Here is a 46,214-nt window from a genome sequence, read left to right as displayed (position 1 = left end):
TTTACTGCTTTCGATGGTGAAATTAAAATAAAAACAGACGTGAGCAAAAATCGCTCACGTCCGTGTGTGGTAGATGAATTGGAGCTTACCCCAACATTTGACAAAGAACCTAAAAAAAGACTGGCGCCTGCGGCGCCAGTCTTTTTTTCCACGATTGGGGTGTGAATCTTTTCACACCCCCTTTTTTCTCTCCATATCCTTCATCACCCACTGCCAGGCACACCAGGCGAACAGGCCGGCGGTCAGCCAAGCCATGGGGTCGCAGGCGGCGGAGATGGCGTAGCTGTGGGTGTGCATGCCCAGAAGGGCCGTGCCGCCCCGGGCGGCCAGTTCCACCACCCCGCACAGGGTGGGCGCCAGGGCGTACCCCACCCCCTGCATGGCGTTCCGGTAAATGAAGATGCTGCTCAGGGGCAGGTAGAACCACATGGCAATGTCTCCATAGGTTTGGGCCCAGGGCATAAGGGCCGCCGGGTCCGTATCCCCGGAAAAGAAGAAGCCCATGAGCCAAGGCAGCAGATAGTGGAGCACCACCGCCGCCAGCACCGAATACAGGGCCATCACCCGGAGGGATTTCTTCACCCCCAGGCTGATCCGTTCCAGGTCTCCCCGGCCGAAATTCTGGCCTGCATAGGTGGCCATGGTCTGGCCCATGGACAGACACCCCTGGGTCAGCAGCATGGATACCTTGGAAGCCGCCGTATAAGCCGCGGCAGCGGTGGAACCGAACAGGTTGATGGCAGACTGGGCAATCATGATCCCGGAGGCGGTGATGGAAAACTGGAGAGCCATGGGCACCCCCATCCGGAGCTGTTCCCGGGTCTCATACCGGTACATTCCCCAGTCCTGTTTCTCCGGCACCAGTACCGGGACTTTTTTCAGGATGTACACCAGGCACAGGAGCACGGAGAGCCCCTGGCTCACCACCGTGGCCAGGGCCGCCCCGGCCACTCCCATGCCAAACTGGATGATCAGCAGCAGATCCAGCCCCACATTGAGGCAGGCGGAAAACACCAGGAAGAACAACGGGGCTTTGCTGTTCCCCACGGACCGGAGGAACACGGAAGCCATGTTGTAGAATACGTTGGTGAAAAGCCCCTGGAAAATGATGGTGATGTAAGTCCGGGCATCGTTCCAGATATCCGCCGGAGTGTTCAACAGTTCCAGGAGCCAGGGCACGGCGGCGGTGCTCAAAAGGGTCATGGCCAGGGAAAGGAGCAGCGCCAGAAGGGTGCCGTTGGCTACGCTCCGGCGGACCCCGGCCTCATCCCTGGCCCCGAACCGCTGGGAGGTGAGGATGCCGAAGCCGGCGGTGATCCCCAGGGCAAAGCCCAGGACCAGGAACATCAGGGTGCCGGCGGAGCCTACGGCCGCCAGAGCCCCGGCCCCCACATACCGGCCCACGATGATCATATCCGCCATGTTATACAGCTGCTGGAACACGTTGCCCACGAACATGGGGAAAAGGAATTCCAGGATCAGGGGAAGGATGGGTCCCCGGGTCATGTCTTTTTGCATGGTTGTCACACCTCATAGAAAAAAGGGGCTGTTGCTCACGCAACAGCCCTTTTTATCAGCACAATTTCGCGCCGGCGGGGATATGGGGATCCAACATCAGGAGATGGAGTTTCCGTTCTTCCCCTTCCATATGTTCCGCGCTGAGCAGCATCCCGCAGGATTCGATGCCCATCATCTTCCGGGGCGGCAGGTTCACAATGGCCACACAGGTCTTGCCGATCAGGTCTTCCGGATCGTAGTAGGCCTTGATGCCGCTGAGGATGGTCCGGTCGGTGCCGGTGCCGTCGTCCAGGGTGAACTGGAGCAGCTTCTTGCTCTTGGGCACGGCGAAGCAGTCCTTCACCTTCACCACCCGGAAGTCGCAGTCTGCAAACTTGTCGAAATCCACATAGTCGGTGAAGAGCGGTTCGATGGTCACGTTGGAGAAGTCGATCTTTTCCGGTGCCACCGTTTCGAAAGCCGGAGCTGCAGCAGTTTCGGCTGCCACAGGAGCAGCAGCAGGAGCCTTGGGGGCTTCGTTCTTCCCACCGTCCAGAGGTTTCATGGTGGGGAACAGCAGCACGTCACGGATGGACACAGCCCCCGTCAGGAACATTACCAGACGGTCGATGCCGATGCCCAGGCCCCCTGTGGGAGGCAGACCGTGCATCAGGGCGTTGATGAAGTCTTCGTCCATCATGCCGGCTTCGTCATCCCCGGCATTCCGTTCTTCCACCTGTTTTTCGAACCGTTCCTTCTGGTCCAGAGGATCGTTCAGTTCAGTGAAGCCGTTGCACAGTTCCCGGCCGAAGATGTACCCTTCGAAACGGTCGGTGATGTCCGGATCCGCCACACTGCTCTTGGCCAGAGGAGAGATTTCCTTGGGATGGCCGGTGATGAAAATGGGCTGGATCAGGTTCTTTTCCACGAATTCGTCGAAGAAGGCGTTGATGATCTTGCCCACGCCCCAGGCGGGTTCCACCGCCACACCGGCTTCTTTGGCCAGCTGCCGGGCCACTTCCACGTCCTTGACGCCGGTGAAGTCCTTGCCGCTGTATTTCTTCACAGCGTCGATCATGGACATCCGGGGCCAAGGCCCGGTCAGGTCGATTTCCGTGCCTTCATACTGGATCTTCAGGGTCCCCAGGACCTTTTCCGCACAGGTGGTGACGATTTTTTCCGTCAGGTCCATCATGGTGTTGAAATCCCCGAAGGCTTCATAACATTCCAGGGTGGTGAATTCCGGGTTGTGTTTGATGTCCATCCCTTCGTTCCGGAACACCCGGCCCAGTTCGTACACCCGTTCCAGGCCACCTACCACCAGACGCTTCAGGTTCAGTTCCGTGGCGATCCGCAGGTACAGGTCAATGTCCAGGGCATTGTGATGAGTAATGAAGGGCCGTGCGGTGGCGCCCCCGGAGATGGTGTTCAGCACAGGGGTTTCCACTTCCAGGTAGCCCTGGTCGTCCAGCACCTGCCGGATGCACTTGATGATCTGGGTCCGTTTCACGAACACATCCCGGACTTCCGGGTTCACGATCAGATCCACATACCGCTGACGGTAGCGGATTTCCTTATCCTTCAGCCCATGCCATTTTTCCGGCAGGGGTTTCAGGGCCTTGGAGAGGAATTCCAGTTTCTGGACCCGGATGGAGGGTTCCCCCATATGGGTCTTGAACACGGTGCCTTCCACCCCTACAATATCCCCGATATCCAGCAGTTTCACCACGCTGTAGGCTTCTTCGCCCAGTTCGTCCTTCCGGACATACAGCTGGATCTTGCCGGTCTTGTCCTGGAGATCCATGAAACAGGTCTTGCCGTGGCCCCGGATGGCCAGGAGACGGCCGGCCACTTTCACTACAGTGCCGGCAGCTTCCATGGCATCCACCTGGTCATGGACTTCTTTGGTGTGATGGGTCCACTGATAGGCATGGCCAAAGGGCAGGATGCCCTTTTCTTCCAGTTTGTGCATTTTATCCAGACGGACCTGCATCTGTTCATTGACGTCTTCGTCCGCCAGTGCTTCCTTCTCTACGTCCGGTTGGTTCTTCTTTTCGTCGGACATGAAAACCCTCCTGATTCTTTGCGAAATTATTTTGCGTCCTTGGCGGCAGCCTTTTTGGCAGCGCCGGGACGGCTTACGGCTACAATCTTGTAGTCCAGTTCACCGATGAGGGTGGTGACCTTCACCACGGAACCCACCTTCTGGCCCAGGATGGCTTTGCCCACCGGGGATTCATTGGAGATCCGGGGCGGTTCGGCCATAGGGTCGGCTTCGGTGGTCCCTACCACGGTGTATTCTTCCTGATCATGGGTTTCCATGTCTTCGATCTTCACCTTGCAGCCCAGGGAAACCACGTTTTTGGTAATGTCGGAATCCTTGATGATCTTGGCATTCCGGATCATGTTTTCCAGGGTCAGGATCCGGCCTTCCACAAAGGCCTGTTCGTTTTTGGCATCGTCATATTCGGAGTTTTCGCTGATGTCCCCGTAAGAAATGGCAACCTTCAGCCGTTCGGCCACCTGCTGCCGTTTCTCGGAACGGAGATAATCCAGTTCGTCTTCTAATTTTTTGAGACCTTCTTCGGTCAAAATTGTTTGTTCAGCCATGTTTCACGACTCCTTTATAGGCTTTTTGGCTATTACCATATCTTGTAAATTATAGAGTTTTTCCGGGGGGTTGTCAATGGGAAAGGCCCCGCCGGGGCGGGGCCGTCAATGGTCAATGGTCAATTGTCAATTGTCAATGGCCGGAGGAGGCCAAATGCGGACCCATTTGGCGTTGAAGGGATGGGCCCTCTCCGGGCGGGCCCCTACAGAACCGCTGCCATCCCCGCCAGGGGCACCAGGAAGGCCAGGTTGGCCAGGGTGAATGCCTTCAGATAATATCCCTGGAGCCAGGGGTAGCGGCGTACATAATACCCGTAGGAAATCAGGCTGGCCATGGAGGCGATCAGGGTCCCCAGGCCCCCGATGTCCGTACCCAGCACCAGGGCCCGGCCGTTGTCCGTGAACCCGGACAGCAGCACCGCCGCCGGCACGTTGCTGATCACCTGGCTGGCCAGAAGGGCCGTAAAAAATTCCCGCCCCTCCAGAAAGGAAATCAGCAGCTGCCGGAAGGCCGGGATCTGGCCCAGGTTCCCGATCAGCACAAAAAAGGCCACAAAAGTCCCCAGCAGCCGGTAATCCACCCACCGGAACCACCGGGGCCGGACGGCCAGGATCCCCAGGGTCACCGCCCCCAGGGTCACCCGCCAGTCCAGCACATGGGCCACGGTCAAAAGGCACAGACAGAACAGGAACCCCAGGAGCTTTCCGTATTTCCCGGGGCTCCCTTTCCCGGGTTCCCCCCTCCCCCGTTTTTCCAGAGGCCGGCAGGGCACCCACAGGACCACCCCCAGGGCCAGCATCCCCAGGGACACCAGGGTGTAGGGCAGCAGCAGGGCCAGGAATCCCCCCAGTTCCATCTGATAATGGAAGTACAGGTACAGGTTCTGGGGATTCCCCACCGGGGTGACCATACTCCCCAGGTTGGCGGCCAGGGTCTGGAGGATGATGATCCGGGCTGTCTGTTTTTCCGTTGTCTGCCCGGCCAGGCTGAGGAGGGCAAAGGGGACGAAGGTGATCAGGGCCACGTCGTTGGTGACCCACATGCTGCCGAAGAAGCAGGCAAACACCAGCACCGCCCCCAATTGCCGGGTGGTGGACAGCCTTTCCAGGAGATGGTCCAGGAGCCTGTCAAAGAAGCCCGTTTCCCGCAGACCCCCGATCACCCCCATAAGGCAGAACAGAAGGGCCAGTACCGGCAGGTTGAGGGCCCCCACCAGAGCCCGGGAAGGAGGCACCGCCCCAAAGGAAAGCAGGGCCCCCAGGGAGGCCAGGAAAAGGATGGTGTTGGCGCGGATCCAGGGGAAAAGAGTATGGAAGAAGAAGTTCATGGAGGTCGTCCTTTCGGTTGGGAAGGGCCCCGCCGGGGCGGGGCCGTCAATGTGGTCAATGGTCAATGGCCGGGGGAAGCCAAATGCGGACCCATTTGGCGTTGAAGGGATGGGCCCCCTGGGCGGCCGGGTTGGGCTTGCCTTCGGCGAGCCCCTACGGCGTTGGAGTCGGGGAGTCTTCTCCGGTCGATGGGACCAGGTCCCCCAAGTTTTGGTGCAGGAAGGAGGACGGCGCCGAGTACTGCGGCGCCTAACCCACCACCAGCCTTGCGGCTGGTCCCCAGCTACGGCATAAGCGACCTCGCTATCCGCTGAAGCGGATGCTCCCTGCTTACGCCCTTGCAAAGGGCGGATATACTTAGGCATTCAGGACCACCTCCACGACGCTCGCCCCCCCCCCTTGCAAAGGGCGGATAAAAACTCGGGAACTTGGTCCCTCGTTTTCTGGTACTGCAATATGCTGCGTATACTGAAAGCAACGGGCGGTCAGCCCGATCCTTTTTCCGCCCCTGCATAGGATGAATATAGATCATGCGGGATCTCCCCTGGTACTCCCAAAAGCTATGGGCGCAAGCCCGAGCGCTTATCCGCCCTTTCCAAGGGCGGGGGACCGTTGCGCCTGCGCAATGGTGGTGGGTTAGCAGCCCAACGGGCTGCGTTTCCCTTCAGGACCCTTTGCCCCCGGCAAATGGTCTCCTTTGGCGTGAGACGTTTTCCCATAAAAAGAACCCGCCCCCAAAAGGCGGGTTCTTTCCTTTGGCTGCCGACTAGTGGCTAGTGACTGTTGGCTGTTCTTACAGCATCCCCTTCACTGCAGCCAGCACTCCGTCGAAATTGATGGCATGGGTCACTTCGGGGACGTATTCCACGTAGGTCACTTTGTCGTTTTTGTCGATGACCACGACCCCCCGGGCTTCCAGCCGCAGGCCGTCCATGAGGAAGCCGTAGTTCTTCCCGAAGGAAGCGTCCCGGTGATCGGACAGGGTCACCACGTTTTCCACCCCGGCGGCGCCGCACCAGCGGGCCTGGGCAAAGGGCAGGTCCATGGAAACCGTGAGTACCACCACATCTTTGGACAGGCCGGTGACATCCTGATTGAACCAGCGGGTCTGGGCGTCGCAGACTCCGGTATCCAGGGAAGGCACCACGGAGATCACTTTGATCTTCCCTTCATAATCTTTCAGGGTCTTTTCCCCCAGTTTGTTGTCAATGAGTTTGAAATCAGGAGCCTGCTGGCCAATTTTCACTTCCGGCCCCGCCAGGGCCACAGGGTTGCCGGCAAAGGTTACGGTACGTTTTTCCATATTGAAATTCCTCCTCTATATGATCAGAATGGATAGTTTGTTGGTATAGATATAGTATAGCATTTTAAGAATGATTCGTAAATAGAATTTTGTAAAAGATTGAGGAAAAGGACCCCCTACCCGCTGCCCCGGGTCCTTTCCCCCCTTGCCAGAGGGACACAGCCCCCTGGGCGGCCGGGTCGGGCTTGCCTTCGGCGAGCCCCTACGCCGTTGGGGTCGGGGAGTCTTCTCCGGTCGTTTGGACCAGGTCCCCCAAGGGCCGGTGCAGGAAGGAGGACGGCGCCGGGTATTGCGGCGCCTAACCCACCACCAGCCTTGCGGCTGGTCCCCAGCTACGGCATAAGCGACCTCGCTATCCGCTGAAGCGGATGCTCCCTGCTTACGCCCTTGCAAAGGGCGGATATAGGCTGGGTCCATGGACCCATTGCTTATTTGAGTACAAGGGCGAAGCCCGTGTACTTGTTATCCGCCCTTTGCAAGGGCGGGGGACCGTTGCGCCTGCGCAATGGTGGTGGGTTAGCAGCCCAACGGGCTGCGTTTCCCTTCAAAACCATTTGCCCCCGGCAAAGGGTCTCCTTTGACATTAGGCGCAAAAAATCCCCCTGGTTTCCCAGGGGGATTTTTTAACCCTTACGGTCTGATCTTACATCATCCCGGGCAAGCAAATGGCCGTTTGCTACTTTTTATAAATCCTTTAAAAAACCTAGGGAAAATGTGGGTTCCAAAGATTTTTCCTTTTAAATTTTATCAATAAATTTAAAAGGATGATAAACTTTTTGCCCAATTTTTGTCCAATCTGCCCAATACGTAGAATCGATGGGTTTGATTTTTTCTTCCCATTTTATTTTCGTCTCATATGAAATTATATTCATATTTGTCTCCTTAAATTTTTGTCTTATAAACTCGGAGTTTCATTACCGCCTGGACAGCATGATGATTATATCATAACAGACTCTTTTATGGGTCTGTTATTATTTGTTTTTATCATTCTATCGTGTAGTTCTCCCGGCAGAATTCCTCTACAGGGATACCGTCCGGGCATATCTTTCCGTTTTCTGCATCCGTCCACAGATAGGGATATCCTTCCAGGAATCCGGCAACGAGTCCCGGTAGACCTTGCCGTCTTCAACATAGACTTTGTATCCTTTCAGCATCCTCCATCCTGTATCTCTTTTCATGTCCTCCACGTTTCCTTTCACTCATGGACAGAAAACCGCTTTCCGCACCGGGTACACATCCAGGTATGTTGCCAGCCGGAGTAGACTTTCGGCCATACATTTTCATTCCATACATGGTCCTTCCCACCCAGAAAGCATCCATACATCCATCCCACTCCCATCATTGTCCAGAAGAGGACAGTGGCAAGGTCTTTATGGCCGGACCAGATTCCCACCAGCCCGAACAGGGCACCGAGGAAGAAGCCCAGGAAGATTCCTCCCAGGACATCGGTCTTGATATTTCTCTTCCTGGGCGGAGCCGCTTCCCTTGCCATTTTAGACAGCTGGGTCCCTTTGGATTTGAAGTAGCCCACGTTGACTCCCCCGGTCCCATAGGTGGTCCCTACGGAGTCCAGATTGATATCCCCGGTTTGTTCCTTCCAGATCATTTCCAGTTTCCGCACATCATCGGACCCGCATTGGGGGCACAAATATCTATCATCCATGGTGTTTCCCTTCTTCCTACCAGTTCCTGGGGTTGAATCTTTCCACCAGACTCTCCCCTTCTGCTGTCACATACATACTTATCCCTGTGCAGACCATTCCGATGGCTGCATAATATTTGTTCATCCATCCATCGCTCATCCCTGCATAGAAGTAGAAGAATGGAATCAGCTGGAGCAGACCGAGGATAGGCCGGAGCGGATTGGGGATGAAGGCATCCCAGAACTTCAAGAGCCTCCACACAAAAGTGAACAGCACATCCTTCCCGAAGTCGCTTTCTTCCGGGAGCCATTTGGCTTTGATGATGTCCCCCGTCTCAGAGCGGATCACCATCGGTTTGATTTCTACGACTTTCCCTATCGTCCTTTCCAATGTATCTATGCTCATGGTTCCTGCCTTCTTTCTTTTTTCTGACCGTAGCCCCCGGCTGGCTTATCGCTTTTCCTGATTCCTGGCCTGGTGCTGCGTATTTTTTTGTTTTTTTCCACGGTTCTAGCAGAGCGGCGGAGACCGGGAGGACAAGGGTCTGCCCGGAGGGACCGGAAAAATTTTGGCTGGTGATCTTCCGGGCAAAAATTTTCCGGCCCTTGTCCGGCAGGGCTCCACTGCTAGAATAGAACCGGGAAAAAAGCAAAAACGCCATTGGTCTCATGGAACCATCTCATCTGAAGATATTTTCCAACTCCAGTTCTTTCAGTTCTGCTTCGTTCTTCACCGCTTCACGGAATCTGGCTGCATATTTTTCTTTTTCCAGTTCGTTGTCATGGAGTTTGGCATTGGAATTCCTGCTGGATTGTTCTATGAACTGGTCGAGGATTCCATCCAGGAGTTCGTTCCGTTTTCTGTTTCCCAGGTTATATTTATTGAAGTTATCTTTGATGTTCTTGGGGTCTTTGGGGTCGAAATGGTAATCTCTCTTGGGTTTTTCGTTCCTGGGTCTATAGAGAGGGGTCCATCCTTTGTAGTATTTGTGCTTTACATCATAGTCATTGATCTGGTCAATCTTCCCGTCTTTGAAGGTGATGACATAGGTAGGAGCCAGCCCGTTGATGATGTCATCGTTTTCCCGGATGGCTTTCACGGAGCCATTCTCCACATCTTCCCGGGTGATGTCATCCCGCCCTTTGTTCTTGAAGAGATAGTACCGCCCGGTATCCGTCTCGATATAAGGACACTGGTCCAGAGGAAGGGAACCCATGATCTTGTTCCTGCCACGGACCAGGGGCGGGATCTTGTCTTCCGTATAGACTTTGTTCTGCATGAACTGCTTCGTATTTTTGTTCCGATTTTCGTGGAAGATATAATTGATGGTCTTGTCCAGCTGGTCCGCCTGATGCTGGTGGGCCATGGCTTGCCCGTAGAGTTTCCCTGCTTTTTTCTTCAGGGCTTCCAGCTTTTCTTTCTCTCTTTCCATCTTTGTGGTCTGGTCTTCCACGATTTTTGCCTGTTCGTTGCGGATGTTTCCTTTGATCCGTTCAAGGACAGTCTCCTTTTCTTTCAGGAGTTTATTGAAATAGGCGCACTCTTTCCCCAGTTTGATGCGCTGTGCCGTGAGTCCTTTCCGTTCTGTTTCGGAAAGATCCGTGCGTTTCAGTTCAGCCAGTATCTTCCGGTAATTTTGTTTGGCCTCGAAGCTCCTCCCGGCGAAGAGGATGTATTCCGCTTTCCTCTGGATCTCTTTTTCAGACAGCATAGGGGCAGCAGAGCCTTCTGTCCGTCCTTTCTTGATTTCTTTCCAGATCTTCTGGCTTTCTTCTTGGAGTCTTTGAGCTTTTTCTCTTTCTATCTCCATCTTTGCCATGGCAAAGTCGATGATATCCCCATAAGTGACCAGCATGGGGTCGGATTCCCGATAATCTTCTCTCTTGTCTCTTTTTTCCTGTTCTTCTTTCTCTCTTTCTTCTTCCGCTTCCTTTTCCTGGCGTGCAGAAGCATCCTTGGCCATCCGGGCAAGGATTTCTCTCTGTCTTTCCGTTTCTTTTTCCTGTTGGAGGGCCAGCCGGGCCTGCTGGATTTCTCGTGCGGTCTTCCGCATTTCGTCGGCGATGGCATATTGGATCACGTCTTCGAAATCCTGCTGGTGTTCCTGGTCCAGATGTTCCACAGTCCAGTCCTTATCTGGCGGGATGTCGGCGTTCTTATGCACCTCTTCTTTTGCCTGTCTGATATATTTCCGGTACTTGGGGTTGCAGTATCTCTTGCTGATGCTGTAGGCAGGGAGCCGGTCCAGGAGCTCCGCTTCTTCGTATTTCCCTTCCTGGAGCTTCTGCTCCCGCTGTTCTTCCAGGCTTCTGCTGGAGATCTCGATATCCAGGCCCCGTTCCTTGAACTTTCGGTTGACGATATCGGCCCACAGGTCCCGCATGGACTGGTTCATCTCCTTGGAGGCGAACCGCCGGTCCACCTTGTATCCGGAGACCGGGTTCCCTTGTTTGTCTTCGTAGTAATTCTGGAAATATTTTTCGGCTCCCACCGGACGGTCCTCTTCGATGGTCTTCTCGCAGAACATCACATGGGCGTGGATGTTCCTGTGTTCCGGATCCAGGGCTGCTTCCTTGTCATGGATGCAGAAGGTATAGGCATGATGGTTCTTGATGCCGGTCTTTTCCAGGAATTCCTCCACACAGGCCTTGTTGTCTTCCAGGGATAGTTCTTCCTGGAGCCCCAGATGGAATTCCCGATAGGCCCGTCCGTTCACTCTCCGGTGTTCTTCGGCGGCTTCCCAGAATTCCTGGGGATTTTCCGCCCAATAGGGCATATTGCCGCTCTCGGAACAGACCAGATCCTCACCCCGGTTCCGGAGATGGGCATAGCGTCCTTCTCGGGCGATATAGTCATAATGGGCTTTGGTATTGATCTTGACCCCGGAACGGGTGGTCCCGTGAGGACGGTTGGAGAAATGATAGATGGCCATTCGGGAATTCACCTCCTTGGTTTCCAGGGTTGATAAAATCCGCTTGCGGATTTTCTGCCCTCCCTGTCCGGGAAGCCCATCTGACCGGAGAGGGAGGGCCTGTTACGGCGAAGCTCTGCTTTGCCGTCCGCCGAAGGCGGCCCTGTCCGGAGCCCTTCGCTCCGGACCACGCTACAAATGTCCAGGACATTTGTGTAAGCGTGCATTGCAGGCTTTTGATTTATTTTATCATGAAGCGTTTTGTTTTTCCATATTTTATTTCATCGAAGGTTTTCATGGAATTTCCATGTACCTTTGAAAATGGTCGTTTAACATTGTATTTCCTGCTATTTTTGCTAAAATTCATTTCGCCATAATTATTCATTTGTGATAAAATAATCATATGCAAATAACGTTTTTGCAAATCTTTTATTTCCAGTCAAAGGAGTGAGGAAATGGAACCCCAACACAAGTTCCTCCCAAAATCGGATGATCTCACCGCTCCCCTGGATAAGCGGGCGGAAGACACGGGAGGTCTGTACGCTTATCCTATGTTCAACCTGGACCAGTCACGGAGGGAGGCGGAGAAACGGAACCGTTTCTACATCGCCCTGTGCATGGTCTGCGTGATTGCGGTGGTCTTCGTCACGCTGACCAGTCATTTCAAGGTGTACACCGTCCGGGTGGACAATGCCACCGGAAGGATCGATGCTGCCCAGGAGCTGAAGGCGGTCCCCTATAAGCCCCAGCAGAAAGAGATCCAGTATTTCCTGACCCAGTTCGTCCGGGACATCCGGACCATCCCGCTGGATCCGGTTGTCTACAAATCCAGCTGGAACACGGCCCAGCACTTCCTGACCACCCCTGCTTCCAATAAACTGGCCACCCTGATCAAGAACGATGACCAGATCAAGAAGCTGGGACGTTCCACGGTCCAGGTGGAAATCAAGTCCTTCCAGCTCCAGCCCAATACCAAGAGCACCTATCAGGTACGGTGGCAGGAACGGGAGTTCTCTGCGGGTGGCGAAGTGAACAAAGATTCCGTCCGGAACTATATCGCCGTGTTCGCCGTTTCCGTCCAACCTCCGAAGGATGAGAAGGAACTGAATTTCAATCCTCTGGGACTGAAGATCACGGACCTGAACATCGCCCGGGAAAATTAAGGAGGCCAGAAGGAAATGGATAGAAGAACCAAACGGTATGTCCTCCTCTCTACCATCGTGCTGACCGGCCTGTTCAAGAACCAGCTCCCGGCGATGGCTGCCGCTTCCGATTATAAGGCGGTCTACAACCTTGCAGATGCAGGGCAGTCGGCTTCCAAGAAGATCTACGAATTCGGACAGGACTCCCAATATCGGGTGGAGACCCAAGTGGGCCATGTGACGGACATCGAGCTCCATCCCGGGGAACAGGTCACGTACATCGTGGGCGGTGAGACCGCCCGATGGATGGTGGACAAATCCATCGTGGGAACCACGCAGCACGTCTATGTGAAGCCTCTGGAGGCGAACATAGAGACGAACCTCATCATCAACACCAATGCCCGGTGCTACCGTATCCTGATTTCTTCCGGCGATTCCTACACCCCGGTGGTCGCCTGGAAATATTCCGATGAAGAAGTACAGGATGAAGCCCGGAAAGCGAAATTAAAGAGACAGATCCGACCTTATGATTCCGATGATCCCTTCGTGGATCCGGATGTGAAGGCCAAACTGGAAGAATGGAAGGACCGCCATTCCGATGGCCCCGCTCTTTCCAGTGAAGAAAATCCTTCTTCCAGCCGGACAGTGGGTCGGACCAAGAACGACCAGCCATTCGTCATCAACTGGATGAAGAAGGACGGGGAAGAAAAGAAAGGAAAAGATTCCGGGAAGAAATCTTCCTATCTCTCTTTCCGTGACCGGATCCGTCAGGTCCGGGAACGGGATACCCGGAATTTCAGATACACCATCCGGAACGTGAAGGACGTGCCTGTGGACCTGCTCCCTCTCCAAATCTGGGACAACGGGAAACAGACCATCATCAAGATGCCGAAGAACAACAAATATGATCTTCCGGTAATCTACACAGTAGATGATTCCAAGAAGCTCCAGCTGGTGAACTTCCGGGTCCGGGACAGCCATATCATCGCTGACCGGGTGTTCCGGAAGGCCCGTCTCCAGTATTCCCCCAAGAAATATATCGAGATTGTCCCTTCCAAAGACAAAGAGACTGATAAGATCCGTGAACAGCATGAACGGGACCTCCGCCGCTATGTACTCAAAGACTGATGAAAGGATGGTTGGATAAATGGGACTGAAAGATGTCAAAGACAAGTTCAACCGCTTCTTCTATCGGCAGCCGGAAGAGCCGGATCCCGAAAAAGAAGAAGAGGAGGAACGAGCGAACGAAGCCTTCAAGGAAGCCTTCGGCGAGAACCTGGACGACGGCATCCAGGATGGTGACGGCGAAAAACCGCAGGACCGGATTGTCACCGTCAAGAAGAAGGCACTGGCGACGGTCGGTGCCGGTATCGCCATCTTTTCCGTGGTGGCCATCGTGAACAGTGCCTTCAAAGCACCGGCGACCCACAAACCGGAAAAGGCTGGAGAGCTCAATTCTAATTCAGCCAACAGTGGTACGACGAATCCGGCCAACGGTCTCCCGGATGATTATGCCCAGCTCAACAAGTACCAGAACTCCCTGAACAAGAATGGGAAACCTGTAGCCAGGAAGAATTCCAAAGGGACCGTCCCGAACGGCACGGTCCGGAACGATGTCATCACGCCGGAAGAAGCGGCACAGACTCCCGTCCCGCCCCGCCGGTACAATTTCACCAGCGACCCCTCTCCCTCCCGGAGCACTCCAGCTCCGGCTGCCAGGACCATCTATGTGGATGACGACGGAGATTCTTCCGGCGGCGGTTCCGGGAACGGAAGCGCAAGCGGCGGAAGCAGCGGGCAGTCAGATCAGCAGAGCCAGACGATTGCCAAGATGCTCTCTTCTGCCCTTGCTTTCAAGTTTGATTCTTCTGGCGGGAGCACAGTACAGATGCCCCAAGGGATCACTCCTGACAATGCTTCTGATGGGGTGTTCACCCTGAACGCTGGTGCCGTCATCCCGGCTACTCTCCTCACGGGTGTTTCCAGCGATGTTTCCAACGGAGATGTGGTGGCCCAGATCCGGCAGGATGTGTACGATTCTCTCACCGGTACCCACTTGCTGATCCCTCAGGGCTCCCGTGTCCTGGGTACCAGCGGGAGTGCCGGGAGCCGGGGCAACAAACGGATCGGCGTGGTCTTCAAACGGATCATCTTCCCGGATGGACGGAGCATCGATCTGCCGAACCAGAACGCCATCGACGGCGTAGGATATCCTGGTCTGGCCGACAAGTATGATGACCACAGCTCTTCCCTGTATCGGTCCGCTTTCTGGACCGCTCTCCTTTCTGCCGCTGCCCAGAGTGCCACCGGCGATTCCGGCGGCAGCGATGACCGGAGCCCTGGCGAAGAAGCGGTGGCTGGTGCTGTAGCTTCCGTGCTCCAGACCGGCCAGCAGATCATCCAGCGGGATGTGAATATGCAGCCTACGATCACCATCTCCCCCGGCTTCCAGTTCTCCATCTTCGTGAACCAGGATTTCTCCCTAGGAGAATATGAGGAAGAAGGCTGATGTGATGGCCTATGGGTAAGTTCACTGCATTCTTCCTTTCCTTCATCGTCATCCCTCTGGGCAGCCTTTGGGCAGCCACCCAGAGGGTTGCGGAAATCATGGAATACAATGCCCATTTCTTGGGGAAACCGTTCATCGGACATTACTATCTCCCTTGGAGATATTTCCAATGGAAAGCCCTCTATGGTCCTATCGTGCCGAAGATCTTTTCTTCCGTTTCCATCTATTTCCCGGTGGCGTTCTTCCTCAGCATGGCTCTCCTCTATTTCACTTCCCATACGAAGGATATGACCAGCCATGGTTCTGCCCGCTGGGCAGAATATAGGGACCTCCTGAAACTGGATCTGATCTCTGGTTCCGGGGTAGTAGTGGGGCTGTATGACAGCCCCCTGAAACGGGCCTTCACCTCTTTCCTCCGTTCTGTCGAACTGGTGAAGAAAGAGAAGAAGGCTTTCGCCGAACTCTCTTTCGAGAGACGGAAGGCACTCCAGATGGACAAGAATGTCCAGAAAATCGCCCGTCTGAAAGAAGAGATCGCCGATTCGGATGATCCGAAGAGGAAAGAAAGTCTCCAGAAGAAGATCGGGATGTTGGAAGCCGAGAACAACAGGAAATATGACCCGCTGGATGAATTGGACTTTTTCGTCTGGTTCCTGGATCTTTCCTATAAGATCCTGTTCGGCCTCTATAAGAAGATGTCCCACTTCTACCTCCGGGACAATTCCAACAAGCACCTGGCGGTCATCGCCCCTACCCGGTCCGGTAAAGGTGTCGGGCTCATCATCCCTACTCTCCTGGGTGGATGGAAGTCGAGTACCATCGTCAACGACATCAAGTCGGAAAACTGGGCCGTGACCAGCGGATACCGGAAAAAGAAGATGCGCCAGGTGACCATCAAGTTCGAACCCACGGCGGAAGACGGTTCCACTGCCCGTTGGAACCCTTTGGATGAGATTCCCATCGGGACTCCCATGGAAGTCTCCATGGCCCAGAACCTGGCGGCCATCATCGCCGATTATGAAGGGAAAGGCAAGCCTGACCACTGGACCGCCAATGCGGCCATGGTCATCTCTGCGGTCATCCTCCATCTGAAATACGCCCACTGCGTAGATCCGGAGCATTATCCCCATCCATCCCTCTTCACGGTGGCCAGCTATATGAAGACCAACGTGATCCCTCAGATCGATGATGATGGACGGCCCATTGAATGTACTGATGAAGGGGATGACGTGGATGCTTCCGACCCTTCCACCTGGCGGAGTGCCGGGTTCGTGGATACGTTGAAATTCCTGACCAACCCGGATTCCCCTTTCGAGCACGTCCCGAAGGAAGGGATCAAGATCCGGGAGTGGGACACCCAGAAACAGGCATACGTGGAACGGAAGTTCACCCAGGAAGACCTGCATAACCTGTATCCGGGCCAGGAATCTCTGAAGGAACATCCGGGGATCCACCCCATCATCTACCAGTCCTTCAAGGAAATCGTGGCGAAGCCACCCAATGAAGGCGGGTCCATCATCTCCACGGCCAATACGGCCCTGAAGGAATATCTGGACCCGGTCCTGGCAGCCAACACGTCCGTCAGCGATTTCTGCGTGGATGATCTGATGAATTACAAGAAGCCGGTGAGCCTGTACCTGGTGACACCGCCTTCGGACCTGCTCCGGCTGGCTCCCATCTTCCGGCTGTTCTTCGAGATGATGGTCCGGCACCATGCCCGGGTCATGGGCTTCGAACACGCCAGGCCCGTGGATAAATACAAACATAAATGCCTGTTCCTGATGGATGAATTCTCGTCCCTGGGGAACCTCCAGTCCTTTGCTGCCACCCTGTCCTACATCGCCGGGTACGGTATGAAGGTGTTCCTGATCAACCAGGGGCTTCCCCAGATCAACGGCATCTATGGTAAGGACAACCAGATCCTCATGAACTGCCATCTCCAGATTTTCTATGCCCCCAACGACAATGATACCGGGAAGTATTGTGAAAGCCTCCTGGGCAACAAGACCATCGAGACGGAAAGCGTCTCTTCTGACGGTGGGCTATTTGGCAAGAAGAATTACAGCCGGTCCCAGACGGGCCGTGCCCTGATGACGGCAGATGAGATCAAGCGGTTGGGAGACAAGGAAATCATCGTGGCCAGCGGATTCCCGCCGGTCCTGACGGACAAAGTGAAATATTATGAAAACAAGTATTTCACGGATAAATTGCTGGACCCTCCTGTGGCCAGCGATGTGATCCGGCACAATCCTTACCCCAGACGGGTCCGGCTCCTCCTGGAGCATGATGACCTAGCGGATTTCACGGATGACGAGATGCGCAGCGTGGATACGGGCGAAATCCTGCCGGACCTTGCCGAAAAAGTGGCGGAAGCCAGGGACAAGGCAAGAGGCGGGAGACGCAAGGCGCAGGAACCTCCTGCCAAGGAGGCTCCCCATGCGGAGGAATCCCCTAAGAAGGACCGTTATGCCCTGAAGGATTTCGGTTCCATCTCCCTGCACCCCAAAAAGGACAACAGGGATCATATAGATAAAAAGGAGACTTGACTATGGCATCTACTCTTTTGAACCTCATCGAGAACAAGAAGAAACTGAAAAACCTGGCCATGAAGCAGCGTGCCATCCAGGAAAAGATGAAGAACAATGAAAAGAAGCTCCAGCGACAGGCTGCCATCCAGCTGGGGGAAGCCGTCCGGGAGACGGCGGAATCCATGCAGATGGATCCGTCTGAGCCGTTCGTCATCGGCTGTATCCTCTACGTGGGGCACCTGCTGAAATCTGGCGATCCGGCTTCCGGGGACCGGCTCCGGTCCCAGCTGAAAGGCCTCTATGACCAGTATCTGAAGGACCTGGGGAGCAGCTCCCAGCCGGAAGGCGGAACAGAAGACGCTCCGGCTCCGGAAGCCGGGCCTGAAGAAGGCTGATATCTATGGCACAGGTCCCTCAGAAGACACCGAACCAGGTGACGCTCGATACCACCATGGGCCCCGCCCTGGTGGAGCTCTTGGCCCGGAAGGACGTGACGGAAGCCTACTGCAATGATGATGGGACGGTATGGTATATCTCCCAGACCGAAGGGAAGGTCAGATCTTCCATCGTCCTCCCGGAGGAACGCCGGATGGCGGTCATCCGGCTCTGCGCCGGACAGGCCGGGAAGATCATCGACAACAATGTGCCGGACATCTCCTGTGAGATCGATGGCTATGGCTACCGGTTCCAGGGGGAGATCCCCCCCATCGTCCGGTCCCCCCAGTTCAACATCCGGAAGAAAGCCCTCCTTGTCTTCCCACTCTCTTCCTATGTGGAAAGCGGGTCCCTGACCATCGGGTACAAGAATTACATCGAACACGCCATCAAGGACAGGAAGAACATCCTGGTGTCCGGGGGGACCGGGACCGGGAAGACCACGTTCCTCAATGCCCTCCTGCTGGATATGGCGGAGATTTCCCCGGACCACCGGATCATCTCCCTGGAAGATCTTCCGGAACTCCAGTGCCCAGCGGAGGATTATTCCCCCATGTATACCATGCAGGATACAGGGGATCCCCATAAAAAGGTCTATAACATGACCCGGCTCCTTGCCAGCTGTATGAGACGGTCCCCGGACCGGATCATCGTCGGCGAAGTCCGGGACGGGGCAGCCTATTCCATGCTGAAAGCGTGGAATACCGGCCATCCGGGAGGCGTATGCACCACCCACGCCGACAATGCCCTGTTCGCTTTGACCCGTATCGAAAACCTTGCCCGTGAAGATCCATCCTGTGAGAGCCTCTCGGAAGAAGCCCTCCGGAATCTGATCGGGGAAGCCATCAACGTCGTGATTTCCATCGAGCACAAGGTCCTCCCCAATGGGGTCCGGACCCGTGTGATTTCGGAGATCCTTGAAGTGCATGGTTACGATGCGCTGAAACATCAGTACCGGACGGTCCCTGTGGACCCACAGATCAGGATCGAGCCGGTCATCAGGAAAAAGGAGTGATCTATGATGAAAACCAACGGAATTTCCATCCAGAAGACGGATCTGAAGAAAAAGGCTCTCGCCATGGTGAAGAGCCGGGATTTCTGGGTGATGCTGGGAGTCCTTTCCCTGCTCATCCTGGCCAACACCAGCTTTGCTGGAGGCATCGAAGACATTGCCAAAGCTGCTGATTGGCAATGGCCCTGGACCCGTTTCTTCGCTTCCCTTGCCAAAGAGCTGACGGGGCCCCTGCCCCTGACCCTGGGCATCATTGCCATCGCCGGGGCTGCTTTCAGCCTGTTCGCCGGTCATGGCGGGCCCGGGACCCAGAAGTTCTTCGTGCTGATCTTCGCCATCGGCATCTGTCTCTTCGCTCCCACTTTCATCTCTTATATCCAGGAATCTGCTTCTGCAGCTTCCATCACCGATGTCATCGGAAAGATCCCCAGATGACGGAGGAGAGGAAAGCAGGTGAATGGAATGGCGAAAGAAAAGAGAGAGCTCCCGGAGGGGTATGTGGTCCCTATCCGGCGTTCCCTGACCCAGCCCATGCTGTGGATGGGAGTCCCCCGGACCCTGCTCATCCTGGAATTCGTCCTGGCACTGATCTTCGGGGTACTGTTCAAGACCATCATGGTGGTGTTCGTCATCGTGGGGATCCATTTCGTGTTCCGGTTCCTCACCCACAACGACCCACAGTTCCACGAAGTCTTCCTGAGATACCTCCGGAACAAGAGCTATTACGATGTATGACGAGGTGAGACATGGATGCGCTGACGCTTGTGCTTATGGGAATCGTCCTCGCTTCCAGCGGGACCGTGGGCTTCTTCTGGCCCTCCGGTCCCCGGAAGCCCAGAGGGTTCTTCCTGTTCCTCATCTTCGATGGGCTCATCGTCCTGGTATCCGGGATCTCATCTCTGTAACAGGTCCATCCGGACTGAAGAAAGAAGGTATGTATCTTGGCATTTTCTCTGAAAGGGAAGATCGATGATTTTCTCTTTTATTTCAACCGCAAGAAGAAGGATATCTCTAAGATTGGATATTCCACCCTCCTGGGGGCCTTCCGGGAACGGGACAAGGTGTCCTCCCTCCTGCCCTGGGGGCTGGTCTCCTCTGGAAAGGACGGGACCATCTTCGGACGGGATTTCTCTTTCATGGCCACTCTCACCTTCCGTGGCCGTGACATGGCTTCAGCCACCCCGGAAGAGATTCTCCGCTACAATGCGGAATTCAACAAGGCCTTGAAGGTCTTCGGGACCGGTTCCGTGGTCTATTTCGAGGCCCAGCGGCATTATTCCAGCAGCTACCGGGAATCCCGGATGCCTACGGTCCTGCTCCAGCAGTTCGAGGAGGAACGGAAGGAGTATTACGAAGGCAAGGCCCATTTCGAGACGGATTATTATCTGACTCTCTATTATCTCCCCAGCAAGAAGAGCCGGATCCTCAACGAATTCATCCGGTCCGGCAATCCGAAGGCGGAAGACAAGGACAAGACCTTGAAGACCCTCCGGAAGGAATATGATGTCTTCGTGGACCAGGTGAACCTCCTGGGCAACAGCCTGTACAATCTCACCAACAAGACCATGCGTGTCCTAAGCCCGGATGAGATGATCACCTACCTCCACTCCACCGTGTCGGCCATGCCCCATTTCGTCAAGGCCAATTACAACCAGGAAGTGTGGTCCTATCTGGCGGATTCTCCCCTCACCGGGGGTACGAAGCCCATGCTGGGCGAGAAGCATATGCGCCTCGTCACGGTCCTGAGCTTCCCGCCGGTGGGGTCTCCCGGCTATCTGGACATCATGAATTCCCTGAACATGGAATTCCGCTGGGTCAGCCGGTTCTGCTGCCTCAACAAGGAAGATGCCGTGGATTTCACTGGCGACGCAGCGGACCGCTGGGGCCAGATGAAGAAGAGCATCGTCACCATGACCCGGGAATCTATCACCAACACCACTTCTGACAAGGTGGACCAGAATGCCCTCATCCAGGAACAGGATGCCCTCCAGGCCGGGGTGGAAGTCCAGCAGGATTATGTCTCCCTGGGCCGATATACCATGACTTTCGTGGTCCTGGATGATACAGTCCAGGGCGTGGAAGACAAGGCCGGAAAAATCATGCAGGCCCTCAACTCCCGTGGTTTCGTGGCCTACAAGGAGACCTTCAACTCCCTGGAAGCCTGGTGGGGTTCCATCCCCGGATGCTGGCGGGCCAATGTCCGCACCCCTGTTGTCTCCAGCCTAAATTTTTGTCACTTGGCCCCGATCACCGCTACATGGAGTGGTGACCTGGACAACAGGTTCCTGAAGGGGCCGGTCCTTTTGTATACGGATACCGTGGGCAACAGCCCGTTCCGTCTGAACATCCATGTGGCCGACAAGGGCCACACCATGGTTGTGGGCCCTTCCGGGAGCGGGAAATCCGTGCTCCTGAATACCCTGGAAGCCCATTTCCTGAAGTATCCGGACAGCCGGATCTTCATCTTCGATAAGGCAGCGTCCTCCAGGGCCCTCACCCTGAGCGTTGGAGGCCATTTCTACAACCTGGCGGCGGAAGGCAGCCATGAGTTATCCTTCCAGCCTTTGGCCAGGATTGACGATGAGAATGAGAAGAAATGGGCCAAGGAATGGATCAAATCCTACCTCGAACAGCAGAACCTGACCGTGGATTCCAAAGTGGACAACTATGTCTGGGAAGCTCTCCAGTCTCTGGCCACCATGCCTCCCGACCAGCGGACCATCTCTGTGTTCTGTACCATGGTCCAGAGCGAGGATATCCGGCTGGCCCTGAAGGCCCTGACCCAGAAAGGCTCTTACGGGAAGCTTTTCGACAACGACCGGGATGTTTCCGGGAAGGGTCGGTGGCAGGTCTTCGAGATGGAGACCCTGATGGGTACGCCAGCCATTGTCCCCTCCACCCTGGATTATTTGTTCCATCGGATCGAGAGCACTCTGAAGGAGAACGCCGGTCCGTCCATCATCGTGCTGGACGAATGCTGGCTGTTCTTCGACAATCCGGCCTTCAAGAATAAGCTGAAGGAATATTTCAAGGATATGCGGAAGAAGAACACCTCCATCGTTTTCGCCACCCAGAACCTGGCGGATATCGCCCTGAAGCCGGATCTGATGACTACGATCATGGAAAACTGTGATTCCCGAATCTACCTCCCCAACCCCAATGCTTCCAACCAGCAGAACCGGGAGCTGTATTATTCCTTCGGGATCAACGATTCCCAGATCGACATCATTTCCTCCATGACCCCCAAACAGGATTACTATTACAGTTCTCCCAAAGGGGACCGGGTGTTCCAGCTGGCTCTCCGGAAGGCTGAGTTCCCCTTCGTGACGGCTACGGCCAAGACGGATCAGATTGCCATGAACCAGTTCATCGCTTCCCAGGGGAGCGATTTCACCACGGAGAAATTCATCCATTACTGGTTCGGCTACAAGGATTGTCCGGAGGAATGGGAGAAATATCTCCAGCTGAAGGAAGCCCTCTCTCGGGAAATGGCCAGCCGTTCCGCCTGAATATCCACAAGCAGATGTGGATATTCTTATGGATGCAGATACGGATATATATGTTGATGCAGATATATATAATGAAGGTTTTTGCATGAAGAAAGAAGGATGAGAAAAGTGATCACCAATCGGATGAAAAATGCCGTCCTGGCAGCGGTAGTAGGTCTGTCCTGCACCGTAGCCACCCCCTGCTTCGCCCTTACCTACCATGGGACGCAAGCGGCCAATAATCCTGTGACCGGGAAGATTTCCCTGGGCAATGGGTATTACCTGCAATACGGCTATGCCCGGAACAGCATCGGGGAACATGATGCCGTCCAGTTCAATTTCTCCCAGAAGTTCGACAACGTTCTGTTCGCCGGTTCCCTGGGGGCCAACCTGTTCGGGGATGGCCACCGGCAGGACGGCAATGACACCGGGGTCTCCACGGTGCTTGATTATGACAATACCGGCATCGTGGTCCGGGGGACCAACAACTCCACGGAGAACCCCATGTTCATCGCCGTTGGGACCATCGGCCCTGTGACCGAAGAGGACCAGGAAGAAGTCCTGAAGAAGAAAGTGTCTCAGATTATCTCTGACGGGACCCTGGATGACATCATCAACTCCGGGAACACCACCACCGGCGGGGACACCCATACAAAAGGGAACACCACCACCGACAAGGATTCCCACACCAAAGGGAGCTCTACGGTGGATGGGGATTCCACCATCGGGGGCAGCGAGACCATCGGCAAGGACCTTGACGTAAAGGGCAATGCCACCGTGGAAGGCAATGGGACCATCAAAGGGGACCAGACCGTGGAAGGCGATTCCAACGTGAACGGAAGCCAGACCATCGACAACGATCTCCATGTGAAGGGTGATGGGACCATCGATGGGAAGACCACCCTGGGCGGGGATGCCGACATGAAGGGCAATGCCTCCGTAGGCAAGGATCTCCATGTAAAGGGCAATGAGACCGTTGACAAGGATTCCCACATCAAGGGGAACCAGACGGTGGATGGCACTTCCACCCTCACCGGGGACGTGACCACCGCTGGGAACGTGGAAGTGGGGAAAGACCTGACGGTCAAAGGGAACGGCTCTGTGGACGGGGATTTCACGATCTCCGGGAAATCCCAGTTCAAGGGGGACGGGACCTTCGACAAGAACCTCACTGTCAAGGGGGATTCTGATGTGAAGGGCAATGCCCATGTAGGCAAGGACCTGAAGGTAGACGGCAGTGCATCCATCGGGAAGGACCTGACCGTCAACGGGAAGATCACTGGGAAAGACGATGCCACCTTCGAGAAGGGCCTTACGGTCAAAGGCGATTCTGACCTCCAGGGCAATGCTTCTATCGGCAAGGACCTGACGGTCAAGGGGGATTCCGATCTCCAGGGCATGGCCCATGTAGGCAAGGACCTGACGGTGGACGGGACCAGCACCCTCAAAGGGGACGTGGCCATGGGCAGCAATGCCACCGTGGCCCGGAACTTCTCCGTAGGCGGGGATGCCCGGATTTCCGGGGACCTGTGGGTCCATGACCAGAACTACATCGATTCTGTAGGGATCAATGCCAACGGCCACAAGGTCCGGAACGTGGCTGACGGTGCCATCGCTCCTGGCAGCCGGGATGCGGTGAACGGCGGTCAGCTGTATGACTTCAGGAGCAACGTGGATGACCGGTTCAACGTGCTGGGCGACCGGATGGACAATGCCGTGGCCGGTGCGGTAGCCCTGGCCGGGCTCCATCCCCTGGATTATGATCCGGACAACAAGCTGTCCTTCGCCGTGGCCGGTGGCCAGTACCATGGAGCCACTGCCGGTGCCCTGGGTGCCTTCTACCGGGCCAATGACAAGTTCATGGTGAGCTTGGGCGGAGCCATCGGGAAGGAAAAGGCTGTGAACCTGGGCTTGTCCTTCAGCCTGGACGGCAAGGCCAACAGCAATCACGGCAGCCGGAAGGAACTGCTCCAGACCATCTCCACCATGAAGGGCCAGATGAGCTTCATGGCCAATGCTCTGCTCCATCAGAAACAGGAAATGGATGCCCTGAAGGCCAAGCTGGACCAGCCCTCCCCCGCTCCGGAAGTTGCCCTCAAACAGGCTCCCGCCGCTCCGGAACAGGCCGCTCCGGCACCGGAAGCTCCTTCTTCTGATGATGAAGGAGAGGAAGAAGAAGACGAATAACTGAACCAGAACCGGTACATACACAGGCGCACATTTCCATGAACAGGTTGTGCTGCATACCATATCCTCCTGTGTATGTACCGTTCTACCCTATGAAAGGAGTGATCCTGATGCGTACCCTTTTATCTTCCATGCGTGACATCTACCAGTACAAGAAGTTCATCGTACTGTGCGGGACCTGCGCCGCTTTCGCCGGGTTCACGCCGGATGCCGCTCCGGCAGATGCCGCTTATATCGTGAAGGACCCTCAGAACATCGCCGAAACAGTGAAGAACGTCCAACAGGCCATCAAGATCTATACGGCTACCAGGGAACAGGTAGACCTTCTGGTGAAACAGATCACCGGCCTCCCCAAGGCCGTATTGACCCGGCTCCAGGGCGAAGCCCGGGAGTCCACCAGCGACCTGGGCAAAGCCCTGAAGACAGCCGGTGGGATGATTGGCGGCGAAGCGGGCAAGGTGCTGGAAGAAGCCGGGAATGCCGATGCCTATTTCGGCAAGATGTTCCCCGTCCTGGGGAAAGGCCCCACCGGTCCCTTGTCCGGCGATGCCACGGTCGGTCCTCTGCCCGAGATTTCCACGTCCACCCAGGTGGATGCCAAGCAGCAGTCCAATGCCAATATGGCACAGGCCAATATGCAGGGAGTGAAAGCCCTCCGTATCCTGTCCGACCGTCTGCAAGTCTGGACCAAGACCCTCCAGGACCTGGAAGAGCTCAACGCCTCTCCTGAAGGCCAGAAAGCCGCCCAGCAGATCACCAACCAGATAGGGGTGGCCCAGGGCCATATCCAGGCCATCCAGACCAACATCCAGGCCATCCAGGCCCAGCAGAAGATCTTCCAGATGCAGAAGGAAGCCCAGGACAAGCAGAATGATATCGCCGCCTCCAAGGCAAATGCTGCTGCTGAAGAAAGCGCCATTGATAAGATTAAAGAAAGTCAGAAGAGCCGGTCCATTTCCAATGATGACCTGGGGCTCTATGTCCGTTAGGAGGAATTTATTATGGTTGCTCCTACTGATCTCTCTCAATCGGGATTCCTTGATTCTATCGTCAAGTTTTTTGCTTCTAACAGTGCTCAGGGCCTTGCCAATATCTATCCGAATATCATTTCTCTGATCGGTTCTCTGGCCATCATCGATCTTGCCAGCTCCTGGTATCTGTATGAAGGGCAGCTGAAGATTTCCAATGTCATCAGCCGTCTCATGAAGATCTTTGCTTTCCTTTTTATGCTGTACTATTGGTCCCATCCGCTCCCCGGGATCTCTTTACCCAATAATATTCCGGCTACCATTCCCAATGTCATCCTTCTTTCTTTCAGCATGGTAGGTATGAAAGCATCGGGCCATTCTTTTTCCGAAGGGCTGAAGGCTTATGAACCTTCTTTTGTTTTGGATCAGGCTTTTATTGTTTTGGAACCTATTTTTAAAGATTTGACTGGTTTGTCGATTCTAAAGAATGGATTTGGACGTGCTCTGATTGAATTATTGGTAATTGTCGGGGTCTTCCTTGCTTTTTTTCTCATGGCTCTCCAGCTTGCTCTTGCCAAGATTGAATTTTATATCTTCAGCACGCTTGCAGCCGTGCTGATTCCTTTCGGACTTTTCAAGAAGACAGATTTTCTCTGGAAATCTGTCTTCCCAGGGCTCTGCAATTTCGGGATGAAGCTCATGGTCCTGTATTTCATCATGGGTGTCATGTATGAACCTGTTTTTGCGACTACTAAATTAACGGCTGATTCTTCATTCAGCAAAATGCTTGTGGTTGTTGCATCTTGTCTCGTGATGGGGCTCCTGGTATGGAAACTGCCGGAACTGGCCATGATGATGATTTCCGGCCAGAGCCAGATGGAAGGTGGCCGTATGGCCGCCGGGACGGCTGCTGGTGTTGCGAAGACGGCTTGGAACCATCCGAAGGCCAGCAAAGCTGTTCTGGCTGCCGCAGCTGGTGCTGGTGCTGGTGCCGGACTTGCAGGTCTTGCCGGTGGAGCTCTTGGCGGAGCCGCCATAGGCGGTTTTGCTTCTACTGCTGGTGGCTTCTCCGGCATGGCTTATGCTTCTAAAGTCGGGTTCGATGGACTCGTTGCGAAAGGGAAAGCTGGAGCTGGTTTCGTCAAGAACAAAGCAGCTGCTGGAGCTAGAACAGCGTTCCATGCCGTCCAGACGGCATGGAACAACCGGCCCGGGACTTATGAGACTACCCGGATGCCTCATCCGAGCAGCGAAATTGTCCCTTCCGGACCCGGAGGTTATTATCCCAGCTATCCTACCGAGTTAGGCGGCGGTGCTGATTCCAATCATCGGCTTCCGCCTCCTGATCGGATTTATGCTGGATATACTCCGCATGAACCGCCTTCCGGCGGTACCGGACCTTCCGGGAATGCTGGCCCGACTCCTCCTGCTCCCCCATCGAAGGGGTGATCTTCATGAAACGATTCTTTGTCCTAGCCTGTCTACTTTTTCAGCTCTTCTGTTCCGTCTTGTCCGTATCGGCAGCTCCTGCCGGTACGGACAAGACGGGCAACTTGGATAAGCCTTCTTCTCAAGATGTCTTTGCTGCTTCCTCCACCACACCCAACCATTCTTTCGACTGGCCTGTCAATAGCACCCAAATCAATTCCCCATGGGGTCATCGGATTTGCCCTGAACATGGTGAAGAAGACCATGATGGTGTGGATATCGGGATCGAGGATGGCAGCGAAGTCTATGCCACAACGGGTGGTGTCGTATCGTTCGCAGGACGATTGGGAGATTATGGGAATCTGGTCATCATCGACCATGGCCATGGTATCCAAAGTTATTATGCCCATAATTCAGAAATCTATGTCGAACCTGGGATGCCTGTCATGCAGGGAGACCTGCTTGCCCTAACCGGTACTACTGGTGCTACTGAAGGCGGACATTGTCATTTTGAAATCCGGGTCAATGGTAAATCTGTCGATCCCCTGCCATGGCTGAACGGGAACCCTTCCTTTGTCGGACGTTCCCATCCGGATATGCCTCTGCCTTGGGGCATCGAAGAACTCTATAAGATGGGGAGTTCCATCAGCCAGATCATGAAGGATGTTTCCACGGCTGCCCATAAGGGGTATCAGCTCATCAAGAAGAGCTGTTTCTCCCTCTTCTGGATCTTGTGTATCCTTGATGTTACATTGCCCACTATCCTTGGTGGGATGACGTTTTCTTTGAAGATGATGATCGAGAAAGTCGTAAAGTATGGGATGTTCACCATTTTCCTTTCTAAGTGGTGGGACTGGTTCGTGGATGGGATGTTCCTACAGGCTGTGATCAATATCTCTGGTACTTTCACCGGAGAAGGGACAGCTCTGGGAGCCCAGGTGTCCCAGCCCCAGATGATCCTGCAAAAGGGAATCGCATTGGTGACACCGGCCTTGAACAAGATAGCCCAGTACGGGGCTCTGACGTTCATGAAACGGTTCATCAGTGAAGTCATGCCCATCTATGCCATGTCCCTGATCACTATCCTGTTCTTCCTGCTCTTGGCCATCCATATCATGGTTACGTATATCGAGTTCTTCATCTGTGGTGCCCTGACCATCACGACCCTGCCTTTCGGAGCCTGGAGCATCAGCCAGTTCCTGCCGAAGAAAGGCATCGATGCGCTGGTCCACTGCACCTTGAAGCTCCTTGTGACTAGTATCATGGTAGGGTTCATCACACTTGTCATCAAGGATGCGAAGCCTTATGACCAGTTCAAGATGGATAATATCCCGGCTGCCACGACTTCGACCACCGGTATCACTGGACCGGAAGATTTGAAGCAGAAGGCTGCTTTCTATGCCCAGAAGTACGGAGTCCCCGTACCCGTCTTCTGGTCGTTGATCCAGCAGGAAAGCACCTGGAATCCGGAAGCCGTGGGCGGAGACCCTGATCCTGAGGACCGGGGCCTTGGCCTGTGCCAGATCACTCCTGGTACAGCCGAAGCCTATGGCATCGATTTGGACAATATCTTCGATGTGGATGTGAACCTCGATGGCGGAGCGAAGATCCTTGCTGATTATTACCAGAACTATGCTGATGGTGACTGGGCCAATGCTCTGGCTGCTTACAACGGCGGGCCCGGGAACATGGCCGCTGGCCGTTCCTATGCCCAGGAGGTCCTGGCCCGGGCCGGAGGTTCGGGGACAAGTTTTGGCGGACCTGCTGCCATTACGGTCGATCAGTGGATTGGTTTCATGGGTATGTGCTTGCGCTGCATTGCATTGGTGGTCCTCACCATCATCCTCCCGAAGGATATCCTCGGTGCCCAGAAACTCAGTGTACAGGGCGGTGCCAGCTGGATTTTCCGGAAGATCCAGTGGCTCAGAGCATAAAAAGAGGGAACTGCGATTTGCAGTTCCCTCTTTCAGTATTTTTACTGTTTATTCCCTTCTGCTGTTGCTTTGGCTGCTTTTTTCTGTTCAAAATCTATTAATTCTTTTTTTATTTTTTCAACTTCTTCTTTAGTCGCTTTCTTATAAGTCAATTTTCCCAATGTTGGACTATGATGACTGATTATGGTGTTATCTTTGCTCATATATGTATAGAATGGATCTCCATCCATTGTTAAAGTGTCGTTTTTTTCATCATATATAAGGCCTTTCTGTACATAAGGATCTGATTCTCTTACGTTGACTTTATAATCATAATGCTCTTTTGCTCCTATGCCTAATGATGTTCCCCCATAATTACGGATTTTTATGTGTGTTGTTTTTTCGGTACATATATAATTTTTATTATTTTTTTCAAACGTTATGACGCTCATGTAATCATTATCGCCAGTATCTGTTTTTTCCACGAATACCCAGCTATTGGCCGTGAATTTTTCACTCTTTCCCCCACAACCGGCCATAGCCAGGGCGAAGACCAGACAAGCAAAGACAGCAAACATTTTTCCCCATTTTTTCATGATGATCTTCCTCTCTTTCGTTTATTTTTTAACGTTTCCAATTTGGAAACGATGTCAACTTTTGTAAAGATGATTGATCCCGCAGGATATCAGATAGACAATCATCTGATTCAAGCTCACGCCTTCTTCTTTTGCCAGCAAGGAAATCTTCCTGTGGAGGCTCTTGGGCATCCGCAGGGCGAAACGGCCACTGAACTGTTCCAGGGTCAACGGCTCCGGGATTTCTTCATTCTTTTCCAGACGTTCCTCCAACCATTCTTTTTTCTTCATTTCCAACGCCTTCAGGGCCTCTGCTTCAGTAGGGCCTTGACCTTCACAGCCCTTCAGAAGAGGGATATAGGCCAAATAACCGTTCTCTTCTGGTTCCAGGATTTCCTGGTAAGGGAGGGCCATATAATATTTTATATCTTTATCCATGGTTTTCCCTCCTTTTTATTATGATATCATATATAATATCATGATGCAATTAGGCTTTTATACAGAGATACCCCCATCTGCCGACTATGGCAGATGGGGGCGATTTTTTTCAGTTGTTCCGATTCAGCTGCTCTGCCAGGAACAGGGCATCGCTCCGGCTCCGGTAAATCTCTCCGGCATATTCCATGTTCCCACCGCCCATCGGACGGCTCCGGTCCAGTGTACGGCAGACCTGGTAGAAATGCTTCCCTTCCACGTATTCACTGGCGATTTCCCATCTTCCCTTCATCCTGTTTCACTCCTTTCTATATATCTGCATGGTCATGCTCATGCAGATATATAACAAGATATAGATATGGAATCATCTGATACGGATCAGTCCGCCTCCGGCACTTTTGTACTGGATTGTCCCGAATTCTGATAAATCCGGGCCTGTCACGTTTTCCACATAGACGACAGCCAGATCGTTTTTCATGTCTTCGGCATCGGCTTCCCATTCTTCCTTATAGGGAGATACATAGAAGACATCATAGAATTCTCCGAAGTCTACTTTTTCATGGGTCATATGGTAGACCACGCCACCGGTCATTTTTTCAACTTTCCGGACGATGTTTTTTTCCTTATCTTCCAGCCAGAAGAGGGCTCCGAAAGGGTTTCCCATGAAAACGGTCCTGTCTGAACGGTACAGCACCCCTTCTTTGAAGCCCTTCACCACATCCGGGTGGAGGGACATCTTCTCCAGCCTCTTCAATGCTTCTTTTTCCATTTCTTTTTCTGTCGCTTTCATCTCATCCATTTTTCTCTCTCCTTTTTTCACGGATTGCGGTTTTTCCATCCCTGGCAGGGATTCCCTGCCAGGGTGGTTCCAGCCTTCAGATATCTTCCCCATGCAACCGGCGGAAATCAAATTGTCTCTGCATGACCCACAGAAGGGTTTCCCGGCTGTTATCGGTTTTACTGTGCCATTTGATCAGATGCAGGCTGCTGGTCTGGCTGATGATGTCACAGAGGGCAGAAACGCTGTTGTCGCCTCCGATGCGGGCGACAGCGTATTCATTGGGGCTCCCTTCGGAAATCTTGATGAATTCTTCATGGAGATATTCCACTTTATAGATTTTCCGGCCCATCCCTGCGTTGAGGGTGTCTTCCAGGCTCTTGACGAAATCTTCATGCCAATCTTTCTTTTCCATCGTCTTTTCCTCCCTTTGGGTGGCGGGGAAGAACCCCGCCGTTGTTTTAATGTTTGGCGTAATATGCCAACCGCTGGCAGATTCTTTCTGCGTCGCTATCTGGCATGTCGTAATCTCGCTTGATTTGTTCCTTGTCCGCGGCTCTCCATCCGGCATCAAAAAGGGATGCGGCCAATTCTAAAATCACGAGGTCTTTTTCTCGAGGCTCTACGACGTAATCCAGTTCAGCAAGAGGGTCTTCTTCCGGGTCGTAGTCGTCCGGATAATCAAAGTCGGGGTTATTACCGGCGATATAATTCTCAGCGTAATCCACCAGATAGTCAACGTCTTCAACCTTGTAGGCTTCAAGGGTTTCGTCGTAGTTATTGGCGTTGGTGGCGTCGTCGAAAAAGTCGGCGCTGAAATCCTCGTTGGTTTTGGGGTCTCTCATGGTGATTTCCAAAATGTTGTTTTCATCGTAAAATCTTGTTGCCATTTTTTCGCTCCTTTCTGGCGGTCCGTCATACCGGACCGCCCTTCCGTCCCGATTGGTTCAGTCTTCTACATCCTCTTCACTGATGCCCAGAGTTTCGAAAATATAATCACTATCGAAACGGATGAAATCGTTGAGATTCGTGAGGTCTTCCCCTTCCGGGAAGAGTTCATCGAGCAAATCCATGAATTCATCTTCCTTATCATTTTCTTCGATCGTTTCCATGGTCTGGATGGCTCCACTCCAAAGTTCATCCTTCAAGCTGTCGAAGTCATTGATTTCACGTCTAATAATCATGATGAGTACCACCTTTCAAGCAGAGGGACGGAGCTTTTTCCCGTCCTATGAGAGTTTAGAGGGGCTATGCCCCTTTAGGTTTTGCCGGTGTCCCGGCTGCCCGTTTTTTGAGGCTTTTTTCTTGGCCCCTTTCTAATGGCGGAGGCCGTGAGGACAAGGGTCTGCCCGGAGGGACCGAAAAAATTTTGGCCGGTGGTCTTCCGGACAAAAATTTTTCGCACCCTTGTCCGGCAGGCTAGAGCCATTAAAATGGGACAGGAAAAAAGCCGAAAAAGGTTCAGCCCGTTGCTTGGCAACGGGCTTCCTTTTCTCTGTTTTTGATGGTTGATCTTTTATCCGATTCATGTTATATTCATGGTAGTTGAGCGTTATTTTCCTATCGTAATTTATCTGTATTATTCCTTTCCCTTGCCATAAGTAAACAAATGTTTTATTATATAGTAACAGCGTCTCAAAGGGGTCCTTATGATGAAATATCAATTCAAGACCACGCCTGAACGGTCTCGCATCATGAGCAAGATCCGTGGAAAGGATACGAAAATCGAGGTTAAGCTGCGTCTTGCCTTATGGCATCTGGGCATCCGCTATCGGAAGAATTACAAGAAACTTCCTGGAAGCCCTGACATCGCACTGACCAAGTACCGTATCGCTGTCTTCTGCGACAGCGATTTTTTCCATGGTTACAATTGGGACGCACGGAAATGCAAGATCAAATCGAACCGTGATTACTGGATCCATAAGATAGAAGAGAACATCCAGCGAGATAGGGAATATGACAATCTCCTGGCTGAAAAAGGCTGGATCGTACTCCATTTCTGGGAACATCAGATCAACAAGGACTTGCATGGATGTATCAAGGAAATCCTTTCTTATATCCCTAAGAAAAGATGAAAGAAATGGCCTTCGATCCGTCATCCGACGGTGCTCATTCCCTGCTCATGCAGGACGGCCAAATAAGTGTGATGGCGATTTTGCCAAGGAGGACTTACTGATGGAGAAAAAAATCTGTGAGCTGTTTGCCGGAGTCGGCGGATTCCGTCTGGGATTCGACCGCCTCAACAGCGGATGGGAGACAGTCTGGTTCTCCCAATGGGAACCAGGGAAAAAGGTCCAATGGGCCCATGACTGTTACGTTTCCCATTTCGGAGAATGTGCCGACCTGAACGGGGAATTCCATACGGGAGAAGATATCTCTACCGTGGATAAAGCATCCATCCCCGACCATACCCTATTGGTTGGAGGATTCCCCTGTCAGGATTATTCTGTAGCCCACACCCTGAAATCCTCCAAAGGGATCGAGGGAAAAAAGGGAGTCCTTTGGTGGCAGATCCGGGACACCCTGGAAACAAAGAAAGCTCCTTTTGTGTTGCTGGAAAACGTGGACCGTCTCCTGAAATCCCCCGCCAAACAGCGTGGCCGTGATTTCGGGATGATCCTGGCCTGCCTCCGTGACCTGGGCTATTCGGCAGAATGGCGGGTCATCAATGCAGCCGAATACGGCGGAGCCCAGCGAAGACGGCGGACATTCATCTTTGCCTATCGCAATGATACCAACCATGCCGCTATCAACAGCCAGCCCCCAGAAGAAATCATCACCCGGACAGGGCTCATGGCCCAGGCTTTCCCGGTGGAATCGGATGTGGAAGTCAGTTCCACCGACCTCCCTGCTGACCTGGTGGAAGTATCCGATACTTTTTCCTTTCCCTTCAAAGGTGCCGGTTTCATGACAGATGGCACCATCTATACGGCAGATGTGGAAGAGAAGACGGAAATGCCGGTGCTCCTGGGCCAAATCCTGGAAAAATGTACGGATGAGGATTTCTACATTTCAGTGGATGACCTGAAAGACTGGACCTATCTGAAAGGTTCCAAAAAAATCCCCCGTACAGCTGCCAATGGCCATGAATATGTATTTTCTGAAGGTCCTGTGGGCTTCCCGGATTCCTGGGACAAACCCTCCCGGACCATGCTCACCAGTGAAAGCACCAAGAACCGCAGCACCCATGTAGTGGCAGATCCCGGAACTGGACGTCTCCGTATCCTCCTCCCTCTGGAAGCAGAACGGCTCCAAGGGTTCGACGATAACTGGACGGATACCGGGATGCCCAGAAGGATGCGGTATTTCTGCATGGGCAATGCCTTGGTGGTACCCATGATCACCCGTATGGGGAAGGTCTTGGATCAGATCATCGCAAAAGAGAAATGAAAAGGAAGAGACCTTACGGCATAGGCCGCAGGGTCTCTTCCTTTATGCTTACTTTATTTCAATCCATCTTTCAACTGGGAAAGGATATAACTGTTGTTTAGCCAGAAGCACTGTTTTGGATAGGCCCGCCCATCCGGGAGCGGATAGGTGTCTCCTGAATCCCGCCCATGGGGACGGACATGGGCCACCCGGTTGTCCTTCATCTTGGGCAGGTTGTTATGGTATCTCCCCTTGTCATCCTTGTAGAATTGGAGTCCGTCCTGGATGATTCTCTTCGTCTTTTCCCAGACGCTCCGGGCTTCCACTTCCAGATCTTCATAAGGGATATTCCAGAATTGGCATCCTTTCAGATACAATTTTCCATCATCGGCGAAATGATAGACCACGAAAAGGAACCGTGTCTCCCGCAAATAATTGGCAAAATCCGAATCATCCCAATCTTCCTGGATGATGTCCGTGAATTTGAAAGTAGGGAAAGACATACTCTGTTTGATTGTACCATTCGCCTCTATCCGGATGGTCTTCACCACAATATCGGCCTTGACGAATTCTTCCGCCTGATTCCCTTTGATGCCCAGCATCCGGAAAGCCAGCATGGATTCTAGGTTCTTGGGTTTCTTTTCCATATCCATGTGGAAGATCTGGCACAACTTTTCTGTGCTGTATCCTCGGTATCGGTCAATCTTTCCAGCTACCTCTTTTTCGAAATCTCCCTGGAATCCATCGGACAGGATCCGTTCATAGGTAGGCACCCCTTTGACGAAATACTGGTTGAGTACATAGGTCATGTAGGAATTCTTGAAGGAAAAAGCCCGGGGTTTTGCCATTTCTGGACTGTTCGGCTGTTTCCTCCGTACGGAAGAATCAGAGGATTTCGTAGCGGCCCCCAGGTACAATGTATCCGCTTCAGACAGTTCATGGGCTTTGCCGGCCCTCACCTTGGCGACGATTTTTTTATAGTCTTCTTTGATGATTTCCAGATCTTCTGCCGGTGGTGTGAACAGCCCCACATAATCCACCGGGTATTGCAGCTTATCGATTCCCTTCGTATACAGGTACCAGACAAGGAGCAAGAGATGGGCTTTGTGCCAGAGATGGCTCTTCTCGAAAGATTCTTCCTTGACCAGGGAAAAATAATCGATCATGGTCAGGATAAGCCTCTCTTTGGCCCGGAGTTCCTGCTTCTTCCCCACTTTGCGGTATGGTGTGACTTTCAGTTCCACCCCGGCATCTGGGAAGTCCGGCTCAGCATCGCTGTTGGCGGCATAATGGAAGAAACATTCTTCCACCAGGTTCCCCATGCCTCCTTTGTAGTTCTTCAGGGCATGGGAATGGACATAACCGTCCGTCCCGGTCTTTTCCTGGAGCCTTTGGGACAGAGGGCCAAGTTCTTTTTCGCTGTCCAGCCAGATTTCCAGGAAGGTCTTTCCCAGCATCTTCCTGGCATATCTTTCGATGGACAGAGGGTCTTTCTCATCATATCCTTTTTCCATATCTGTGCCTCGATTTCTGGTCTTTCAAGTCTGGATAGAGGACCTCATCCTTGTGTCTCGCCGTCGCCTTTTTCTTCCTGCAAATCCGCTCCTGTCCCTTCTCCCGGAGTGTCCTTCTTGGCCCTCTTCCCCTTCCTTTTCTCCATGTTCTCGAAGGTCTTCCTTATGTCCCGGACCATCCGTGCCATCAGGTTCAGGGCATCCAGGTTTTCCACCTGTTTCACCTCGCTGGTGATGAGGTTTTGGAGCAAAAGGACCTTGCTCTCGAGAGTATCCTCGAAGAGTTGCTCATCTTCATCCGGGAGCTTTCCGGTCAGGATCCATTCCTGGCTCCATCCCAGTTCTTCCAGCCGTTTCAAGAAGTGTGGACGGGGTTTCCTCATGTTGTTCTCATAATAGTAGAGAGTGCTCATTCCGAAGCCCAGATATTTGGCGAATTCGGTCCGGTTCATGCCATGCCAGCTCCGGATATACAGGAGCCTGTCCCCTATGCTGTTGAGGTTTTTCGCCTGTCTCAGGGCCATCATCTTTTGTTTCGAGAATGCCATTTTATCTTCTCTCCAATCTCCCTAAATCATTCATTTGTGATGTTTTAATCAGTTACTTTTATCACGTTTTATGGTATAATAGATATAGAATCTGTCGTGTAGGATACAGCTCTTTTAAGCATACTGACAGAGGGCTGGGATTGTCAAGAGGAGCGGGGTTTCCAATGGGATCGATGAGAGAAAGATGGAAAAAACAGTACGGAAAGATCATCGTGCTTTCCATCCTTTCCATTCTTTTTTCCCTCGGCATCTATGCCGCTTTCTTTGGCAAAATCATCTATTCCAACACGACCCATTCCGATACGAAAGGCCTCTATATCCGGACCTTGGATCAGCACCTCTCCTATGGGGACCATGTGGTCCTCTCCGGGGCCTACGCCCCTCGGCCCCAGCTGAAGCTGCTGAAACGGGTGATGGGGTTCCCCGGAGACCGTTTCACGGTCACCGGGGATACCCTCTGGATCCGGGGCATCCCGTATCCCATCATGGATGATCCCCGTATTCCCCATCTGAAATTGGGAGACTACATCGTCCCGGAAGGGACGGTCATGTGCCTGAATCCGGCCCCGGATTCTTTCGACAGCCGGTACCTGGGCCCTCTCCCCATCAATAAGGTGGAGGACCGGGTGGCCCTAGTCTTTTCTTATGAGGAAATCGGGAGTTTCCTCGATGTGATATTTCCCGGAAGGAGCTGATGATCCATGGATCTGAAATATAAAATCCCGGCAGCCGTCCTGGCGGTCTTCTGTGGGCTCTCCGTCCCATTCGCTATGGCGAAGAGCCATTTCCACGGAGGCAATGTCTTCGACCCCACCCGGCTGGCCAAACAGGTGGAACTGGTGAACCAGCAGATCAAGAATCTCCAGGCCCAGATCGAGAAACTGGACCTGTTGAAGCTGGCCCAGCGAGATGCCAATGAGGCCGCCCGGGAGATGCAGCAACGGGAGAAACATGATACATCGGATTTCGGGGTCCTCCAGGGCAGTTCCAGCGTGAATCCAAACGTCCATCTGGAGGATGACAAAGACCTGAACGGCAAGCATGATACCTGGAAAGTCGTCCAGGAGATGGATGACTTCTCCCAGAAGCTGCTGAAGAAGGTGTCTGCCGCCAATGCCGATGCACTCCGCTATACTGCCGTCCTCACCCTCAACACGGAACAGCGGAACAAGGCTTTGGAGGAAATCCTGGGCAGGGCAAAGGACCAGAAAGGCGGGAACCTTTCTGAACAGCAGAAGACTAACATGATCGGCGTGACCAATGCCCGGAACACCATTGACAGTGCCCAGGCCCAGATTGCCGAAGCCCAGGCGGAAGCCGTAAAGATCCAGCAGGAGAACACCACCGAAGCCCTGAAGCTCCTTTCCTCTGGATCCATGACCATGAAGCCTTACGATCCTTACCATCCGGACGAGACGGACAAGCGGTATCTGGAGTCCCATCCGAAGGAAGAACCTTTTGGGTTCCTCCGTTTCCACGATGAATGACTGTAGGAAGGAGATGCCATGTATTTTACCAAGAGCAACCACTTGAAGCACCTGTCCAAAGAGGACCTGGCGGTCCTCATGGAGCTGTGCACCTACAGCAACAATCTGTATAATTTCGGTCTGTACCAGGTCCGGCAGCATTATTTCAAAGAAAAAAAGTACCTGACCTATTTTTCCAATCTGAAAATCTGTAAGGAGAATGAGAATTACAGATCGATACAGGCACAGATCAGCACTCGGATCTTGCAGAAAGTAGACATCGCCATGAAATCTTTCTTTTCTTTGGCCAAGATGGTCAAAAAAGGGTCTTATCCAGCCAACAAACTGAAGCTGCCTCGTTATCGTGATAAGGGAGGGCTCTATGAACTGGACATTCCCGGTACAATCGTTGTTGTCAAAGGCGACAAGATGAAGATGCCTATGTCCCGTCTCTACCGGTCTTCCCATCCGGATTTCGAGAATCTCTGGCTCCCTTTCCCGGAAGATCTGACGGGGAAAACCTTGAAGATGGTCCGGATCATCCCGTTGTACAATGGCCTCCATTTTAAGATCGAATACATCTACGAGGAACCGGTGGTGGATCTGGGGCTTGACAAGGCCCAATCCATCGGCATTGACACCGGGGTCAACAACTTGGCTGCCTGTGTGACCACCTTAGGCACCTCTTTTCTGATCGATGGGAAGCGACTGAAATCCCGGAACTGGTATTGGAACATGGAACACACACGGCTCCTCACCATCGCCCAGAAACAGGGCTTGGAATACACGAAACGGCTGGCCCATATGACATTGAGACGGTCCAATTTCCAGAAGGACATCATGAAGAAAGCGGCCCGGTACATCATCAACTACTGCATCGAACATAATATCGGCACGGTGGTCTGCGGTTCCGTCTCTGAATCCCATGAACCGGAAAAGCCTTTCATCTCCATTGCTTTCACTACCCTCTCCCATACGCTGGAATATCTTTGCGAGAAGTATTCCATGCAGTTCGTTTCCCAGGATGAAGCCTATTCTTCCCAGGCTTCTTTCCTGGATGATGACGAACTCCCGGATTATGATCCAGAACATCCTTATGAAGGCAGTTTCAGCGGGAAACGGCTCCACAGAGGGCTGTACCAGTCCAAAGACGGGTCCCTCATCAATGCGGACCTGAACGGTGCTGCCAACATCCTTCGGAAATGTCCTCTGAAATTTGACCTTCGGAATATCAACAGAAAGACTCTTGTAAGTCCTCAGAAGTTTGATGTCCTGTAAGCGGAAGCTCCCTTCGGGGAGTGACCGTGTATTCGTTGGTTGAACGATTTGAGGTTTTATTCCCTTTGGGATTCTCATGGTACTCAACTTACTACATGAATTGTTTTTTGGGAAAAATCGTTTTATTCCCTTTGGGATTCTCATAGTACTCAATTTCATCTTTGGTCTTTACAGGGTAATATTTGGCTTTATTCCTTTTGGGATTCTCATTGTATTTTTCCTTTTCATGATTTTCATTTATCTGTAAGCGGAAGCTCCCTTCGGGGAGCGACCGTGTATCCATTGGTTGAATGGTTTGAGGTTTTACACCTTTGGTGTTTCTCATAGGTCTCAACCAGCGGTGAAGCCTTTCCGGATTAGTTTGTGTTTTACACCTTTGGTGTTTCTCATATGTCTCAACCGTACCGCATGGGCGTTCCCACCTGGGTGGTACTTTATTCCCCTAGAAATTCTCATGGGTCTCAACTCAAAAACAAAAAAAGCGGGTACTTATCTGTAAGCGGAAGCTCCCTTCGGGGAGTGATCGTGTAATCGTTGGTTGAACGATTTGAGGTTTTATTCCCTTTGGGATTCTCATGGTATTCAACCGAATGTAAAAGAAGAAATCAAATTATACTGGTTTTACTTCCTTTGGAATTCTCATGGTACTCAATTTCATTTTTGGTCTTTATAGGGTAATATTTGGCTTTATTCTTTTTGGGATTCTCATTGTATTTTTTCTTTTCATGATTTTCATTTATCTGTAAGCGGAAGCTCCCTTCGGGGAGTGACCATGTATTCGTTGGTTGAACGATTTGAGGTTTTACTCCCTTTGGGATTCTCATGGTACTCAACCTCACTATGGGTGTATCCCTGCTGAAAGCCGTTTTACTCCCTTTGGGATTCTCATGGTACTCAACCGACATATCGTTGATTTTTTTTGGCCAGGGCGTTTTTCACCCTGCTCCGGTGCAATCCCGTACAGGACCAGGAAGACCGGTATGAATTCGCCCGGCTGGATGTGGATCTGGATGACGACTGGATGGATAAACAGGCCCTGCGGGATTATGCCGGTCTGGAACCGGGCGTGGATAATGATGTTGAAATGGCTATAGCTGCTACGGAATATTATTCTTGGGAAAATTTCGGTGCCGGGAGTGGCTGTGGGAACTTCGGCCCTGACCATGACTGGCGGTCCATGACCAAAGAAGAAATCATCCAAGAATTGGAAAACTATCCCATCGACTCTCAGGGACTGGACATGAGCTGGTCCAGCAAAGCCCGTGCAGAAAACCAGGAGGAGGAGACCATGAGCAAGGAAAACGTGGAAGAGATGCAGCCTGAAGTGACGGGCTGGAGCGAAGCGGATATGATTCGTGTGGAAATGGTGAACGACTATGAATCCTACCGCCGTCTGGAAGCCGTGAATCAGAACATGGCCCGGAAGATGGCCAACGGGACCTTCGACCGGAGCAAAGCAGCCAAGGCCTATGAACCCATCGTGGAAGATTACGTGAAACGGCAGTTGGAAGAGGCCCGGAAGGATAATGAAATCGGACCGGATGGCCGTTTCCCGGAAGGCATGAAATGGTACCAGGCCGTCCCGCCGGAAGCTCGTACCTATGTAGCGGAAGCACTGGTGGAAGACCAGATGGATGCTATCCAGGACCTGAAACGAGATATCATCCGGAAACGGGACCATCTGGAAGTGAAGGATGAGACGCTGGATGCCATCTTCGACCTTCCGGATAACAGGTTCCCCTATAAGACTTCTTTGAAAAGTTTCCTGCAAGAGATGCAGGTGGAAGAACCGGAAAAATATGTCGCTACGGTCTATAAGGCCCACCTCCAGGCCGTTTCCAAAGAAACTCCAGACCGGGAAGCTGTCGCTGCTGAGGAAAAGAGATATGCCGCTGTTCGCCCTACTGTACGGGCGCTGCAGGGGTATATGAATCGGGATCAGGATATTGCCCGGCTCTCTCCGGAAGAACGCCGGGCTTCCTTCCGGACGGTGCAGGATCTCCGCCAGGAGATGCCCAAGCTGTACAGCAAGCTGAGGTCTGTAGGGAAAGCTCTCGAGAAATCCAAGGATAATTCCCGGAATCAGGGAATAGAACGCTGACCAGAGGAGGAAAATCATGGAGGTCAAATATAGAGATATCGCCCAGGATATTGCCCGAAAAGCAGTTGACGGATCTCTGGATCTGGATGAATTCAATGCTCTTGTCAAGGAACAGAGACGAGAACTCATCCGGAAACGGGATCATCTGGTTGTGAAGGATGAAACATGTGAACTTATACAAAAGTTGCCGGAATATCGGCAACATTATAAAGGCCCCGTTAAAAAAAATCTGGAAAGATTACAGGTGGATGCGGATGCTTTATACGCATATTATGTGTATAAAGCCAACATTTCAGTTGCAAAACAGAAAGAAAAAGATTTTGGTTCGAAAGCTCTGTGCTCTTCTTTGACTTTAAAAAGAGCCAAAGCAATGGACTCTACTATCCGATTCTTCCGGAAATACATGGGATTCGATCTTGAACCACCCTCTCCAGTAGAACTATCTGCTGTTGTCGAAACCTTGGACACTCTGAAACAGGAAATGCCGAAATTTTATAGCCAGTTGAAGACCCAGGGAAAAAGGCAGGAAAAGGCGAAAGCGAATGACCTGGGCATGGAACTTTGACAAAGCTCCATGCCCAGTCTATCAATGAGGAAAGGATTGATTATATGGATACTCTCTATATCGCTGAAAAAGAGAACGTGGGCTCTGCCCTGGCCAACGTGCTCTTCCAGGGTCGGGGGCAGAAGAAGGCTGGCTATATCACGGACGGGAGCGATACCGTGACATGGGCCAGAGGCCACCTGATGGGTCTGGCCGATCCAGAAGCCTATGGTCCGAAATATGAGACCTGGTGGGGATATGACCTGTTCCCCACGGAATGGAAGAAAATCCCCAGCAAGGATGCCAGCTGCTCCCGTCAGCTGGCTGTCATCGGCTCCCTCTTGAAGAAATATCACACAGTGGTGAACACTGGGGACCCTGACCGGGAAGGGCAGCTTCTCATCGATGAGATCCTGCATCATTTCCAGTACCGTGGTACTGTCAACCGGCTCCTCATCAATGCCGTGGACGATGATTCCATCCGGAAAGCCCTCCAGGACATCCAGCCCAACTCCCGGTATGCCGGTCTGCTCCAGGCCGGTCTGGGCCGGGAACGGGCCGACTGGGAAGTGGGCATGATGCTCACCCGGTGTTTTTCCAAGAATGCGGAGAAGAAGGCTGGCTGGACCAAGGTCCTCCACATCGGACGGGTGAAGACCCCTACCCTGGGCCTGGTGGTCCGTCGGGAACGGGAGATCCGGGATTTCCATCCGGTGGATTTCTTCGTCCTGTCCGGAACCTTCTCTTCCGGCATGGAACCGACCTTCCAGGCTTCCTTCGTCCAGCCGGATGATCTGGCCACGGACCCGGAAGGCCGTGTCCTGGACCGGCAGGTCCTGGACACCATTGCCCAGGGGCTCTCCGGCCAGACTGGTACGGTCAGCCATTATGAGAAGAAGGCCGGGAAGACCCTGCCCCCTCTCCCCTACTCCCTGGACGTGCTCCAGACGGAAGCCAACCGGAAATACCACATCTCCCCGAAGGAAGTCCTGGATACGGTGGAATCGCTGTATATGGATAAGTATGTCTCCTATCCCCGTTCCGACTGCAACTTCATCCCCACCAGCCAGTTCGCCGATGCACCGGCCATCCTGTCCATGCTGGCCGGGTATGGGCTCCCGGCTGCATCCGGTGCCTCCTCTTCCATCCAGGGCCGTGCCTTCAACGACAGGAAGATCACGGCCCACCACGCCATCATCCCCACCAGCGTACAGCCCTCCGGCCTGTCGGACGTTGAGAAGAAGATCTACGACATGATCGCCCTCCGGTATGTGCTCCAGTTCTATCCTCCTTACACGTTCGAGAAGACCAATTTCGAGATCACCATCGGCGGCTGCCGGTTCAAAGGTTCCGGCACAAGGCCTCTGGATTTCGGTTTCAAGGCCGTTTTCCATGATGGTGAAGGGAAGGATAAGAGGACGGATGAAAACGCCTGTCTGCCGACAAATCTGGAGGCAGGAAGGATTGTCCAGCTCCTGGACACCACGGTGAAGGCCCAGCGGACCACACCGCCCAAACGGTTCACCCAGGGTACCCTGCTCCAGGCCATGACCCATATGGACAAATACATGGATCCGAAGGATCCTCTCACCGCCAAGATGAAGGAGATCAAGGGGCTGGGCACCCCGGCCACCCGTGACACCATCATCACGGAACTTCTGGGGACCCGGCCTGACGGCCACAAGACTACGGCCTACCTGATGGAAGAGAAGGATGAACTGATCCCCACGGAAATCGGGTTCGCCCTGATCGATATGCTGCCGGAACGGCTGTCCGACCCTGTGGAGACGGCCAAGATGGAACTGGCCCTGGATGACATCAGCAAGGGCCAGGGGAACCTGGACGGATTCATGGTCGGGGTCTATCAGATGGTCAGGGACAACATCCAGATCGGGGAATCCATGGACTATCCCCGTCAGCCGGGGATGAAGCAGTATTTCTGCCCCATCTGCAAACAGGAGATCTTCCAGCGTCACAAGAAGGATTCCAAGGAGAAGTTCTGGGTCTGTGGGAACACGGAAGGCCACGAGGACAAGAAGCCCCTCTACTTCCCGGATGACGGGAAGGATGCCCCGGTCTTCACCTTGTGCCCTAAGTGCGGGCAGGCCCTGAAGCGGGGCCGTCGGAAGGATGGCTCCAAGTTCTATTACTGTTTCTCCTGCAAGGCCTATTTCAACGACGAAAAGGGGAGACCCGTCCCTCAGAAGCCCCGGTCCTCCGGTGGGAATGTACAGGGATCCGATGAAAAATGTCTCAAATGTTCTGCTCCTCTCAAGCTGATCCACTGCAAAGACGGGAAGGATCGTTTCCGTTGCGACAAATGCGCTGCCTGGTATGACATGGACAAGGACGGAAAGCCTGTCCCCCAGAAACCCAGGTCCTATGGCAGGAACGTCCAGGAATCCGACGAAAAATGCCTGAAATGCACTGCTCCTCTCAAGCTGATCCACTGTAAAGATGGAAAAGATCGTTTCCATTGCGATAAATGCAATGACTGGTACGACATGGGCAAGGACGGGAAGCCCACGCCCCAGATCCGACATACTCCCGGAGGCGGTTATGCAGACAAGGGGAACAGCCGTGGCCGGGGCAGCGGATTTGGTTCCGGGAGGACCCGGCGATGAAAGGAGCTGATCGGATATGACTGAAGAAAAAGATTTCCTGGAAGAGAAGGCCGCTGCCCAACAGATGGCACAGGAAGCCCAAGGAGTCTCTGATGGGGCTTCCCAGACAGCTCCTGTTTCCCAGGAGGCGGGATCTGTCCCCGCTTCCTCTGGGAAAGCTGCCCAGCAGGAAGCCCCCAAGGGTCCGGAGGGAAAGCAGGAGGACTCCAAGGGGCAGCCGGAGAAGACGGGGCAGATGGTCCATTCCGGGTCCCCCCTGGATGTCTCCAGCCTCATCAACGGCGCAGTCCAGCAGGCACAAGAGGTGCCGGTCCCGTCATTGGCTGCTGCCAAGCAGGCTCCTGCCGTTCCCTCGCCCCCTGTCGCTCCCATCGTCCCACCCTCTCTCGAGAACGACCTGATGGGGATCCGGAAGGAGCTGGTCCTCCTGTCCGCTCTCATCCGGGATGTAGTGGCCCAGAATGTGCAGGTCAAGTCGGCCCTGGATGCTGTCCAGATGAAGCTGAACCAGCCCATGGCTCCGGCTCCCGGTACGGACAAAGAATTGCAGGAAGCCTTGGCGACCCTCCAGCGGTCCATTGATTTCCAGGATGCGAAGATCGATTCGATCGAGAGTGCGGTGGATCTGCTGAACGATACAGCAATTTCCGGGGATTCCCTCCAGCAGGACCTGATTGCCGGGATCTCTTCCGCTATGGAGAAAGAATTCAAGGATTCTTCCGATACCATAGTCAATGGATTCATGGATAAAGTCAACGGGGCTTCCTCTGGATACCTGAAAGACAACCTGGAAGCCAGCAAGTCCGCCTTCTCTGAGCTCCAGAAATCCTACCTGTCCAATCTGGCTGTCCTGAAGGAAAGGACCACGAAGGACCTGGGAGGTCTCATCAACGGGACCAACCGGAAGATGATGTCCCTTTTCGTCGGGACCTATATGGCCACGGCTTTCGCTTTCATTACCCTGGTGTATGTATTCATGCGCCTGTGAACCGATATCTGCTTCTATATCTGCATATTCATGTAAAGGAGAATCTACATATGGATAATAAACAAGAACGTTTCGAAAAAGTCGCTGAGACCCGGGTCCGGAAGGTCCTCCATGACCTGGCTCTCCTGGGGAGCATGGCCGGCAGCGATGCCTACCGGTATACCCCGGCCCATGTAGAGCAGATGTTCTCTGCCATAGACCGGACCTCTTCCCTCATCCGGAAGAAGTTCTCCGCCCGGACCCAGGAGGCGGACCTGGAGAATTTTTCTTTCGCACTGGAAGAAGACAAGGAATAGATGATGGAAGAAGCCCCTTGAGGACCAGGATGGTCCTCAAGGGGCTTCGTTTTCATTTTTTAGTTTCTTTTGTAATCGGTTACTGTCTCTTCCAATTTGATATTGAAAGAACGCTTTTATATACAATCCAAACTTTAAATTATTAAAAGCCTGTTCATTTTCAGAAGAATGAACGAAATCATAAGCCTCAATTAGAAGATCCGGCGAACATTTAAAACAATACTCAGATTCCGGGTCGGCTCCAAAGAGAACATTAAATTCATTCACAGCGTCAGGTTGTGCCCCTAATGCAAGTGCAATTTTAACCTCCTCATTATAATCATCATGAAAGCCACTTGCCCTCAAATCACGGAGAGCTATATCAAATCTATCATTCTCAGAACCAGTATAGCCCAACAAATCATTTGGTGACTTTCCGAGTATATGACAAATCTTCAAAAGCATTGAATATCTAGGTTCACTTGCAATATTCTCATAGTTTAAATACGTTGTGTAACTAATACCCAGTTTACTGGCTAATTCTTTAGCAGTCAAACCTGCTTTTTCCCGATAATACCGCAAATTTTCTTTGAAGGCCATGTCAGCACCATTCTTTCTAAAGTTACGGTCTTGAGCACGCCACTGTCCCTTCAGGTTTTGTTGTATGCTTGATTACTTGGATTTTCCAGCCCAGCAGTCATTTTTCCAGGATGCTCACGGATCTTCCTCATCTCTTTCATGTACGTTCTGTACTTTTCCCATTGCCATTGTCCCAACCTGGTCTGTACTTCTTTGGGCCAGGGACTCTTGTAATGC

Annotated in this window: 44 protein-coding genes (1 of these 44 only partly in view); 24 read left to right on the top strand and 20 right to left on the bottom strand. The window is 53.0% G+C overall.

Going from position 1 to position 46,214, the window contains the following annotated elements:
• Nucleotides 1–171: 171 nt before the first annotated feature.
• The 9 genes from ACTQY1_RS07750 to ACTQY1_RS07710 form a co-directional block, all read right to left on the bottom strand.
• Nucleotides 172–1,518, bottom strand: coding sequence for an MATE family efflux transporter (locus tag ACTQY1_RS07750; protein ID WP_441374027.1), 1,347 nt, complete (start codon nt 1,516–1,518; stop codon nt 172–174).
• Nucleotides 1,519–1,573: 55 nt separating this feature from the next.
• The gene (lysS, locus tag ACTQY1_RS07745) at nt 1,574–3,562 is read right to left on the bottom strand and encodes a lysine--tRNA ligase (protein WP_441369152.1); all 1,989 of its coding nucleotides are present in this window, start codon (nt 3,560–3,562) and stop codon (nt 1,574–1,576) included.
• 26 nt (nt 3,563–3,588) lie between these two features.
• Nucleotides 3,589–4,107 carry a transcription elongation factor GreA gene (greA, locus tag ACTQY1_RS07740; RefSeq protein ID WP_441374026.1) on the bottom strand — a complete coding sequence of 173 codons (519 nt, stop codon included), beginning with the start codon at nt 4,105–4,107 and terminating at the stop codon, nt 3,589–3,591.
• A gap of 203 nt (nt 4,108–4,310) precedes the next feature.
• Entirely contained in the window at nt 4,311–5,435 is a 1,125-nt protein-coding gene (locus tag ACTQY1_RS07735) for an SLC13 family permease (RefSeq protein ID WP_154487338.1), read from the bottom strand.
• Between the two features lie 794 nt (nt 5,436–6,229).
• Nucleotides 6,230–6,739 (bottom strand): thiol peroxidase, encoded by a 510-nt coding sequence (gene tpx, locus ACTQY1_RS07730; protein ID WP_441374025.1) that lies wholly within the window; start codon nt 6,737–6,739, stop codon nt 6,230–6,232.
• A gap of 1,019 nt (nt 6,740–7,758) precedes the next feature.
• Entirely contained in the window at nt 7,759–7,917 is a 159-nt protein-coding gene (locus ACTQY1_RS07725; RefSeq protein WP_441374024.1) for a hypothetical protein, read from the bottom strand.
• A gap of 17 nt (nt 7,918–7,934) precedes the next feature.
• Nucleotides 7,935–8,402: a hypothetical protein gene (locus ACTQY1_RS07720; protein ID WP_441374023.1), complete on the bottom strand. Its 468-nt coding sequence runs from the start codon at nt 8,400–8,402 to the stop codon at nt 7,935–7,937.
• Nucleotides 8,403–8,418: 16 nt separating this feature from the next.
• Complete coding sequence (locus tag ACTQY1_RS07715; protein ID WP_441374022.1) at nt 8,419–8,787, bottom strand: hypothetical protein; 369 nt, start codon at nt 8,785–8,787, stop codon at nt 8,419–8,421.
• A gap of 274 nt (nt 8,788–9,061) precedes the next feature.
• Nucleotides 9,062–11,314 (bottom strand): MobA/MobL family protein, encoded by a 2,253-nt coding sequence (locus tag ACTQY1_RS07710; RefSeq protein WP_441374021.1) that lies wholly within the window; start codon nt 11,312–11,314, stop codon nt 9,062–9,064.
• Nucleotides 11,315–11,748: 434 nt separating this feature from the next.
• Here ACTQY1_RS07710 and ACTQY1_RS07705 point away from each other — a divergent pair, with 434 nt between their 5' ends.
• From ACTQY1_RS07705 to ACTQY1_RS07640, 14 genes are all read left to right on the top strand, one after another.
• Entirely contained in the window at nt 11,749–12,456 is a 708-nt protein-coding gene (locus ACTQY1_RS07705; protein WP_441374020.1) for a VirB8/TrbF family protein, read from the top strand.
• Nucleotides 12,457–12,471: 15 nt separating this feature from the next.
• Nucleotides 12,472–13,563, top strand: coding sequence for a TrbG/VirB9 family P-type conjugative transfer protein (locus ACTQY1_RS07700; RefSeq protein ID WP_441374019.1), 1,092 nt, complete (start codon nt 12,472–12,474; stop codon nt 13,561–13,563).
• A 19-nt stretch (nt 13,564–13,582) separates the two neighbouring features.
• Complete coding sequence (locus ACTQY1_RS07695) at nt 13,583–14,944, top strand: TrbI/VirB10 family protein (RefSeq protein WP_441374018.1); 1,362 nt, start codon at nt 13,583–13,585, stop codon at nt 14,942–14,944.
• Nucleotides 14,945–14,955: 11 nt separating this feature from the next.
• Nucleotides 14,956–17,490, top strand: a complete 2,535-nt coding sequence (locus tag ACTQY1_RS07690) for a type IV secretory system conjugative DNA transfer family protein (RefSeq protein WP_441374017.1) — start codon at nt 14,956–14,958, stop codon at nt 17,488–17,490.
• A 2-nt stretch (nt 17,491–17,492) separates the two neighbouring features.
• Nucleotides 17,493–17,867: a hypothetical protein gene (locus ACTQY1_RS07685; RefSeq protein ID WP_441374016.1), complete on the top strand. Its 375-nt coding sequence runs from the start codon at nt 17,493–17,495 to the stop codon at nt 17,865–17,867.
• Between the two features lie 5 nt (nt 17,868–17,872).
• Nucleotides 17,873–18,922 carry an ATPase, T2SS/T4P/T4SS family gene (locus ACTQY1_RS07680; protein WP_441374015.1) on the top strand — a complete coding sequence of 350 codons (1,050 nt, stop codon included), beginning with the start codon at nt 17,873–17,875 and terminating at the stop codon, nt 18,920–18,922.
• A gap of 6 nt (nt 18,923–18,928) precedes the next feature.
• Nucleotides 18,929–19,354, top strand: coding sequence for a TrbC/VirB2 family protein (locus ACTQY1_RS07675; RefSeq protein ID WP_441374014.1), 426 nt, complete (start codon nt 18,929–18,931; stop codon nt 19,352–19,354).
• 27 nt (nt 19,355–19,381) lie between these two features.
• Nucleotides 19,382–19,654, top strand: a complete 273-nt coding sequence (locus ACTQY1_RS07670) for a VirB3 family type IV secretion system protein (RefSeq protein ID WP_441374013.1) — start codon at nt 19,382–19,384, stop codon at nt 19,652–19,654.
• Nucleotides 19,655–19,665: 11 nt separating this feature from the next.
• Nucleotides 19,666–19,824, top strand: a complete 159-nt coding sequence (locus tag ACTQY1_RS07665) for a hypothetical protein (RefSeq protein WP_441374012.1) — start codon at nt 19,666–19,668, stop codon at nt 19,822–19,824.
• Between the two features lie 36 nt (nt 19,825–19,860).
• Nucleotides 19,861–22,428, top strand: a complete 2,568-nt coding sequence (locus ACTQY1_RS07660) for a TraG/VirB4 family ATPase (protein ID WP_441374011.1) — start codon at nt 19,861–19,863, stop codon at nt 22,426–22,428.
• A gap of 99 nt (nt 22,429–22,527) precedes the next feature.
• Entirely contained in the window at nt 22,528–24,594 is a 2,067-nt protein-coding gene (locus ACTQY1_RS07655) for a YadA-like family protein (protein WP_441374010.1), read from the top strand.
• A gap of 110 nt (nt 24,595–24,704) precedes the next feature.
• The gene (locus tag ACTQY1_RS07650) at nt 24,705–25,583 is read left to right on the top strand and encodes a hypothetical protein (RefSeq protein WP_441374009.1); all 879 of its coding nucleotides are present in this window, start codon (nt 24,705–24,707) and stop codon (nt 25,581–25,583) included.
• 12 nt (nt 25,584–25,595) lie between these two features.
• Nucleotides 25,596–27,011 carry a type IV secretion system protein gene (locus ACTQY1_RS07645; RefSeq protein ID WP_441374008.1) on the top strand — a complete coding sequence of 472 codons (1,416 nt, stop codon included), beginning with the start codon at nt 25,596–25,598 and terminating at the stop codon, nt 27,009–27,011.
• Nucleotides 27,012–27,016: 5 nt separating this feature from the next.
• Complete coding sequence (locus tag ACTQY1_RS07640; RefSeq protein WP_441374007.1) at nt 27,017–28,924, top strand: peptidoglycan DD-metalloendopeptidase family protein; 1,908 nt, start codon at nt 27,017–27,019, stop codon at nt 28,922–28,924.
• Between the two features lie 41 nt (nt 28,925–28,965).
• Here the strand turns inward: ACTQY1_RS07640 and ACTQY1_RS07635 are convergent, their stop codons facing one another.
• The 7 genes from ACTQY1_RS07635 to ACTQY1_RS07605 all read right to left on the bottom strand — a co-directional run bounded on the left by ACTQY1_RS07635 (nt 28,966) and on the right by ACTQY1_RS07605 (nt 31,875).
• Complete coding sequence (locus tag ACTQY1_RS07635) at nt 28,966–29,499, bottom strand: hypothetical protein (protein ID WP_441374006.1); 534 nt, start codon at nt 29,497–29,499, stop codon at nt 28,966–28,968.
• A 54-nt stretch (nt 29,500–29,553) separates the two neighbouring features.
• On the bottom strand, nt 29,554–29,916 hold the full coding sequence (locus tag ACTQY1_RS07630; protein WP_441374005.1) for a toxin-antitoxin system HicB family antitoxin: 363 nt from the start codon (nt 29,914–29,916) through the stop codon (nt 29,554–29,556).
• A 109-nt stretch (nt 29,917–30,025) separates the two neighbouring features.
• A complete protein-coding gene (locus ACTQY1_RS07625; protein ID WP_441374004.1) occupies nt 30,026–30,205 on the bottom strand; it encodes a hypothetical protein in 180 nt (59 codons plus the stop codon).
• Between the two features lie 72 nt (nt 30,206–30,277).
• Complete coding sequence (locus ACTQY1_RS07620) at nt 30,278–30,712, bottom strand: hypothetical protein (RefSeq protein WP_441374003.1); 435 nt, start codon at nt 30,710–30,712, stop codon at nt 30,278–30,280.
• Between the two features lie 76 nt (nt 30,713–30,788).
• Nucleotides 30,789–31,106 (bottom strand): hypothetical protein, encoded by a 318-nt coding sequence (locus ACTQY1_RS07615; protein ID WP_441374002.1) that lies wholly within the window; start codon nt 31,104–31,106, stop codon nt 30,789–30,791.
• A 46-nt stretch (nt 31,107–31,152) separates the two neighbouring features.
• On the bottom strand, nt 31,153–31,581 hold the full coding sequence (locus tag ACTQY1_RS07610) for a hypothetical protein (RefSeq protein ID WP_441374001.1): 429 nt from the start codon (nt 31,579–31,581) through the stop codon (nt 31,153–31,155).
• A gap of 57 nt (nt 31,582–31,638) precedes the next feature.
• Complete coding sequence (locus tag ACTQY1_RS07605; protein ID WP_441374000.1) at nt 31,639–31,875, bottom strand: hypothetical protein; 237 nt, start codon at nt 31,873–31,875, stop codon at nt 31,639–31,641.
• Between the two features lie 465 nt (nt 31,876–32,340).
• Here ACTQY1_RS07605 and ACTQY1_RS07600 point away from each other — a divergent pair, with 465 nt between their 5' ends.
• On the top strand, nt 32,341–32,766 hold the full coding sequence (locus tag ACTQY1_RS07600) for a very short patch repair endonuclease (RefSeq protein ID WP_441373999.1): 426 nt from the start codon (nt 32,341–32,343) through the stop codon (nt 32,764–32,766).
• Nucleotides 32,767–32,866: 100 nt separating this feature from the next.
• A complete protein-coding gene (gene dcm / locus ACTQY1_RS07595) occupies nt 32,867–34,081 on the top strand; it encodes a DNA (cytosine-5-)-methyltransferase (protein ID WP_441373998.1) in 1,215 nt (404 codons plus the stop codon).
• A gap of 53 nt (nt 34,082–34,134) precedes the next feature.
• Here dcm and ACTQY1_RS07590 read toward each other — a convergent pair whose 3' ends face one another.
• Together ACTQY1_RS07590 and ACTQY1_RS07585 are read right to left on the bottom strand one after the other, a co-directional pair.
• Nucleotides 34,135–35,574: a Sau3AI family type II restriction endonuclease gene (locus ACTQY1_RS07590; protein ID WP_441373997.1), complete on the bottom strand. Its 1,440-nt coding sequence runs from the start codon at nt 35,572–35,574 to the stop codon at nt 34,135–34,137.
• A gap of 44 nt (nt 35,575–35,618) precedes the next feature.
• A complete protein-coding gene (locus tag ACTQY1_RS07585; RefSeq protein WP_441373996.1) occupies nt 35,619–36,122 on the bottom strand; it encodes a helix-turn-helix domain-containing protein in 504 nt (167 codons plus the stop codon).
• Nucleotides 36,123–36,286: 164 nt separating this feature from the next.
• Between ACTQY1_RS07585 and ACTQY1_RS07580 the strand changes: the two genes are divergently transcribed.
• The 8 genes from ACTQY1_RS07580 to ACTQY1_RS07545 all read left to right on the top strand — a co-directional run bounded on the left by ACTQY1_RS07580 (nt 36,287) and on the right by ACTQY1_RS07545 (nt 45,419).
• Nucleotides 36,287–36,817, top strand: a complete 531-nt coding sequence (locus ACTQY1_RS07580; RefSeq protein WP_441373995.1) for a S26 family signal peptidase — start codon at nt 36,287–36,289, stop codon at nt 36,815–36,817.
• Nucleotides 36,818–36,823: 6 nt separating this feature from the next.
• On the top strand, nt 36,824–37,609 hold the full coding sequence (locus ACTQY1_RS07575; RefSeq protein WP_441373994.1) for a hypothetical protein: 786 nt from the start codon (nt 36,824–36,826) through the stop codon (nt 37,607–37,609).
• Nucleotides 37,610–37,627: 18 nt separating this feature from the next.
• Nucleotides 37,628–38,866, top strand: a complete 1,239-nt coding sequence (locus tag ACTQY1_RS07570) for an RNA-guided endonuclease InsQ/TnpB family protein (RefSeq protein ID WP_441373993.1) — start codon at nt 37,628–37,630, stop codon at nt 38,864–38,866.
• A gap of 919 nt (nt 38,867–39,785) precedes the next feature.
• A complete protein-coding gene (locus ACTQY1_RS07565) occupies nt 39,786–40,967 on the top strand; it encodes a hypothetical protein (protein WP_441373992.1) in 1,182 nt (393 codons plus the stop codon).
• Between the two features lie 16 nt (nt 40,968–40,983).
• Nucleotides 40,984–41,532, top strand: coding sequence for a hypothetical protein (locus ACTQY1_RS07560; RefSeq protein WP_441373991.1), 549 nt, complete (start codon nt 40,984–40,986; stop codon nt 41,530–41,532).
• Between the two features lie 44 nt (nt 41,533–41,576).
• Complete coding sequence (locus ACTQY1_RS07555; protein WP_441373990.1) at nt 41,577–44,135, top strand: DNA topoisomerase; 2,559 nt, start codon at nt 41,577–41,579, stop codon at nt 44,133–44,135.
• Nucleotides 44,136–44,151: 16 nt separating this feature from the next.
• Nucleotides 44,152–45,123 (top strand): hypothetical protein, encoded by a 972-nt coding sequence (locus ACTQY1_RS07550; protein ID WP_441373989.1) that lies wholly within the window; start codon nt 44,152–44,154, stop codon nt 45,121–45,123.
• Between the two features lie 50 nt (nt 45,124–45,173).
• Nucleotides 45,174–45,419 carry a hypothetical protein gene (locus ACTQY1_RS07545; RefSeq protein WP_441373988.1) on the top strand — a complete coding sequence of 82 codons (246 nt, stop codon included), beginning with the start codon at nt 45,174–45,176 and terminating at the stop codon, nt 45,417–45,419.
• A gap of 36 nt (nt 45,420–45,455) precedes the next feature.
• Here ACTQY1_RS07545 and ACTQY1_RS07540 read toward each other — a convergent pair whose 3' ends face one another.
• Both ACTQY1_RS07540 and ACTQY1_RS07535 read right to left on the bottom strand, forming a co-directional pair.
• Entirely contained in the window at nt 45,456–45,998 is a 543-nt protein-coding gene (locus ACTQY1_RS07540; protein ID WP_441373987.1) for a helix-turn-helix domain-containing protein, read from the bottom strand.
• A gap of 50 nt (nt 45,999–46,048) precedes the next feature.
• On the bottom strand, nt 46,049–46,214 hold the final stretch of the coding sequence (locus tag ACTQY1_RS07535; protein WP_441373986.1) for a helix-turn-helix domain-containing protein. Its footprint extends 464 nt past the window's final position; 166 of the gene's 630 nt are visible here — the last part of the coding sequence; its start codon lies beyond the right edge, outside the window; it ends in the stop codon at nt 46,049–46,051.

The organism is Acidaminococcus sp. HCP3S3_G9_1, assembly GCF_052122455.1.
Taxonomy (GTDB): domain Bacteria; phylum Bacillota; class Negativicutes; order Acidaminococcales; family Acidaminococcaceae; genus Acidaminococcus.
The sequence above is the reverse complement of the archived record's forward strand: the minus strand, read 5'-3'. Positions and strand labels throughout refer to the sequence as shown.

What these genes read in the sequence shown, in the direction of transcription:
- ACTQY1_RS07750 (WP_441374027.1), bottom strand. Translation starts at nt 1,518, where the DNA reads ATGCAAAAAGACATGACCCGGGGACCCATCCTTCCCCTGATCCTGGAA.
- lysS (WP_441369152.1), bottom strand. Translation starts at nt 3,562, where the DNA reads ATGTCCGACGAAAAGAAGAACCAACCGGACGTAGAGAAGGAAGCACTG.
- greA (WP_441374026.1), bottom strand. Translation starts at nt 4,107, where the DNA reads ATGGCTGAACAAACAATTTTGACCGAAGAAGGTCTCAAAAAATTAGAA.
- ACTQY1_RS07735 (WP_154487338.1), bottom strand. Translation starts at nt 5,435, where the DNA reads ATGAACTTCTTCTTCCATACTCTTTTCCCCTGGATCCGCGCCAACACC.
- tpx (WP_441374025.1), bottom strand. Translation starts at nt 6,739, where the DNA reads ATGGAAAAACGTACCGTAACCTTTGCCGGCAACCCTGTGGCCCTGGCG.
- ACTQY1_RS07725 (WP_441374024.1), bottom strand. Translation starts at nt 7,917, where the DNA reads ATGAAAAGAGATACAGGATGGAGGATGCTGAAAGGATACAAAGTCTAT.
- ACTQY1_RS07720 (WP_441374023.1), bottom strand. Translation starts at nt 8,402, where the DNA reads ATGGATGATAGATATTTGTGCCCCCAATGCGGGTCCGATGATGTGCGG.
- ACTQY1_RS07715 (WP_441374022.1), bottom strand. Translation starts at nt 8,787, where the DNA reads ATGAGCATAGATACATTGGAAAGGACGATAGGGAAAGTCGTAGAAATC.
- ACTQY1_RS07710 (WP_441374021.1), bottom strand. Translation starts at nt 11,314, where the DNA reads ATGGCCATCTATCATTTCTCCAACCGTCCTCACGGGACCACCCGTTCC.
- ACTQY1_RS07705 (WP_441374020.1), top strand. Translation starts at nt 11,749, where the DNA reads ATGGAACCCCAACACAAGTTCCTCCCAAAATCGGATGATCTCACCGCT.
- ACTQY1_RS07700 (WP_441374019.1), top strand. Translation starts at nt 12,472, where the DNA reads ATGGATAGAAGAACCAAACGGTATGTCCTCCTCTCTACCATCGTGCTG.
- ACTQY1_RS07695 (WP_441374018.1), top strand. Translation starts at nt 13,583, where the DNA reads ATGGGACTGAAAGATGTCAAAGACAAGTTCAACCGCTTCTTCTATCGG.
- ACTQY1_RS07690 (WP_441374017.1), top strand. Translation starts at nt 14,956, where the DNA reads ATGGGTAAGTTCACTGCATTCTTCCTTTCCTTCATCGTCATCCCTCTG.
- ACTQY1_RS07685 (WP_441374016.1), top strand. Translation starts at nt 17,493, where the DNA reads ATGGCATCTACTCTTTTGAACCTCATCGAGAACAAGAAGAAACTGAAA.
- ACTQY1_RS07680 (WP_441374015.1), top strand. Translation starts at nt 17,873, where the DNA reads ATGGCACAGGTCCCTCAGAAGACACCGAACCAGGTGACGCTCGATACC.
- ACTQY1_RS07675 (WP_441374014.1), top strand. Translation starts at nt 18,929, where the DNA reads ATGAAAACCAACGGAATTTCCATCCAGAAGACGGATCTGAAGAAAAAG.
- ACTQY1_RS07670 (WP_441374013.1), top strand. Translation starts at nt 19,382, where the DNA reads ATGGCGAAAGAAAAGAGAGAGCTCCCGGAGGGGTATGTGGTCCCTATC.
- ACTQY1_RS07665 (WP_441374012.1), top strand. Translation starts at nt 19,666, where the DNA reads ATGGATGCGCTGACGCTTGTGCTTATGGGAATCGTCCTCGCTTCCAGC.
- ACTQY1_RS07655 (WP_441374010.1), top strand. Translation starts at nt 22,528, where the DNA reads ATGAGAAAAGTGATCACCAATCGGATGAAAAATGCCGTCCTGGCAGCG.
- ACTQY1_RS07650 (WP_441374009.1), top strand. Translation starts at nt 24,705, where the DNA reads ATGCGTACCCTTTTATCTTCCATGCGTGACATCTACCAGTACAAGAAG.
- ACTQY1_RS07645 (WP_441374008.1), top strand. Translation starts at nt 25,596, where the DNA reads ATGGTTGCTCCTACTGATCTCTCTCAATCGGGATTCCTTGATTCTATC.
- ACTQY1_RS07640 (WP_441374007.1), top strand. Translation starts at nt 27,017, where the DNA reads ATGAAACGATTCTTTGTCCTAGCCTGTCTACTTTTTCAGCTCTTCTGT.
- ACTQY1_RS07635 (WP_441374006.1), bottom strand. Translation starts at nt 29,499, where the DNA reads ATGAAAAAATGGGGAAAAATGTTTGCTGTCTTTGCTTGTCTGGTCTTC.
- ACTQY1_RS07630 (WP_441374005.1), bottom strand. Translation starts at nt 29,916, where the DNA reads ATGGATAAAGATATAAAATATTATATGGCCCTCCCTTACCAGGAAATC.
- ACTQY1_RS07625 (WP_441374004.1), bottom strand. Translation starts at nt 30,205, where the DNA reads ATGAAGGGAAGATGGGAAATCGCCAGTGAATACGTGGAAGGGAAGCAT.
- ACTQY1_RS07620 (WP_441374003.1), bottom strand. Translation starts at nt 30,712, where the DNA reads ATGGATGAGATGAAAGCGACAGAAAAAGAAATGGAAAAAGAAGCATTG.
- ACTQY1_RS07615 (WP_441374002.1), bottom strand. Translation starts at nt 31,106, where the DNA reads ATGGAAAAGAAAGATTGGCATGAAGATTTCGTCAAGAGCCTGGAAGAC.
- ACTQY1_RS07610 (WP_441374001.1), bottom strand. Translation starts at nt 31,581, where the DNA reads ATGGCAACAAGATTTTACGATGAAAACAACATTTTGGAAATCACCATG.
- ACTQY1_RS07605 (WP_441374000.1), bottom strand. Translation starts at nt 31,875, where the DNA reads ATGATTATTAGACGTGAAATCAATGACTTCGACAGCTTGAAGGATGAA.
- ACTQY1_RS07600 (WP_441373999.1), top strand. Translation starts at nt 32,341, where the DNA reads ATGATGAAATATCAATTCAAGACCACGCCTGAACGGTCTCGCATCATG.
- dcm (WP_441373998.1), top strand. Translation starts at nt 32,867, where the DNA reads ATGGAGAAAAAAATCTGTGAGCTGTTTGCCGGAGTCGGCGGATTCCGT.
- ACTQY1_RS07590 (WP_441373997.1), bottom strand. Translation starts at nt 35,574, where the DNA reads ATGGAAAAAGGATATGATGAGAAAGACCCTCTGTCCATCGAAAGATAT.
- ACTQY1_RS07585 (WP_441373996.1), bottom strand. Translation starts at nt 36,122, where the DNA reads ATGGCATTCTCGAAACAAAAGATGATGGCCCTGAGACAGGCGAAAAAC.
- ACTQY1_RS07580 (WP_441373995.1), top strand. Translation starts at nt 36,287, where the DNA reads ATGGGATCGATGAGAGAAAGATGGAAAAAACAGTACGGAAAGATCATC.
- ACTQY1_RS07575 (WP_441373994.1), top strand. Translation starts at nt 36,824, where the DNA reads ATGGATCTGAAATATAAAATCCCGGCAGCCGTCCTGGCGGTCTTCTGT.
- ACTQY1_RS07570 (WP_441373993.1), top strand. Translation starts at nt 37,628, where the DNA reads ATGTATTTTACCAAGAGCAACCACTTGAAGCACCTGTCCAAAGAGGAC.
- ACTQY1_RS07560 (WP_441373991.1), top strand. Translation starts at nt 40,984, where the DNA reads ATGGAGGTCAAATATAGAGATATCGCCCAGGATATTGCCCGAAAAGCA.
- ACTQY1_RS07555 (WP_441373990.1), top strand. Translation starts at nt 41,577, where the DNA reads ATGGATACTCTCTATATCGCTGAAAAAGAGAACGTGGGCTCTGCCCTG.
- ACTQY1_RS07550 (WP_441373989.1), top strand. Translation starts at nt 44,152, where the DNA reads ATGACTGAAGAAAAAGATTTCCTGGAAGAGAAGGCCGCTGCCCAACAG.
- ACTQY1_RS07545 (WP_441373988.1), top strand. Translation starts at nt 45,174, where the DNA reads ATGGATAATAAACAAGAACGTTTCGAAAAAGTCGCTGAGACCCGGGTC.
- ACTQY1_RS07540 (WP_441373987.1), bottom strand. Translation starts at nt 45,998, where the DNA reads ATGGCCTTCAAAGAAAATTTGCGGTATTATCGGGAAAAAGCAGGTTTG.